Origin of the sequence: Pseudonocardia sp. TRM90224 (assembly GCF_021245725.1) — a bacterium.
Lineage (GTDB): Bacteria > Actinomycetota > Actinomycetes > Mycobacteriales > Pseudonocardiaceae > Pseudonocardia.
Window position 1 is genome coordinate 1 of record NZ_JAJGSX010000016.1, and the last position, 56,582, is coordinate 56,582.

At 72.2% G+C, this 56,582-nt stretch carries 53 protein-coding genes (1 of these 53 running past the window's edge); 32 read left to right on the forward strand and 21 right to left on the reverse strand.

From position 1 onward, the window contains the following. Positions 1-464: 464 nt before the first annotated feature. Together LL648_RS22270 and LL648_RS22275 are read right to left on the reverse strand one after the other, a co-directional pair. Complete coding sequence (locus tag LL648_RS22270; protein ID WP_232664614.1) at positions 465-1,163, reverse strand: RraA family protein; 699 nt, start codon at positions 1,161-1,163, stop codon at positions 465-467. Between the two features lie 10 nt (positions 1,164-1,173). Beyond that, positions 1,174-2,046, reverse strand: coding sequence for a bifunctional helix-turn-helix transcriptional regulator/GNAT family N-acetyltransferase (locus LL648_RS22275; RefSeq protein WP_232664615.1), 873 nt, complete (start codon positions 2,044-2,046; stop codon positions 1,174-1,176). A gap of 94 nt (positions 2,047-2,140) precedes the next feature. Here LL648_RS22275 and LL648_RS22280 point away from each other — a divergent pair, with 94 nt between their 5' ends. The 6 genes from LL648_RS22280 to LL648_RS22305 all read left to right on the forward strand — a co-directional run bounded on the left by LL648_RS22280 (position 2,141) and on the right by LL648_RS22305 (position 9,966). Continuing rightward, complete coding sequence (locus LL648_RS22280; RefSeq protein WP_232664616.1) at positions 2,141-3,943, forward strand: ABC transporter ATP-binding protein; 1,803 nt, start codon at positions 2,141-2,143, stop codon at positions 3,941-3,943. Continuing rightward, on the forward strand, positions 3,940-5,700 hold the full coding sequence (locus tag LL648_RS22285; RefSeq protein ID WP_232664617.1) for an ABC transporter ATP-binding protein: 1,761 nt from the start codon (positions 3,940-3,942) through the stop codon (positions 5,698-5,700). The genes LL648_RS22280 and LL648_RS22285 overlap by 4 nt, the downstream gene beginning before the upstream one ends. After that, positions 5,681-6,316 carry a TetR/AcrR family transcriptional regulator gene (locus LL648_RS22290; protein ID WP_232664618.1) on the forward strand — a complete coding sequence of 212 codons (636 nt, stop codon included), beginning with the start codon at positions 5,681-5,683 and terminating at the stop codon, positions 6,314-6,316. Before LL648_RS22285 ends, LL648_RS22290 begins: the two co-directional genes overlap by 20 nt. 202 nt (positions 6,317-6,518) lie before the next feature. Continuing rightward, positions 6,519-6,734 (forward strand): heavy-metal-associated domain-containing protein, encoded by a 216-nt coding sequence (locus LL648_RS22295; protein WP_232664619.1) that lies wholly within the window; start codon positions 6,519-6,521, stop codon positions 6,732-6,734. Positions 6,735-6,736: 2 nt separating this feature from the next. Beyond that, a complete protein-coding gene (locus tag LL648_RS22300; RefSeq protein WP_232664620.1) occupies positions 6,737-7,708 on the forward strand; it encodes a hypothetical protein in 972 nt (323 codons plus the stop codon). 14 nt (positions 7,709-7,722) lie between these two features. Beyond that, positions 7,723-9,966 carry a heavy metal translocating P-type ATPase gene (locus tag LL648_RS22305; protein WP_232664621.1) on the forward strand — a complete coding sequence of 748 codons (2,244 nt, stop codon included), beginning with the start codon at positions 7,723-7,725 and terminating at the stop codon, positions 9,964-9,966. 16 nt (positions 9,967-9,982) lie between these two features. Here the strand turns inward: LL648_RS22305 and LL648_RS22310 are convergent, their stop codons facing one another. Continuing rightward, complete coding sequence (locus tag LL648_RS22310) at positions 9,983-10,189, reverse strand: hypothetical protein (protein WP_232664622.1); 207 nt, start codon at positions 10,187-10,189, stop codon at positions 9,983-9,985. 98 nt (positions 10,190-10,287) lie between these two features. Between LL648_RS22310 and LL648_RS44225 the strand changes: the two genes are divergently transcribed. Next, positions 10,288-10,422: a hypothetical protein gene (locus LL648_RS44225; protein ID WP_255686240.1), complete on the forward strand. Its 135-nt coding sequence runs from the start codon at positions 10,288-10,290 to the stop codon at positions 10,420-10,422. A 213-nt stretch (positions 10,423-10,635) separates the two neighbouring features. Here LL648_RS44225 and LL648_RS22315 read toward each other — a convergent pair whose 3' ends face one another. Beyond that, on the reverse strand, positions 10,636-11,289 hold the full coding sequence (locus LL648_RS22315; protein ID WP_232664623.1) for a TetR/AcrR family transcriptional regulator: 654 nt from the start codon (positions 11,287-11,289) through the stop codon (positions 10,636-10,638). Positions 11,290-11,411: 122 nt separating this feature from the next. Between LL648_RS22315 and LL648_RS22320 the strand changes: the two genes are divergently transcribed. Then, positions 11,412-12,299, forward strand: a complete 888-nt coding sequence (locus tag LL648_RS22320) for a TIGR03560 family F420-dependent LLM class oxidoreductase (protein ID WP_232664624.1) — start codon at positions 11,412-11,414, stop codon at positions 12,297-12,299. 81 nt (positions 12,300-12,380) lie between these two features. On the opposite strand, the gene LL648_RS22325 is transcribed toward LL648_RS22320, so the two are convergent. Continuing rightward, complete coding sequence (locus LL648_RS22325) at positions 12,381-13,517, reverse strand: cytochrome P450 (RefSeq protein ID WP_232664625.1); 1,137 nt, start codon at positions 13,515-13,517, stop codon at positions 12,381-12,383. 61 nt (positions 13,518-13,578) lie between these two features. Between LL648_RS22325 and LL648_RS22330 the strand changes: the two genes are divergently transcribed. Together LL648_RS22330 and LL648_RS22335 are read left to right on the forward strand one after the other, a co-directional pair. After that, positions 13,579-14,028 carry a MarR family winged helix-turn-helix transcriptional regulator gene (locus tag LL648_RS22330; protein ID WP_232664626.1) on the forward strand — a complete coding sequence of 150 codons (450 nt, stop codon included), beginning with the start codon at positions 13,579-13,581 and terminating at the stop codon, positions 14,026-14,028. Between the two features lie 86 nt (positions 14,029-14,114). Continuing rightward, positions 14,115-14,954 (forward strand): SAM-dependent methyltransferase, encoded by an 840-nt coding sequence (locus tag LL648_RS22335; protein WP_232664627.1) that lies wholly within the window; start codon positions 14,115-14,117, stop codon positions 14,952-14,954. A gap of 19 nt (positions 14,955-14,973) precedes the next feature. On the opposite strand, the gene LL648_RS22340 is transcribed toward LL648_RS22335, so the two are convergent. Together LL648_RS22340 and LL648_RS22345 are read right to left on the reverse strand one after the other, a co-directional pair. After that, positions 14,974-15,873: a helix-turn-helix domain-containing protein gene (locus tag LL648_RS22340; RefSeq protein WP_374112090.1), complete on the reverse strand. Its 900-nt coding sequence runs from the start codon at positions 15,871-15,873 to the stop codon at positions 14,974-14,976. A gap of 169 nt (positions 15,874-16,042) precedes the next feature. Next, entirely contained in the window at positions 16,043-16,285 is a 243-nt protein-coding gene (locus tag LL648_RS22345) for a DUF397 domain-containing protein (protein ID WP_232664628.1), read from the reverse strand. Between the two features lie 273 nt (positions 16,286-16,558). Between LL648_RS22345 and LL648_RS22350 the strand changes: the two genes are divergently transcribed. The 7 genes from LL648_RS22350 to LL648_RS22380 all read left to right on the forward strand — a co-directional run bounded on the left by LL648_RS22350 (position 16,559) and on the right by LL648_RS22380 (position 23,227). Then, positions 16,559-16,768 (forward strand): hypothetical protein, encoded by a 210-nt coding sequence (locus LL648_RS22350; RefSeq protein WP_232664629.1) that lies wholly within the window; start codon positions 16,559-16,561, stop codon positions 16,766-16,768. Positions 16,769-17,101: 333 nt separating this feature from the next. After that, entirely contained in the window at positions 17,102-18,115 is a 1,014-nt protein-coding gene (locus LL648_RS22355; RefSeq protein ID WP_232664630.1) for an isopenicillin N synthase family dioxygenase, read from the forward strand. Beyond that, the gene (locus tag LL648_RS22360; protein ID WP_232664631.1) at positions 18,085-19,407 is read left to right on the forward strand and encodes an O-acetylhomoserine aminocarboxypropyltransferase/cysteine synthase family protein; all 1,323 of its coding nucleotides are present in this window, start codon (positions 18,085-18,087) and stop codon (positions 19,405-19,407) included. Before LL648_RS22355 ends, LL648_RS22360 begins: the two co-directional genes overlap by 31 nt. Continuing rightward, positions 19,404-20,279, forward strand: coding sequence for an alpha/beta fold hydrolase (locus LL648_RS22365; RefSeq protein WP_232664632.1), 876 nt, complete (start codon positions 19,404-19,406; stop codon positions 20,277-20,279). The genes LL648_RS22360 and LL648_RS22365 overlap by 4 nt, the downstream gene beginning before the upstream one ends. Before the next feature lie 222 nt (positions 20,280-20,501). Continuing rightward, complete coding sequence (locus tag LL648_RS22370) at positions 20,502-21,881, forward strand: lysine N(6)-hydroxylase/L-ornithine N(5)-oxygenase family protein (protein ID WP_441344309.1); 1,380 nt, start codon at positions 20,502-20,504, stop codon at positions 21,879-21,881. Between the two features lie 48 nt (positions 21,882-21,929). Then, positions 21,930-22,889, forward strand: a complete 960-nt coding sequence (locus LL648_RS22375; protein ID WP_232664633.1) for a methionyl-tRNA formyltransferase — start codon at positions 21,930-21,932, stop codon at positions 22,887-22,889. Positions 22,890-22,948: 59 nt separating this feature from the next. Beyond that, the gene (locus LL648_RS22380; protein ID WP_232664634.1) at positions 22,949-23,227 is read left to right on the forward strand and encodes a hypothetical protein; all 279 of its coding nucleotides are present in this window, start codon (positions 22,949-22,951) and stop codon (positions 23,225-23,227) included. Here LL648_RS22380 and LL648_RS22385 read toward each other — a convergent pair. The 4 genes from LL648_RS22385 to LL648_RS22400 form a co-directional block, all read right to left on the reverse strand. Further along, positions 23,205-23,615 carry a MerR family transcriptional regulator gene (locus tag LL648_RS22385; protein WP_232664635.1) on the reverse strand — a complete coding sequence of 137 codons (411 nt, stop codon included), beginning with the start codon at positions 23,613-23,615 and terminating at the stop codon, positions 23,205-23,207. The two genes, LL648_RS22380 and LL648_RS22385, sit on opposite strands and share 23 nt — an antisense overlap. Further along, positions 23,612-24,604: an aldo/keto reductase gene (locus LL648_RS22390; RefSeq protein WP_232664636.1), complete on the reverse strand. Its 993-nt coding sequence runs from the start codon at positions 24,602-24,604 to the stop codon at positions 23,612-23,614. The genes LL648_RS22385 and LL648_RS22390 overlap by 4 nt, the downstream gene beginning before the upstream one ends. A 116-nt stretch (positions 24,605-24,720) precedes the next feature. After that, complete coding sequence (locus LL648_RS22395) at positions 24,721-25,179, reverse strand: carboxypeptidase-like regulatory domain-containing protein (RefSeq protein ID WP_232664637.1); 459 nt, start codon at positions 25,177-25,179, stop codon at positions 24,721-24,723. Further along, positions 25,176-25,739, reverse strand: a complete 564-nt coding sequence (locus LL648_RS22400; RefSeq protein ID WP_232664638.1) for an RNA polymerase sigma factor — start codon at positions 25,737-25,739, stop codon at positions 25,176-25,178. Before LL648_RS22400 ends, LL648_RS22395 begins: the two co-directional genes overlap by 4 nt. 159 nt (positions 25,740-25,898) lie before the next feature. Between LL648_RS22400 and LL648_RS22405 the strand changes: the two genes are divergently transcribed. Further along, positions 25,899-27,881 carry a helix-turn-helix transcriptional regulator gene (locus LL648_RS22405; protein WP_232664639.1) on the forward strand — a complete coding sequence of 661 codons (1,983 nt, stop codon included), beginning with the start codon at positions 25,899-25,901 and terminating at the stop codon, positions 27,879-27,881. Here LL648_RS22405 and LL648_RS45315 read toward each other — a convergent pair. After that, positions 27,869-28,855, reverse strand: coding sequence for a GNAT family N-acetyltransferase (locus LL648_RS45315; protein ID WP_232664640.1), 987 nt, complete (start codon positions 28,853-28,855; stop codon positions 27,869-27,871). The two genes, LL648_RS22405 and LL648_RS45315, sit on opposite strands and share 13 nt — an antisense overlap. Positions 28,856-29,065: 210 nt before the next feature. Here LL648_RS45315 and LL648_RS22415 point away from each other — a divergent pair, with 210 nt between their 5' ends. The 3 genes from LL648_RS22415 to LL648_RS22425 are packed head-to-tail and all read left to right on the forward strand — an operon-like array spanning position 29,066 to position 31,894. Continuing rightward, on the forward strand, positions 29,066-30,121 hold the full coding sequence (locus LL648_RS22415) for an alpha/beta fold hydrolase (RefSeq protein ID WP_232664641.1): 1,056 nt from the start codon (positions 29,066-29,068) through the stop codon (positions 30,119-30,121). Between the two features lie 40 nt (positions 30,122-30,161). Further along, complete coding sequence (locus tag LL648_RS22420; protein ID WP_232664642.1) at positions 30,162-30,689, forward strand: RNA polymerase sigma factor; 528 nt, start codon at positions 30,162-30,164, stop codon at positions 30,687-30,689. Then, positions 30,686-31,894 carry a VOC family protein gene (locus tag LL648_RS22425; RefSeq protein ID WP_232664643.1) on the forward strand — a complete coding sequence of 403 codons (1,209 nt, stop codon included), beginning with the start codon at positions 30,686-30,688 and terminating at the stop codon, positions 31,892-31,894. Before LL648_RS22420 ends, LL648_RS22425 begins: the two co-directional genes overlap by 4 nt. A gap of 113 nt (positions 31,895-32,007) precedes the next feature. On the opposite strand, the gene LL648_RS22430 is transcribed toward LL648_RS22425, so the two are convergent. Continuing rightward, positions 32,008-32,718 (reverse strand): SDR family oxidoreductase, encoded by a 711-nt coding sequence (locus LL648_RS22430; protein ID WP_232664644.1) that lies wholly within the window; start codon positions 32,716-32,718, stop codon positions 32,008-32,010. 101 nt (positions 32,719-32,819) lie between these two features. Between LL648_RS22430 and LL648_RS22435 the strand changes: the two genes are divergently transcribed. The 5 genes from LL648_RS22435 to LL648_RS22455 all read left to right on the forward strand — a co-directional run bounded on the left by LL648_RS22435 (position 32,820) and on the right by LL648_RS22455 (position 37,768). Beyond that, positions 32,820-33,671: a helix-turn-helix transcriptional regulator gene (locus LL648_RS22435; protein ID WP_232664645.1), complete on the forward strand. Its 852-nt coding sequence runs from the start codon at positions 32,820-32,822 to the stop codon at positions 33,669-33,671. A 30-nt stretch (positions 33,672-33,701) separates the two neighbouring features. Beyond that, entirely contained in the window at positions 33,702-34,043 is a 342-nt protein-coding gene (locus tag LL648_RS22440; protein ID WP_232664646.1) for an ArsR/SmtB family transcription factor, read from the forward strand. Beyond that, entirely contained in the window at positions 34,043-35,467 is a 1,425-nt protein-coding gene (locus LL648_RS22445) for an ABC transporter substrate-binding protein (protein WP_232664647.1), read from the forward strand. Before LL648_RS22440 ends, LL648_RS22445 begins: the two co-directional genes overlap by 1 nt. A gap of 82 nt (positions 35,468-35,549) precedes the next feature. Continuing rightward, positions 35,550-37,076, forward strand: coding sequence for an amidase (locus LL648_RS22450; protein WP_232664648.1), 1,527 nt, complete (start codon positions 35,550-35,552; stop codon positions 37,074-37,076). Positions 37,077-37,276: 200 nt separating this feature from the next. Further along, complete coding sequence (locus LL648_RS22455; RefSeq protein WP_232664649.1) at positions 37,277-37,768, forward strand: SMI1/KNR4 family protein; 492 nt, start codon at positions 37,277-37,279, stop codon at positions 37,766-37,768. Positions 37,769-37,912: 144 nt separating this feature from the next. On the opposite strand, the gene LL648_RS22460 is transcribed toward LL648_RS22455, so the two are convergent. Then, complete coding sequence (locus tag LL648_RS22460) at positions 37,913-38,935, reverse strand: LacI family DNA-binding transcriptional regulator (protein ID WP_308190376.1); 1,023 nt, start codon at positions 38,933-38,935, stop codon at positions 37,913-37,915. A 118-nt stretch (positions 38,936-39,053) separates the two neighbouring features. Between LL648_RS22460 and LL648_RS22465 the strand changes: the two genes are divergently transcribed. Further along, positions 39,054-40,139: a Gfo/Idh/MocA family protein gene (locus tag LL648_RS22465; RefSeq protein WP_232664651.1), complete on the forward strand. Its 1,086-nt coding sequence runs from the start codon at positions 39,054-39,056 to the stop codon at positions 40,137-40,139. A gap of 72 nt (positions 40,140-40,211) precedes the next feature. On the opposite strand, the gene LL648_RS22470 is transcribed toward LL648_RS22465, so the two are convergent. Then, complete coding sequence (locus LL648_RS22470; protein ID WP_232664652.1) at positions 40,212-41,216, reverse strand: ABC transporter substrate-binding protein; 1,005 nt, start codon at positions 41,214-41,216, stop codon at positions 40,212-40,214. A gap of 61 nt (positions 41,217-41,277) precedes the next feature. Next, positions 41,278-42,486, reverse strand: coding sequence for an FAD-dependent oxidoreductase (locus tag LL648_RS22475; RefSeq protein WP_232664653.1), 1,209 nt, complete (start codon positions 42,484-42,486; stop codon positions 41,278-41,280). A gap of 73 nt (positions 42,487-42,559) precedes the next feature. On the opposite strand from LL648_RS22475, the gene LL648_RS22480 reads away from it, so the two are divergent. Further along, positions 42,560-43,021, forward strand: a complete 462-nt coding sequence (locus LL648_RS22480) for a MarR family winged helix-turn-helix transcriptional regulator (RefSeq protein WP_232664654.1) — start codon at positions 42,560-42,562, stop codon at positions 43,019-43,021. A gap of 58 nt (positions 43,022-43,079) precedes the next feature. Beyond that, complete coding sequence (locus LL648_RS22485; RefSeq protein WP_232664655.1) at positions 43,080-43,964, forward strand: YncE family protein; 885 nt, start codon at positions 43,080-43,082, stop codon at positions 43,962-43,964. An 82-nt stretch (positions 43,965-44,046) separates the two neighbouring features. On the opposite strand, the gene boxB is transcribed toward LL648_RS22485, so the two are convergent. Together boxB and boxC are read right to left on the reverse strand one after the other, a co-directional pair. Further along, a complete protein-coding gene (gene boxB, locus LL648_RS22490) occupies positions 44,047-45,459 on the reverse strand; it encodes a benzoyl-CoA 2,3-epoxidase subunit BoxB (protein WP_255686243.1) in 1,413 nt (470 codons plus the stop codon). Positions 45,460-45,461: 2 nt separating this feature from the next. Next, positions 45,462-47,144 (reverse strand): 2,3-epoxybenzoyl-CoA dihydrolase, encoded by a 1,683-nt coding sequence (boxC, locus tag LL648_RS22495; RefSeq protein WP_232664657.1) that lies wholly within the window; start codon positions 47,142-47,144, stop codon positions 45,462-45,464. Between the two features lie 128 nt (positions 47,145-47,272). Here boxC and LL648_RS45320 point away from each other — a divergent pair, with 128 nt between their 5' ends. After that, a complete protein-coding gene (locus tag LL648_RS45320; RefSeq protein ID WP_232664658.1) occupies positions 47,273-49,924 on the forward strand; it encodes a CHAT domain-containing protein in 2,652 nt (883 codons plus the stop codon). 18 nt (positions 49,925-49,942) lie between these two features. Here the strand turns inward: LL648_RS45320 and LL648_RS22505 are convergent, their stop codons facing one another. Together LL648_RS22505 and LL648_RS22510 are read right to left on the reverse strand one after the other, a co-directional pair. Then, a complete protein-coding gene (locus LL648_RS22505) occupies positions 49,943-51,217 on the reverse strand; it encodes a S8 family peptidase (RefSeq protein WP_232664659.1) in 1,275 nt (424 codons plus the stop codon). A gap of 31 nt (positions 51,218-51,248) precedes the next feature. Beyond that, complete coding sequence (locus LL648_RS22510) at positions 51,249-52,817, reverse strand: benzoate-CoA ligase family protein (protein ID WP_232664660.1); 1,569 nt, start codon at positions 52,815-52,817, stop codon at positions 51,249-51,251. A 180-nt stretch (positions 52,818-52,997) separates the two neighbouring features. Between LL648_RS22510 and LL648_RS22515 the strand changes: the two genes are divergently transcribed. Together LL648_RS22515 and LL648_RS22520 are read left to right on the forward strand one after the other, a co-directional pair. Further along, complete coding sequence (locus LL648_RS22515; RefSeq protein WP_232664661.1) at positions 52,998-54,119, forward strand: NDMA-dependent alcohol dehydrogenase; 1,122 nt, start codon at positions 52,998-53,000, stop codon at positions 54,117-54,119. A gap of 63 nt (positions 54,120-54,182) precedes the next feature. Beyond that, the gene (locus LL648_RS22520) at positions 54,183-56,015 is read left to right on the forward strand and encodes an AAA family ATPase (RefSeq protein ID WP_232664662.1); all 1,833 of its coding nucleotides are present in this window, start codon (positions 54,183-54,185) and stop codon (positions 56,013-56,015) included. Positions 56,016-56,184: 169 nt separating this feature from the next. Here the strand turns inward: LL648_RS22520 and LL648_RS22525 are convergent, their stop codons facing one another. After that, a protein-coding gene (locus LL648_RS22525) for a hypothetical protein (protein WP_232664663.1) crosses the window boundary here: on the reverse strand, positions 56,185-56,582 show its final stretch. Its footprint extends 520 nt past the window's final position; 398 of the gene's 918 nt are visible here — the last part of the coding sequence; its start codon lies off the right edge, out of view — the gene reads right to left on this strand; it ends in the stop codon at positions 56,185-56,187.

The window sequence follows — 56,582 nt, forward strand, 5'->3', positions numbered from 1 at the left end:
GGTATCCCCAAGGAGGTCGACGGGATGGCACGACCCAACCCATCCCGGAGATCTGCCCGCCCGGCGAGGGCGCCCTTAAAAACGCGCGACCACCAAGACCGACAAGGCCACCGCCACGAGACTGTCCGCCACAAACCCACCCAACGGAACCACGTCGAGAACCCACCCCCACCCACTCAAACGCGCGACTCACCGCCCCGGATCGCGCGACTCACCCGCCGAAACGTGCGCTTCGCCCGCCGAAACGTGGGACTCGCCCGCCGAAACGTGGGACTCGCCCGCTGGAACGTGGGACTCGCCTGCCGAAACGTGGGACTCGCCGTGCTGGAGGTGTCGACTCACCGTGCCCAAAGTGTCGACTCACCGTGCCGAAAGTGTCGACCCACCTGCCCGCCCCGACTCGCGCACGGTCTGGCCCCGACTCGCGCTCGGGGTGGGCGCGACTCGTGCAGTGCTCGCCGGGCTCAGACCTCGATCGCGCCGCCCACGCGGCGGAGGTGTTCGCGGAAGGTCAGGGTCGGTTCCGACGCACGTGCCGTGAGGTAGGTGCCGAACCGGACCTGGCTCCGCAGGGAGGTGCCGGAGCGGATCAGGTCGGCCTGCCGCCGCTCGGTGTCGCGGATCGTCTCCGCTACCGAGAGGACGTCGGGGAGTCGGTCGGCGGGGACGAACAGGACGCCGTCCTCGTCGCCGAGGACGACGTCGGAGCTGGTCACAGTCCACTCCCCGAAACGGGCCGCGGTGGTGGCGTCGGTGGGGCGCTCGTCGAGGCGCAACGGGCCGGTGGGGAGGGAGCCGGCGCTGAAGACCGGCAGGCCGATCTCCTGGATCTCCGCGGTGTCGCGGTTCAGCCCCCAGATCACGATCCCGGCCATCCCGCCGGCCTGCGCTTCCAGCACCATCAGGTCGCCGACGCAGCTCTCGTCGACGCGTCCGGCGTTGTCGACGACGAGCACGGCGCCGGGTGTGATCACCTCGAGGAAGATGTCGACGCTCCCGACGTGCCGCGCGGGGGCGGCCCGGCCGGCGACCCTCGTGCCCGGGACCACCGCCCGCACCTCGGCGGGCGCGCAGCGCACCGGCACCTGCGTGCGGACGCACCCGTCGGCGATGTGCGCCGTCGTGAGCGCAGCGAAGCGCTGCTCGATCTCGTCCTGCTCCATGTGCGTCCTCTCAGTCCAAGGTCTTGGCGAACCAGTGATGGGCGTACGGCTCGTCGTTGAATGCCTCGACCTCGACGAACCCGGCCGCCCGGTAGAGCCCGATGGCCTCGACCAGCGTGTGGTTCGTCTCCAGGCGCAACGTGCGCACGCCGAGCCCGCGCGCGTGCGTCTCCAGCTCGGTCAGCAGCCGCCTGCCCAGGCCGAGCCCGCGGACGGTCGGCGAGACCCACATGCGCTTGACGTCGGCGCAGTGCTCGGAGGGGATCACCTTCAGCGCGCCGCACCCGACGGGCTCCTCGTGCAGCCGCGCGACGAGCAGTGTGATCGCGTCGTCCTCGGCGGGGCGGGTGACGGTGGGGTCGAAGCCGCCGTCGAAGCGGGTGGCCAGGTCGGCGTAGTACGACGACATGCACAGCTGCGCGTCGGGGTGGCGCGGGTCGGTCACCCGCACGTCGACCATCGACGCCACGAGCAGCTGCTCGACCTCCGCCATCGCGGCGACCAGCCGCTCCCGCTGTGAGACGTTGAGCGGCTGGATCATCGTCTCGGCGAGCTCGTCGGAGAGCCGGTCCAGCTCTGCACGCTCCGCCCGACCCGCCGGGGTCAGCCGGGCGGTGCGGACGCGCGCGTCGTCCGGATCGGTCTCGACGGCCACCAGACCCTCCTTCTGGAGGCCGGCGACCAGCCGGCTCAGGTAGCCGGAGTCGAGGTCGAGCCGCGACCGCAGCCTGCGCAGCTCGCTCGGTCCGTCGCTGATCTCCCAGAGCAGCCGGGCCTGGCCGAGCGGGCGCCCGCGGGAGAGGTACGCGTCGTCGAGCGCGCCGACCCGCTGCGTGACGGTTCGGTTGAAGCTGCGCACCTTCGCCACCATCTCCGCGTCCATCCTCTGACTTTAGTCAGAGAAAAGTTGGAGCGCCAAGGATGTTGTGGCTGTACGCATGTGTGTAGGGTGCCCTTACTCAAGCGAAGGGGGAGGAATGACGACCGCTGTCACCGAACGCACGGCGCCCGCGCCGCTACCGGCCGCGCCGGTCGACACGCCACGCCAACGCGCGCGCAAGGAGGCCGCCGCGCTCGCCGAGCTGCGCCGGCCCGTCCGCGGCGCCACGATGCTGGCGGTCGTGGCCGCGGCGCTCGGCGCGGTCGCCGGCCTGGTGCCGTTCATCGGGCTCGCCCAGCTGGCGACGCAGCTGCTCGCGCCCCCGGTCGACGGCGGCGCCGTGCTGCTCACCGTCTGGCTCATCGTGGCGGGCCTCGGCCTGCGCGGCCTGCTGCTCGGCACCGCGCTGGCGATCACCCACTTCGCCGACGTGCGGCTGCAGGCGATCCTGCGCAGACGGATCACTGCGCACCTCGGCAAGCTCCCGCTCGGCTGGTTCTCGGAGAACTCGTCGGGGCGCGTGCGCAAGGTGGCGCAGAACGACATCACCGAGCTGCACCACCTCGTCGCGCACCACTCGGTCGAGATGACGGCGGCGATCGTGCTGCCGGTCGGCGGGCTGCTGTACGTCTTCTCCCTCGACTGGCGGCTCGGCCTGCTCGCCATCGGGACGCTCCCGTTCTACGCGGCCGCCTACGCCTGGATGATGCGTGGCTACCAGGAGAAGATGGACCAGATGAACACCGGGTACGCCCGGATCAGCGCTGCGATCGTCGAGTTCGTCAGCGGCATCGCGGTGGTGAAGGCGTACGGCAGGGCGCGCCGATCGCACGCCGCCTACCGCAGCGCCGCCGACGACTTCGGCTCGTTCTACTCCGACTGGGTCCGCCCGATGCTCACGATCGAGGCGATCGCGAGCATGGCGCTCTCCGCGCCGATCGTCGCGGTGCTGAGCCTCGGCGGCAGCATCTGGTTCGTCGCGCAGGGCTGGGTCACGCCGATCGAAGCGATGACCGAGGTGCTGATCGCGATGGTCATCCCGACGACGGTGCTCGCGATGTCGTTCGGCGCGCAGGCCCGGCGGACGGCGGCCTCGGCCGCTTTGCGCATCGTCGAGCTGCTGGAGACGCCCGAGCTGCCCGTCGCAGCACAACCGAAGCTGCCCGAGGGCAACCGCGTCGAGCTCGACGGTGTCCGGTTCAGCTACGACGGCACCACCGACGTGCTGCACGACATCTCCCTCGTGCTGGAGCCGGGCACCATCACTGCGCTCGTCGGCCCGTCCGGTTCCGGGAAGTCGACGCTGGCCACGCTGGTCCCGCGGTTCCACGACGTCACCGCGGGCGCCGTCCGGATCGGCGGCGTGGACGTCCGCCAGATCGCCCCGGACGAGCTGTACCGGCGGGTCGGGTTCGTGCTGCAGGACGTCCAGCTGCTGCGCGGGACGGTCGCCGACAACATCCGGCTCGGCCGGCCCGATGCCACCGACGACGAGATCCTCGCCGCGGCGCGGGCCGCGCAGATCCACGACCGGATCACGAAGCTGCCCGGCGGCTACACCGCCGTGATCGGCGAGGAGGCGCTGTTCTCCGGCGGCGAGGCGCAGCGGGTGTCGATCGCACGTGCGCTGCTGGCCGACACGCCGGTGCTGGTGCTCGACGAGGCGACCGCGTTCGCCGACCCCGAGTCGGAGGCCGCGATCCAGGACGCGCTCTCCACGCTCGCGGCCGGCCGGACCGTGCTGGTCATCGCGCACCGGCTGACGACGATCACCGGCGTCGACCGGATCGTCGTGCTCGACGGCGGGGAGATCGTCGAGCAGGGAACGCACGAGCAGCTGTCGGCCGCCGACGGGCGGTACGCCCGCATGTGGGCCGTGCACGAGGGGGGCGCACGATGATCCAGGACCTGCTCAGGATCATGGGCCAGGAGCACCGCCGGTCGCTGATCGGCTACTTCGTGTGGTGCGTGGCGTACGCGGTGCTGCAGGGCGTCGCGATGGTGATGATCGTCCCGGTGCTGCAGGACCTGCTCGCCGGTGACATCGGCGGCGCGCTCGCCTGGCTGTCGGTGCTCGTCTGCGCGGCGCTGTTCGCCTGCATCGCGCACTACGTGCAGGCGATGCGCGGGTTCGAGGTGGCGCTCACCGTCCTCTCGTCGATGCACCACCAGATGGGCGACCACGTCGTCGGCCTCCCGCTGGGCTGGTTCTCGTCGGAGAAGATCGGCCGGCTCTCGCAGACGCTCACCAGCGGCACGATGATGATCGGCGGGCTCTTCGCGCACCTGCTCACGCCGCTGGTGACGGGCATCGTCACGCCGGCGACGATCGCGGTCGCGATGTTCTTCTTCGACTGGCGGCTCGCCGCCGCCGTGATCATCTGCTCGCCGGTGCTCTACCTGGCGTTCCGATGGTCGGCGTCGCTGGTCGGGCGGGGTGACGAGCTCACCGACGCCGCGGCCGTCGAGGCGGGGAACCGGGTCGTCGAGTTCGCGCGCTGCCAGCTCGCGCTGCGCGCGTTCGGCCGGGGCGTCGAGGGCTACCAGCCGCTGGAGGACGCGATCGAGGGGCAGCGGATCGTCGGCCGGAGGAGCCTGTGGATGGCCGTGCCGGGGCTGATCGCGGGCGGGTTCGCCGCCCAGCTCGCCTTCACGGTGCTCATTGCGGTCGGGGTGCTGCTGGCACTCGGCGGATCCGTCGACACCGTCCAGGTGATCGCGCTGCTCGCGCTCTCGGCCCGGTTCACCGGGCCGCTCTCCGAGGTCGCCGAGTTCGCGGGCGCGCTGCGGATGGGCCGCAACGACGTCCGGCGCATGGCACGCATCCTCGCCGAGCAGCCGCTGCCCGAGCCGGCCGAGGCGGTCGTGGTCTCCGCCCGCGGCGAGATCGAGCTCGACGGCGTGACGTTCGGGTACGAGCCGGGCCGCCCGGTGCTGCGCGACGTGTCGCTGCGGGTGCCGCCGCGCACCATGACGGCGCTGGTCGGCGCTTCCGGATCGGGCAAGACGACGGTGACCCGCCTGATCGCCCGCTTCTGGGACGTCGATTCGGGCACGGTGCGCGTCGGCGGCGCCGACGTCCGCGACCTCACCACCGACGCGCTGATGGCGCAGGTGGCGATGGTGTTCCAGGACGTCTACCTCTTCGACGACACCCTGGAGGCCAACATCCGGGTCGGGCGGGCCGACGCGACCGACGCCGAGGTGCGTAAAGCCGGCCGGCTCGCCGGGGTGCAGGAGATCGTCGAGCGGCTGCCGGCCGGCTGGGCGACCAGGGTGGGGGAGGGTGGGACGTCGCTCTCGGGCGGGGAGCGCCAGCGTGTCTCCGTGGCGCGGGCGATCCTCAAGGACGCGCCGATCGTCCTGCTCGACGAGGCGACGGCCGCCCTCGACCCGGAGAACGAGCGGTTCGTCCAGGACGCGCTGCGCACGCTGCAATCCCGCTCGACGCTGCTGGTGATCGCGCACAAGCTGCCGACGGTCGTCGCGGCCGACCAGATCGTCGTGCTCGACGACGGGGGGATCGTCGAGCACGGCACGCACGGCGAGCTGCTCGCCGCGGACGGGCGCTACGCAGAGTTCTGGCGAGAGCGCAGCCGCGCGCGCGGCTGGCGGTTGGCCGCGGAGAATCGTCCCCGTGAGCGCACCGAGAGCTGACCGGCGCGGCTACGGCCGCCTCGACCGCGCGACGATCGTCACCGTCGCGCTCGCCATCGCCCGTCGCGAAGGCATGGCGGCCGTGACGATGCGCGCGATCGCCGACGAGCTCGGCAAGGCGCCGATGACGCTCTACCGGCACATAGGCGATCGCGAGGCGTTGCTGGTCGCGATGCTCGACGTCGTCGCGGGGGAGATCGAGCCGCCACCGCCGTCGCCCGATCCGCGGACGGAGATCATCGGGCTGGTGACGGCGGTGCACCACGTGCTGCACCGCGACGCGTGGGCGGTCATGGTGCAGATCACGGAGGGGCTCGCGAGCCCCGTCGTGCTGCCGCTGATGGAGCGGCTCTTCAAGGCGCTGCGAGCGGCCGGCGTGGGGCCGCACGACGCGGCCCCCGCGTCGGCCGTCATCTGGGACTACACCTACGGCGAGCTGCTGCGCGCCCACCAGCAGGACCCCGACAGCTTCGCCAGCCGCATGGCCCGCGAGAGCGACCCGGAGCTGTACCCGAACCTCACCGAGGTCCGGCGGGTGCGCTCGCACGAGGAACACTTCCCCGAGGGCATCACGATCGTCGTCGACGGCGTCCTGGCCCGCTACGCCCACCCCTGAACCCCAACTTCCCCACCGTTTTGGGTGGATGCGCGCCTGCGGAGCGCGCAAGTGCCCAAAACGGTGGGGAGTTTGCCGTGACTGATACCCCCAGGGGGTACTAGGCAGTTCGAGTGAGAGGGCTTGTGCGGATAGGGGGACGGGGTATGGTTCCCGGTGTTGATACCCCCTACGGGTAGCCAGTACGACGCCGGAGGTCCTCATGTCCCAGTCCACGTCCACCTACGCCGTCGCCGGGATGACCTGCGGGCACTGCGTCGCGTCGGTCACGGAGGAGGTCGGTGCTCTCGCCGGCGTCACGGACGTGCAGGTGGACCTGCCGACCGGAACGGTGACCGTCACCAGCGCCCGGCCGCTCGACGACGCGGACGTCCGCGCCGCCGTCGAGGAGGCCGGATACACCGTGGGGGCCGCGTAGCCATGAACACCACGAAGCGCCTCGCGACGTACGGCCTCGCGGTCGTGCTGCTCGCGGCGGGCGCGTACGCGGTCGGCTCGTTCGTCGGACCCACCCTCGCGCCGCCCCCACCAGTCGCGATGGAGCACGGAACAATGAACCCCGAACCCGCTGCCGCAGCACCGCACGCCGAGGCCGGCCACAGCGCCGGCCCTGCCCCGACAGCCGATCTCCCGGCCGGCCTGGCCTCCAGCCGCGGCGGCTACACGCTCGTCCCGGTCTCGCCGACGCTCACGCCCGGCACCGCAGCCGAGTTCGCCTTCCGCGTCACCGGCCCCGACGGCAACCCCGTCACCGCCTTCGACGTGGAGCACGACAAGCGGATGCACCTGATCGTCGTGCGCCGCGACACCGCCGGCTTCCAGCACGTCCACCCCGAGATGGCGGCCGACGGCACCTGGAGCGTGCCGCTCACGCTGCCGGCCGGCGGCTCCTACCGCGCGTTCGCCGACTTCGCCCCGACCGGCGGCGCCGGCACGACGCTCGGCGTCGACCTCGCCGCACCGGGCTCGTTCGAGCCCAAGACGTACGCACCGAGCCGGACCGCGAAGGTCGACGGCTACACGGTCTCCCTCACCGGCGAGCTCGTGCCGGGGCAGGGCTCGCCGGTCACGCTGAGCGTCGCGAAGGACGGCAAGCCGGTGACCGACCTGCAGCCCTACCTCGCGGCGTACGGGCACCTCGTCGCGCTGCGCGGCGGCGACCTCGCCTACCTGCACGTCCACCCGGAGGGGCAGCCCGGCGACGGGCGCACCCCGGCCGGACCGGAGATCAAGTTCGTGGCCGAGGTGCCCAGCGCGGGCGACTACCGGCTGTTCCTCGACTTCCAGCACGGCGGTGTGGTGCGCACGGCGGAGTTCACCGTCGCGACCGGCCCCGCGGTGCCCGACGCCCCCGCTGCCACCGGCCACTCGGCCGAGCCGCACGGTCACTGACAAGGAGCACGGAGATGAGCACCCTGACGGCGCAGAGCGTCGCACCGGTGACCGACGTCGAGCTGTCCATCGTCGGGATGACCTGCGCGTCGTGCGCCAACCGCATCGAACGCAAGCTCAACAAGCTCGAGGGCGTCAGCGCGACCGTCAACTACGCGACCGAGAAGGCGCGCGTGCACGCTCCCGACGGGATCGACACCGCAACGCTCGTCGCGCAGGTCGAGGCCGCCGGGTACACCGCGGTGCTGCCGAAGGCGGAGCCGACCACCCAGGACGCCGCGGAGCACGACCCCACGACGCAGCTGCGCAACCGGCTGCTCGTAAGCGCGACACTCGCGGTGCCGGTGGTGGCGATGGCGATGATCCCCGCCCTGCAGTTCACCTACTGGCAGTGGATCTCGCTGACGCTTGCGTGGCCCGTCGTGACCTGGGCGGCGCTGCCGTTCCACAAGGCCGCCCTTCGCAACCTGCGCCACGGCGCCGCGACGATGGACACGCTGATCTCGCTCGGGGTCGTCGCGGCGTTTCTGTGGTCGCTCTACGCGCTGCTGTTCGGCACCGCGGGCGTGCCGGGCATGGTGCACCCCTTCGAGCTGACGATCGAGCCGAGCGACGGCGCGGGCAACCTGTACCTCGAGGTTGCCGCGGGCGTCACGACGTTCATCCTCGCCGGGCGCTACTTCGAGGCGCGCTCCAAGCGGCTGGCGGGTGCGGCGCTGCGCGCGTTGCTGGAGCTGGGTGCCAAGGAGGTGACGGTGCTGCGCGGCGGCACCGAGCGCACCGTCCCGATCGCGGAGCTCGTGGTGGGCGACCGGTTCGTCGTGCGGCCGGGGGAGAAGGTTGCGACCGACGGGGTCGTCGAGGAGGGCGCGTCCGCCGTCGACGTCAGCATGATCACCGGCGAGTCGGTGCCCGTCGAGGTTCGCAGCGGCGACGCGGTGGTCGGCGCGACCGTCAACGCGGGCGGCCGGCTCGTCGTGCGGGCGACGCGGGTCGGCGCCGACACGCAGCTGGCGCAGATGGCCGCGCTGGTCGAGGAGGCGCAGAACGGCAAGGCCGACGTGCAGCGGCTGGCCGACCGGATCTCCGGGGTGTTCGTGCCGATCGTCATCGCGCTCTCCGCCGTGACGCTCGCGTTCTGGCTGGGCACGGGCAACGGTGTTGCGGCGGCGTTCACCGCGGCCGTGGCCGTGCTGATCATCGCCTGCCCCTGTGCGCTCGGGCTCGCGACGCCGACGGCACTGCTGGTCGGGACCGGTCGGGGCGCGCAGCTGGGCATTCTGATCAAGGGCCCGGAGGTGCTGGAGTCGACGCGCAAGGTCGACACCGTGGTCCTGGACAAGACCGGCACCGTCACGACCGGCCGGATGACGCTCGTCGACGTCCACGTCGCGGACGGGGGCGCCGCCACCGGTGAGGTGCTGCGGCTGGCCGGCGCGCTGGAGAGCGCGTCGGAGCACCCGATCGCGGCGGCCGTCGCCGAGGGTGCGCGGGCCAGGGTCGGCGAGCTCCCCGGCGTCTCCGACTTCATGAACGTCGAGGGGCTGGGCGTGCAGGGTGTCGTTGACGGGCACGCGGTGCTCGTCGGGCGCCCGGCGCTGCTGGAGCGCTGGAGCCAGTCGCTGACCCCGGCACTCGCGGCGGCGCACGCTGCGGCGCAGGAGCAGGGGCACACCGCGATCGCGGTTGCGTGGGACGGCGAGCCGCGTGCCGTGATCGCCGTCGCCGACACCGTGAAGCCGACATCGGCCGACGCGATCGCCCGGCTGCGCGCTCTCGGCCTGACCCCCGTGCTGCTCACCGGCGACAACGCCGTGGTGGCGCGCCGGGTCGCGGACGAGGTCGGCATCACCGAGGTGCACGCCGAGGTGCTGCCCTCCGACAAGGTCGACGTGGTCGCGCAGCTGCAGGCCGAGGGCAAGGTCGTCGCGATGGTCGGCGACGGCGTGAACGACGCCGCGGCGCTCGCGAAGGCCGACCTCGGGCTCGCCATGGGCACCGGCACCGACGTCGCGATCGAGGCCAGCGACATCACGCTGGTCCGTGGCGACCTCGACGCCGCGCCGGAGGCGATCCGGCTCGCCCGGCGGACCCTCGCGGTGATCAAGGGCAACCTGTTCTGGGCGTTCGCCTACAACGTCGCCGCGCTCCCGCTGGCGGCGGCCGGCCTGCTCAACCCGATGCTCGCCGGTGCCGCGATGGCCCTCAGCTCGGCCTTCGTGGTGGCGAACAGCCAGCGGTTGCGCGCGTTCAAGTAGGCCGTCGACAACGACGTTATGGCTGTCCCCGGGCCTCCAGGGCAGCCATAACGTCGTTGTCGACGCGTTCGGGGTCCCAGCGGGCGGCGGGATCCGGGGCGAGGAACGCCATGATCGCGCCCACGACGCCCAGCGCGGGCAGGGACCACTCGGCTGCTTCGCTGGAGTCGAACGGCGCCGCCGTGATCCGGCGCGGCTCCGGCGTCGCGAGCGCGGCCAGCACGAACCCACGCAGCGTCGCGGTGGCGACCTCGGCGAGGTCGGTGAAGCCGGCGTCGAGCTCGGGCGGATGCGGTAGCCGAAGACGCAGGCAAGCTGCTCGTGCGCAACCGCGATGCGGGTGACGAACCGCTGCTCCGACCCGGCGAGCGCGCCCGCGACGTCGTCGCGCAGCTCGCCGTCGGCGAGGCTGAGGAAGGTGGCCTGCAGCGAGAGGTACGTCCGCCACTGCGGTGAACCGCGGACGGTGTCGAAGTCGGACTCCGCACCGAGCCGCTGCAGCTCGACGAACAGGTCGTGCCGCTGCACCGCGTCGACGAGCCGATCGAGGCTCGCCCGGACGGTCTCGACCACCAGCCGTTCGGTTGGTACGTCCAGCTCAGGCGGTCGGCGTCGTGGACGGCCGGGATGTTCGTCGCGACGGTCATGGCCGTCGCCGTGGCCGTGCTGTCAGGACCGCGGACGCTGTCCACCTCCCGCGGCGGTTCTGAGCTGGGGGAACGTGAGCGCCGGCCCGCCGAGCGGGGTCGTGAGCTCGGCGGCGGTCGATAACCCGTCGAGCAGCAGGTCGGCGTGGCGGTGCGCCAGCGCGATGTCCAGGTCGCGCGGCACCGCCCCCGGCAGCGGCCGCGAGAGCCGCACGACCAGCGCGCCGACGTCGGCCACCGTCGCGTCCGGGCGCAGCGTCCCCGCCTCCTGCGCGGTCGTGATGAGCTGCTCCAGCAGCCGCCCGCCCTCGCCGCTCGCGGCGGTGAGCTCGGCGTCGTCCTCCGGGATGGCGTCGAGCAGCGCCGGGATCACCGCGGCGACCCGGGCGTCGATCGCGCGGTGGACGTAGCGCCGCAGCGCGGCGAACGGCTCGGGCTCCTCCTCGACGGCGCTGCGCATCTCGGCCGCCGCCGTCTCCAGCGCGTCCATGACGACGGCGCGCATCAACTCCTGCCGGTCGGGGAAGCGCCGGTAGAGCGTCGCGATCCCGGTGCCGGCGCGGCGGGCCACCTCGTCGAGCGACGCGCCGGGGCCGAGGTCGATGAACGCCTCCCTGGCGGCGGCGAGTATCCGGCGCCGGTTCTCCAGGGCGTCGGCGCGCAGCGGGCGGGTCATGGTGATCCTCTCGTCAAGTGGAGGAGATTACTCCGAAATACCTGGAGGAAAATCCTCCACATCATGCTACGGTCAGCAGCATCCGGAGGGAAGTCCTCCAGATAGATGACGAGGAGAAGACGATGCGAATCAGCCTCTCGCTGACCGAGTACACGTTCCCCGGCGGCGCGGCGCAGCTCGCGCAGGAGATGGGCCGGATCGCGAAGCTCGCCGACGACGGCGGCCTCGACACGCTTTGGGTGCCCGACCACATGATCCAAGGCGCCCCGGGCACGAACGTCACCGATGCGATGCTCGAGCCGTACACGGCATTGGGCTACCTGGCTGCCGTCACCCGGCGGATCCGGCTCGGCGCCGCGGTCTCCGCCGTGACGTTCCGTCCGCCGTCCCTGCTGATCAAGGCGGTGACGACGCTCGACGTGCTGTCCGGCGGCCGGGCGTGGCTCGGGATCGGCGCCGGCTACCTGCAGGAGGAGGCCGACATGATGGGCCTGCCGCTGCCGCCGACGGGGGAGCGGTTCGAACACCTCGAGGACACCCTGCGGCTCGCACTGCAGATGTGGGCCGGTGACGAGTCGGCGTTCGAGGGTACGCACCACCGGCTCACCCGCCCGGTCAACAGCCCGCCCGCGCTCAGCGGTCCGCACCCGCCGATCATGATCGGCGGTACCGGGGAGAAGAAGACCCTGCGGCTGGTCGCGCGGTTCGGCCAGGCCTGCAACCTGCCGGACATCCCCGACGGCGGCCTCACGATCCGGCGGAAGCTCGACGTGCTCGCCGGGCACTGCGCCGATGTGGGCAGGCCGTTCAGCGAGGTCGAGAAGACCGTCGCGACCCGGATCAACCCGGACGAGTCCGCCGCCGCGTTCGCCGAACGCTGCGCCGCGCTCGCCGAGCTCGGCATCGAGCACGCCATGGTGATCACCTCGGGCCCTTTCACTCCCGAGCGGGTCGAGCGGCTGGCGGAGGCGGCGGCACTGGTGCGCGATGTCGAGGCGGTCGCCGTCTGAGCCGCCAACTTCCCCACCGTTTTGGGCACATGCGCGCGAAATCGGCGCGCATCCGCCCAAAAACGGTGGGGAAGTTTCGGGTCACCAGGTTACGGGGAGGGCCCTGAGGCCGCCCGTGAGCAGCTTCGAGCGCGGCTCGAGCTGCTCCACTGCAACGGCGAGCTCGAGCGACGAGAACCGCTCCAGTAGCGCGGCGAACAGCACCTGCAGCTCCAGACGTGCGAGGGGAGCGCCGATGCAGAAGTGCGCGCCATGGCCGAAGGTCAGGTGCGGGTTGGGGCGGCGGGCGGCGTCGAACCCCGGCCGGTCGCCGACGACGTGCGGTGCGTGGTTGGCGGCCCGCAGGTCGAGCACGACCATGTCGCCGGTCGGGACGACGGTGCCGTCCACCTCGACGTCGGCGTTCGTCCACCGGACGAGCCCGCGGGCGGTCGTGTCGTCCGGCGCAGGCTCGCCCGTCCGCGCGGAGCGCAGGATCTCCTCGACGGCAGCGGGGATCCCCGACGGATCGGCGCGCAGTGCGGCCCGCTGCTCGGGGTGCTGCGCGAGCAGCACCACCCCGGAGTCGATGGCGGCGACCGTCGTCTCGTGGCCGGCGATCAGCACGGCCGCGCCGATCTGTGCCGCCTCGACCAGCGTGAACGTCGCCGGGTCCGCGAGGTGCGCGGCCGCCAGCGCCGAGAGCAGGTCGTCGCCCGGCTGGTCGAGCTTGGTGGCGACGAGCGTCGAGATGTACTGCCACAGCGATGCGAAGCCCTGCATGGACCGTGTGGTGTCGGTCATGTCGGCGGTCTCCTCCGACCAGCGTCGGAAGTCGTCGCGGTCGCGGTAGGGCACGCCGAGCAGCTCGCAGATGACCAGCGCGGGCAGCGGGAACGACACCGCGTCGTGGAAGTCGGCCGGCCGATCCCGGCCGGCGAGCTCGTCGAGCAGGTGGGCGGCGATCTCGCCGACGCGCGGGCGCAGCTGCTCGATGCGGCGGGCGCTGAACCACGGGCTGAGCAGCTTGCGCATGCGGGTGTGCGCGGTGGTGGTCGCCGGCGACTCCGGTTGCGGCCGGCCGAACATGACCGAATCCGAGTAGCGCGGCGCCCGGTCCGGGTCCGCGTGCGTGTAGTCGAGCCGCGGGTCGCCGAGCAGCGCCTTGATGGTCGCGTAGTCGGCGACCCGCCACGCGGGATCGCCGGCCGGGGTGCGGGTGCGGTGCAGGTTGGCCATGGTTCGATGACACCATACATTGTGAACTATGTACATGATGTGGTGGTGATAGCTTGTGGCCGTGGCTCCGGACCCCGTCGACGTGCTGGACCGGGCCTTCGCGATCGCGGCGCAGATCGGGGGCGCCATGAACTCGGCGCTGACCGAGCGCGGGCTCACACCGGTGCGCGCGGGCTTGCTGCTGGTGCTGCACGAGCAGGGGCGCCCGGTCGTGCAGCGCGAGCTGAGTCAGCTCCTGCAGTGCACGCCGCGCTACGTGACCGCGCTCGTCGACGCGCTCGAGACGCAGGGTTGGGCGGAGCGCCAACCGCATCCACGCGACCGGCGCGCGACGCTCGTTGCACTCACCCCCAAAGGGGTGGAAACGGCGGAATGGATGGCGGAAGGACGCCGCAAGGCCGCGCACAGGCTGCTCGGCGACCTCCCGGAAGCCGACCTGGCCGGCTTCCTCGTCGTTGCCGATCGGCTGCTGGGATCCTTCGGTCCCGATGAGGTGCGCGGCGCCGGGTGAAAGGCGGATCCGCAGGTCGTCTAGGCTGTGGGGGAGCGTCCTATCTGGGCTTCCGGGTCGGACGCGGCACGCAGGGAGGAGCGGTCTTGGGGGACGGCCGGGGCCACTGGATCGACGACGACAACTTCGAGCAGCCACTGCCGGAGATCGATCTGACACGAGCCTCGAACGCACGGGTGTACGACTACGTGCTCGGTGGCAAGGACCACTTCGAAGTGGACCGCAGGGCCGCCGAGGCGATGTACCGGGTCGTGCCCGAAACCCCGTTGATCGCCCGCGACAACCGGCTGCAGCAGCACCGCGCGGTGAGCTACCTCGTCCGCGAGGCCGGTATCCGCCAGATCATCGACCTCGGCTCCGGTCTCCCGGCCGTCGGCAACGTCCACGAGGTCGCGCACGAGATCGACCCGCAGGTCCGGGTGGTCTACGTCGACAACGACCCGATGGTCCTCGCGCACGGCCGCGCAATGCTGGCCAACGACGAGACGACCGCTGTGATCGCGGCCGACGTCCGCGACGTCGAGGCCGTCTTCGCCGCCCCCGACACGATCAAGCTGATCGACCTGGCCGAGCCGTTCGCCGTCATCGCGTCGAGCCTCCTGCACTACTTGGACGACGACGAGGCCGCGACGACCGCCGCGGCGATCCGCGAGCGCCTCACGCCGGGCTCGTACCTCATGCTCGGCAACTTCCTCGACGACGACGAGGACCGCGCGAAGGAGCTGGAGCGCGCGTTCATGGAAGGCGACCTCGGCGGCGGTCGGTTCCGCTCGTGGGGTGAGCTGCAGTCGTTCTTCGACGGGCTGGAGATGGTCGAGCCGGGGCTGGTGTACGCCAACGACTGGCGTCCCGACGAGGAGACGCCGGAGGACAGCCCGGTGCACACCCTCTACGCGGTGGGGATGGCGCAGAAGCCGACCGGCTGACCTGCGATTCCCTGGGGCGTCAGCCGTCGAGCATCTGGCGCAGCGATGCCTTCGTCTTGAACGGGGTCTCGGCCTGGACGCTCACGCGCTCCATGACGCCGAGGTAGTCCTCGATGTCGGCGCGCTTGTCCAGGTAGACCGCGCTGTTGAGCTGCTCGAGGTAGACGACGTCGGGCAGGTCGGGCTCGGCGAAGCGCAGGATCGTGAACGGGCCGCCCGCGGCGGCGTGGCTGCCGATTCGGAAGGGCAGGATCTGTACCGTCACGTTCGGCATGGCGCTCATCTCGAGCAGGTGCTCCAGCTGCGAGCGCATGACGGTGGGCGGGCCGAACGGCCGGCTCAGCGCGGCCTCGTCGATGACGGCCCACAGCTGCGGCGCGCCGGGCTCGGTGAGCATCTTCTGGCGTGCCATCCGCAGCTGGACGCGGCGGTCGATCTCGTACGCCGACTCGCTGCTGTGCCCCGCCCGGATGACGTTGCGGGCGTACTCCTCCGACTGCAACAGGCCGGGCACGAACTGCACCTGGTAGGTGCGGATGAAGCTCGCCTCCTGCTCGAGGCGGAGGTACATCTCGAACCAGCTGGGCAGGATGTCGCCGTCCTGGTGCCACCAGCCCCTGGCGTTCGTGCGGTTGACGAGGCTGAGGTAGCCCTCGCGCTCCCGCTCGTCGGTGACGCCGTAGAGGGTGAGGAGGTCGACGATGTCGCGCTCCTTGAACCCGACGCGCCCGAGCTCCAACCGGCTGATCTTGGCGTGGGACGCCCTGATCGCCTCGCCGGCGGCGTGGCGCGTGATGCCAGCGGCCTCACGGAGCCTGCGCAGCTGGGTGCCGAGCACGATGCGCATGACGGTCGGACCGGCCTGGATGCTCGGGCTGAGCGGGGTGGTTTGCCCGGGCTTCGGCGGCTCTGCAGTCACAGCTCAACCTCACGACGGTCGGGTCCTGATGGGCGACACCTGCCGGACGTCTGCCTCGGACGGCCGGTGGACCGCCTCGGCACACACCGCGACCGATGGAGCATAGACCCGTGACGGAAATCCCGTGCAGTCTTCTGCGCAGGGTGGTGCCGGACGGCGGCTCCAAGGGCTACGCGATGAGATCGTCGAACTCGCCGTCCTTGGCGCCGCGGATGAACGCCGCGATCTCGGCACGCGTGTAGAGCAGCGCGGGGCCGCGGGGAGCGCGGGAGTGCCGGACTGCGACGCCGCCGCTCGCGAGGTCCGCGAGCTCGACGCAGTCGCCGCTGGGATTGCTGGCCGTGGCCTTGCGCCACGTCACGTCTTCGAGCTGATCGGCGGCGACGTTGGTCGTGCCGTCGTTGTATTGCATGTCGTGTCTCCGACCCGATCCGGCCACGGACTCATCCCCCCGTGTGACTTACATATGCACTTTCAAACGTTCTTGCAGATGGTGTTGCAGACAGGGTTGCGGATGCAAGCCGGGATCGCCAAACTAGTTGGCGGGGGAGTACGGCCAGCGGCACACGGAGACCGATGAGTGGACGTGTGCTCGGCCACGACCTGTAAAGGGGGAGTCGTGGGCCAAGAACACAGACGTCCGTCTGTGTCTCAGCGTCTCCATCTGGCCAGGGCCACCGTGCCCGTGACCTGTCTCAGCGACGGCAGGGCGCACGACGTGCCCGACGTCGAGTTCACCCGTGCTTCCGGGCACTACCAAGCCATCTGCGGGCACACCGTGTACGCGGCGCCGATGGTCGAGCCCGACGGGAAGCCGTGCCAGCTCTGCACAGAGATGTGGGAGCTGAACCACGAGCAGCAGCGGGTGGGCCGGTTCGGGCGGCTCTCGGGCTGACGCCCGGGGGCTGCATGTGGCGAGCGACGAGCGGCTGCACCCGCCGTCGTCCGGCCGCCCGTGCGTTTCCGCCGATCCCACGTCGACCAGCGGCGTCTGTCACACCACGACCTCTGTTCGTGGCCGCCGCGTTGGGTCCGTGGTTGTATCGGCCCCATGTCTCCGACCGGCCGGACGAGCAGCGCGCTCCAGGGGCCGCTCTGGGCAGGCCGCCGCGGCGATCAGTTCGACGAGCCCATGTTCTTCAGGCGCTGTCGCTGAACGCCGCCGGTGCCTCGGGAAGTACTGCGGCACCGGACGACCTGTCCGCTCCCGACCCGGTGAGGTGCCGCGATGGTCAGTACCCGCTCACTCCCGATCATCGATCTCGCGCGGTTCGACGGCGCCGAACGCGCGGCCGCGCTCGCCGAGCTGCGTGTCGCCGCGCACGAGGTCGGCTTCTTCTACGTGCAGGGCCACGGCGTCCCGTCGGACGTCCTGTCCGGGATCATGAACGTCGCGCAGCGCTTCTTCGCGCTGCCGATCGACCAGCGGCTGGAGATCGAGAACGTCCGGTCGCCCCAGTTCCGCGGTTACACGCGAGTGGGCACCGAGCACACCGGCGGCACGGCCGACCAGCGCGAGCAGCTCGACATCGGCCCCGAACGCGCGGCGCTCGAACTCGGTGCCGGCGACCCCGACTACCTGCGGCTCGTCGGGCCGAACCAGTGGCCGTCGGCCCTGCCGGAGCTGCGTGACGTCGTGCTGCGCTGGCAGGCGGAGGCGCTGCGGGTGAGCCGCGAGGTGCTGCGCGCGCTGGCGGCGGCGCTCGGCCAGCCCGCCGACTACTTCGACCGATGGTTCGACGACGAGGCCGCGGTGCACGTCAAGGTCGTGCACTACCCGCCGCGGGCGTCCGTCGACGCCGATCAGGGGGTCGGCAGCCACAAGGACTACGGCTACCTCGCGCTGCTGCAGCAGGACGAGGTCGGCGGCCTGCAGGTGCAGCTGCGCGACGGATCGTGGATCGACGCCGTGCCGGTGCCGGGAGCGTTCGTCTTCAACATCGGCGAGATGCTGGAGATCGCGACCCAGGGCTACCTGCGCGCCACCCAGCACCGCGTGCTCAGCCCACCGGCGGGGATCGACCGCTACTCGGTGCCGTTCTTCCTCGGCCCGCGGCTCGATGCCGTCGTCGAGCCGCTCGAACTGCCGGCGGAGCTGGCCGCCGACGCGAACGGGGTAGCCGACGACCCGGACAACCCGTTGCTGGCGGAGTTCGGCGAGAACGCGCTGGTCGGCTGGCTGCGCTCGCACCCGCGGGTGGCGGAGCGCTGGTGGTCGGACGTGCTGGCGAGACGATCGTGAACAGCAACGGCTGGCGGTTCGAGACCCGCGCGCTGCACGCCGGCGCGGTGCCCGACCCGGCGACGGGCGCGCGGGCCGTCCCGATCTACCAGACCACCTCGTACGTCTTCGACGACGCGACGCACGCGGCGGAGGCGTTCGCGCTGCGCGACCTGCAGACCCACGCTTACACGCGGCTGTCCAACCCGACGACGGCGGTCGTCGAGGAGCGGTTGGCGTCGCTGGAGGGCGGGGTCGCCGCCGTTGCCGTCGGCAGTGGGCAGGCCGCGGTGACGCTGTCGTTGCTCAACCTCGCCCGGGCCGGCGACCACGTCGTCGCGTCGGCCGCGCTGTACGGGGGCACGTACAACCTGCTGGCCCACACCTTCGGTGAGCTCGGGATCGGCGTGACGTTCGTGGCCGATCCCGACGACCCCGACGCCTGGGCGGCCGCGATCACGCCGCGGACCCGGGCGCTGTTCGCCGAGAGCATCGGCAACCCGCGCGGCAACGTGCTCGACGTCGCCACGGTCGCCGGTGTCGCACACGCCGCGGGCGTGCCGCTGGTCGTCGACAACACGGTGCCGACCCCGTGGCTGATGCGGCCGATCGAGCACGGCGCCGACATCGTGGTGCACTCGACGACGAAGTTCCTCGCCGGTCACGGCACGGCGATCGGCGGTGTTGTCGTCGACGCCGGCCGGTTCGACTTCGGTGCCGACCCGCAGCGCTGGCCGGGCTTCACACGTCCCGACCCGAGCTACGCGGGCCTCGTCTTCTGGGACGCGTTCGGCGCCGACGGGCTCGCCTATGCGTTGCGGCTGCGCACCAAGCTGCTGCGCGACCTCGGACCTGCGCCGTCGCCGTTCAACAGCTTCCTGCTGCTGCAGGGCATCGAGACGCTCCCGCTGCGGATGGAGCGGCACGTCGCCAACGCGACCGCGATCGCCGCATGGCTGCAGGAACACCCGCAGGTCAGCGCGGTGCACTACCCGGGGCTCGCGTCGAGCCCTTGGCGCGCGGCGGCCGAGCGCTACCTGCCCCTCGGTGCGGGCGCGGTGCTCGCGTTCGAGGTCGAGGGCGGAGTTTCCGCAGGCCAGCGGCTCGTCGGCGGGCTGAGGCTGTTCAGCCACCTCGCCAACATCGGCGACGTGCGCAGCCTCGTCATCCATCCGGCGTCGACGACACACGCGCAGCTCGACCCTGCCCAGCAGGCCGCGAGCGGTGTGACACCAGGACTTGTACGGCTGTCCGTCGGCATCGAAGGCGTCGACGACCTGATCAACGATCTGAAAGCGGGGCTGGCGGCATGACGACAGAGCGGGAGACGGCACCGCCGGAACAGTTCGCGGGCCGCCACGGGGTGGTGCGCTACCGGCGGTGGCGGCCGGAGCGGAAGCCGGTCGCGGAGCTCGTGGTGCTGCACGGGCTGGGTGAGCACGGCGGACAGTACGCGCCGCTCGCCGAGGCGGCGGTAGCGGCCGGGCTCGAAGTATGGGCCCCCGACCTGGCCGGACACGGCCGCAGCGACGGGGAGCGGGTGCTCATCCACGACCTCGACGACCTCGTGGCCGACGCGGAGACGCTGCTTCGGGTGATCAAGGTCGCCCGGCCGGGCGTGCCGGTCGTCGTTGTCGGGCACTCGCTCGGCTCCGCGATCGCGACGCTGCTCGTCGGCGAGATCCGCCCGCGGCCCGACACCGACAGCGGGATCGACGACCCCGCCGCCGACGTCGTCGGGCTGGTGCTGGCCGGCTCGTCGCTGACCACGTCCGGCGGGCTCGACGCGCTGATCGCCTCCGGGCTCGACCCGATGGACCTGCGCAAGGACCCCGGCGAGCTGGTGCGCGACCCCGACCAGGCGCAGCGGGTGCGCGAGGACCCGCTGGTGTGGGACGGCGGGCTGCGCCCCGAGACGCTGCGCGCGCTGCGGGCGGCGTCGTCACGCACGGCGCGGCTCGTCGCGATCGGGGCGCTCGACCACCTCCCGGTGCTCCTCCTGCACGGCGAGGAGGACGACCTCGCGCCGGTCGAGGCGGCGAAGCAGGTGGCCGACACGCTGCCGCGCGGGCGGATCGTCGTCTACCCGGAGGACCGGCACAACATCCTCCACGAGCTCGACCGCAAGGCCGTGCACGAGGAGCTGATCCGCTTCGCGATCGCGGTCACGGGCGCGCGCGTCTGACCCGAAGCTCCCCACCGTTTTGCCAACCTGCACGCCGTTTTGCGTGTGCAGATTGGCAAAACGGTGGGGAAGTTGGGCGGGGTGCTCGGGGCGGGTGCGCCGATCGGAGCAGTGGGCGGTTCCGCAGAGGTATCGGAGATCACTCGCACGGCGGGGGCGACGACCTGCGCAAGAAAGGTTAGCCTGACCTTTCCTGAGGGCATGCGGACCTTGCATGCACCCGTGCTCGAGAGGACGACGATGGCGCACGCTGCCCCCGCCCGAACGCAGCCGGACCGCGAGGTCCTCGACGTAGTGGGGGTGGGGTTCGGGCCGTCCAACCTCGCGCTGGCGATCGCGCTGCACGAGCACAACGCGGCCGTCCCACCCGAGCGCCGGCTCACCGTGCGGTTCGTCGAGCAGCAGGGCAGGTTCGGCTGGCACCGCGGCATGCTGATCGACGACGCGACGATGCAGGTCTCGTTCCTCAAGGACCTCGTCACGCTGCGGAACCCGGCCAGCCCGTTCAGCTTCCTGTCGTACCTGCACTCGAAGCGCCGGCTCGTCGACTTCATCAACTACGGCAGCGTCTACCCGACCCGCCTGGAGTTCCACGACTACCTCGAATGGGCCGCGCAGCGGTTCGCCGAGCAGATCCGCTACGGCACCGAGGTCGTCGAGATCCTGCCGGTGCGAGACGGCGGCGACGTCGAGCTGCTCGACGTCGTGTGCCGGGCCGCCGACGGCACGGTCACGCGGCTGCGCGCCCGCAACGTCGTGCTGGCCACCGGCCTGGTCCCGAACGTCCCGCAAGGGGTCGCGCTGGGCGAACGCGTCTGGCACGCGCGCGACCTCATGAACCGCGTGCCGGAGCTCGTCGAGCCGAAGCGGCTCGCGGTGGTCGGGGCCGGGCAGAGCGCCGCGGAGGCCGTCGACTACCTGCATCGCACCTTCCCGGCGGCCGAGGTGTGCGCGGTGTTCGCGCGGTACGGGTTCAGCCCCGCCGACGACAGCTCGTTCGCGAACCGGATCTTCGACCCGGCCGCCGTCGACGACTTCTACGTCGCGCCCGATGCCGTCAAGGACATGCTGCTCGGCTACCACGCGAACACGAACTACTCGGTGGTGGACACCGCGCTGATCGAGTCGCTCTACCGCCGGCACTACCACGAGATGGTTGCCGGGCACGAGCGGCTGCGGTTCCTCAACGTCTCGCGGATCACCGGCGTCGCCGGCTTCTCCGACCGCGTCGAGCTGACCGTCGAGTCGATGCTGGACGGCGCTTGCGAGGTGCTCAGCACCGACGCCGTGGTCTACGCGACCGGCTACCGATCGCACGACCCGCTGTGGCTGCTCACGACCGACCTCGCCGCCGCCTGCACGCGCGACGAGCTGGGCAGGCCCGTGTTCCGTCGCGACTACCGGATGTCCACCGGGCGGCTGCCCGACGGCGCGCCGCTCACGGCCGGGCTGTTCGTGCAGGGTGCGACCGAGCACACGCACGGCATCTCGTCGACGCTGCTTTCGAACGTCGCCGTGCGTTCGGGGGAGATCGTTGCCGCGCTGACCGCCCGCACCGAACGGCTCGCGACGCCGTCGATGGCGAGCGCAGCAGCCCGCTGAGAACAGCACCCGTTCAGCCACGAAGTCGGATCCGAGGAAGGAGCCTGGATGCGCGTCGTCGCGTTCGGATACATGACATGGGGTCGGCGGACGATCGAGGCGGTGCTCGCCGCGGGCCACGAGGTGCCGCTGATCGTCACGCACCCCGATAGCGACAACGCGTACGAGAAGATCTTCAACGAGTCCGTCGCCGAGCTGGCCGCCGACCACGGGATCCCGGTGCTCGTGCGCAACCGGGCGGAGGACACCGATGTCCACGAGGCCGTCGCCGCGGCGCAGGCCGACGTCATGGTCGTCTCCAACTGGCGGACGTGGCTGCCGCCCTCGCTCTACTCGATCCCGCGGCTGGGCACCCTCAACGTGCACGACGCGCTGTTGCCGGCCTACGCGGGGTTCGCGCCGCTGAACTGGGCGTTGATCAACGACGAGCCCGAGGTCGGCGTCACGGCGCATATGATGAACGCCGAGTTCGACGCGGGCGACATCGTGCTGCAGCGCTCCACGCCGATCACGGACGAGGACACGATCGTCGAGCTGTTCGACCGCACGCTCGCGATGTTCGGCCCGATCACGGTCGACGGGCTGGAGCTGGTCGCGAGCGGCCGCACCGACTGGACGCCGCAGGACCGCAAGGCCGCCTCGTACTTCCACCGCCGCAGCGAGGAGGACAACCGCATCGACTGGACGTGGCCGGCGCGCGACATCTTCAACCTGGTCAGGGCCCAGCTCGACCCGTACCCGAACGCCTACTGCTTCTACGGCACGCAGCGGTTGCGGGTGCTCGGCGCGTCGGTAACCGACGACGTGATCGGCGGGACGCCCGGGCGCATCGTCATCCGGCGGGGGAGCGGCGTGGTGATCGTCGCCGGGGCCGATGCCCGGCGCGGACGCAACCGTGGGCTCGTCGTCGAGCGGGTGCGGACCGACGACGGCCGGGAGCACGCCGCCGCCGAGTTCTTCCCGCACATGGGCGGCTACCTGACCTCCCGTCCGAGCGCGTTCGCGTAAGGAAGTACTCACGTCCGGGCCGCCCGTTCGTCCGATGCTGGGCGTGGGAGGTGGTCTCGTTGACGATCCGGTTGTACCCAGGCGCGCCGCCCGTTCTCGGCGATGCGGAGCGGATCCCGTCGCAGGAGCGGGCCCGGCTGCGGGCCGCCGCGCTGCGGGCGAAGCGGCTCCACCCGGGGCCGCTCGGCGAGCTGGTGAGCCGCGAGCTGCTGGCCTACGCCGACTTCGGGATCGGCTTCGGCCGCGATTCGCTCATCCCGCGGCTCTGCGCACAGGTGCTGGCCGAGACCGTCGACAACGACGTTCTGGTCGATCTCAGCGCTCAGAAACAGCCATAACGTCGTTGTCGACGTCCACGACGGGCCGCTGCGCGGCGTTCCGGTAGGCGCCGATCTTGCCGTCGAGCACGACCAGCTCGCGCCTGATCCGCTCCATCTTCGCCAGCACGGCCGAGCGGTGGTTCTCGAGCAGCTCCAGGCGGCGGGCGGGCTCCCGGTCGCCGTCGATCGCCACGAAGCGGCGCAGGTCGGCCATGGTCATGCCGGTCTCCCGGAGGCACCGCAGGATCCGCAGCCACCCGAGATCGCCCTCGGTGAAGGCCCGGGCGCCCGCGGACGTCCGGGTCACCGCACCGAGGATCCCGAGCCGGTCGTAGTAGCGGATGGTGTCGATCGAGAGTTCGGTCTGCCGCGCGGCCTCCGAGATGTTCACGCCCGAGATGTTCACACCCGTGATGGTGCCTCGACGAGCCTGTCGACGGCGACGACCTGATCGGCGGTGAGCGGTCCGAGCGGCAGCGCGCCGGCCAGCTCGCGCGCCTGCTCGGGCGTGCGCACGCCGGGCAGCGCGATCGCCCGCGGCGACCTGCCCCACACGTAGGCCAGCGCCCCTTGCACGAGGGTGCGTCCCCCGGACGTCAGGATCTCCCGGACGGCGTCGACGCGGGCCACCCACTCGGGCATGCGATCGGCGTGGAAGTAGTCCAACCACTGGTAGTGGCGGCGGACGTCGGCCGGCGCGAGCGGGTCGGGGGTGCGGTAGCGGCCGCTGAGCAGGCCCATCGCCAGCGGCGTCCTGGCGAGCACGGCTAGATCGTGCTCGTCGCACGCCGCGAGCGCCGGCTCGTCCGCGCCGAACACGTTGAGCTGCTGCTGCACGGCGACGCAGTGCCCGCCGGCGGCGACGGTCGCGATGACGTCCGGGCTGGTGGCGCTCGTGCCGTAAGCGCGGATCTTGCCGGCCTCGACCAGCTGCTCGAAGGCCTGCACGGCTTCGGCGGCCTGCTCCGGGGTGCAGCCACCGGGGTGGATCTGCAGGAGGTCGATGTGGTCGACGCCGAGCCTGCGCAGGCTCGCGTCGCAGGCAACCAGCACGTGCGCCGCGCTCAGGTCCACGTCGGAGCCGACGCGGGCGACCTCGTCGAAGACCAGCCCGACCTTGGTCGCGATCACGACGTCGTCGCGGAACGGCCGGACGGCCCGCCCGACGACCCGCTCGGAGTGCCCGCAACCGTAGACGTCGGCGGTGTCGATCAGCCGCACCCCGCTGTCGTACGCCGCCCGCACCGCCGCGACCGACACGTCGTCGTCGGCGGGGCCCCAGCCGGCGGGTCGGCCGCCGAAGTCCCATTCGCCGCCGAGCGCCCAGGTGCCGATGCCGAGCGCCGGCACGGTTCGGTCGCCGATGGGCCGTTGTGGTGTGGGTTGCGGTGTCATGGACCGCACGCTGCACCCTGGAGCGCGCTCCAGGGCAAGCGCGGTGAGCGTCGACAACGACGTTCTGGCTGTTTGTGAGCGCTAACATCGACCAAAACGTCGTTGTCGACGGTGTCCTAGAGCGCGATCCAGGCGCTTGTGACCGCCGGCGCGTCCGGTCTGGTCAGGCGCAGGCGGGTGGGGCCCGGGGGCAGGTCCTCGACGGCGAACCAGCCGTCGGCGTCGAGGTCGGCGGTGCGTTCCCCACCGGGGGTCTCGACGGTCAACCCGGCGACGGGGCCCGTGACCAGGCCCCGCATCGCCAGCCGGCCGGCCTCGTGCAACTGCGCCTGCACCTGCAGCTCGACGGCGACGTCGCCGGCTTCGAAGGTCAGCATGCGGACGTCGTCGCCGGCGGCTCGGACGAGCTCCGGCTCGTGCGCGGAGTCCAGCACCAGCTCGGCCAGCTCGTCGTCGAGGCGGCGGGTCGCCAGCGCGGCGCGGGCGGCCGCACCAACGATCCCGGGTGGCGGGTCGGCCTCCGCGGCGATCCGCCGCAGCCGCTCGATCAGGTCGTCGTCGCCGGGGTGGGTCATCGCGCTTCTCCCGCGCCGAGCAGGTCGTCATCGCCCGCGACGCGGCGCAGCTGGTCGAGGCAGCGGGCCCGGCTCGGCCCGATGCTCCCGATCGGCATGCCGAGCGCTGCGGACACGTCGGCGTACGTCGGTGGCGGCGTGGTCATCAGCACGCGCAACAGCTCCTGGCAGCGCTGTGAGATCTGCCCGACCGCACGCCACAAGGCCGCGTCGCGTTCGTCGGTCAGCAGGGCGGTGTCGAGCGGGTCGGCGCCGTCGGGCAGCTCGTCGGCGAAGTCGAGCGGCGCGCCGACGCGGCTCTTGCGCAGGATGCGGAGGCATTCCCGGCGCACGGTGGTCGCCAGCCAGCCGGAGAGGCGCTCCGGGTCGTTGATCCGCTCCAGGTTCTCGACGAGCCGCAGCCACGTCGTCTGCACGGCGTCGGCGGCGTCGGCGGTGTTGACGCGGAAGCTGCGGGCGATCGACCAGAGCATGCTGTTGTACCGGGCGACGAGCTCGTCCCACGCCGCCTGGTTGCCGTCGGCGGCCGCCGCGAGCAGCTCGCCGGTGTCCTGAGCCACGTGCACCCCTCCATCGCCGGACTCGCATTCTGCCGGACCGGACCTTTGAAAAGCAGAGCGCTGGACGTCTGGTCGTGATGGGTGTTTTCACCCGGTCGGACGCATCAGACGTTCCGAGCGTGCGCTCTTCCAGGCGTTCGCCACCTGAGGAGAGCTCCGATGACGCGTGCCATCCGCGCAATGCCTGCTTGCACCAGCGGCATCACCGCTGGTGAATGGCCCTTCGTCGGGCGCGACGGCGAGGCGCGGGCCATGGCCGCGACGCTCACCCGCCGGATGGGTGCGGTCCTCGCGGCGCCGACCGGTGCTGGGCGCAGCAGGCTGGTGGCCGAAGCTCTCGGTGGGCGGCGCGGTGTCGTGCGGATCGTCGCGACGGCATCGGCCGGGGCCGTGCCGCTGGGGGCGTTCCGCCCGCTGTTCCCACGCATGTCAGGCCCGTTGAACGAGCAGCTCGGCCGGATGGCCGACGCCCTCACCGGCCGCGACGCGCTGACGCTCTGCGTCGACGACGCCCACCTGCTCGACGAGGCCTCGGCCGCGTTGCTGCACCAGGTCACGCTCCGCTGCGCGGGCCGCAGTCGCACGGCCACCGTCGCCGTCACGTTGCGCAGCGGCGCGCCGTCGCCGGACGCCGTCACCGCGCTGTGGAAGGACGGCCTGCTCGACCGGATCGACGTCGCGCCGCTGGGTGCCGCCGCGGTGCGCGACCTGCTCGAAGCCGTGCTCGGCGACCAGCTGGAGCGCTGCGCCGCCCATCGGCTGCACGACCTCACCCGCGGCAACATGGTGCTGCTGCGCCGGCTCGTCCACGAAGAGGTCGTCGCCGGCCGGCTGCGCCCGGCTGCCGGGGTGTGGCAGTGGTTCGGTGGGCCGAAGGTCTCCCCGCTGCTCGCCGAGCTGGTCGACGCCTACCTGGGCCCCGTCCCGAGCGGCGTGCGGTCGGTCGCGGAGCTGATCGCCGTCGACGGCGTCGCCGACCTGCCAGCCCTCGAACGCATCGCCGGGCAGGGCGCGGTCGAGCAGGCCGAGAGCAGCGGGATCGTCGAGATCACCGATGGGGACGGCGCCGCCGGCCTCACACTGCCGCTGTACGGCGAGCTGCTGCGGGCCCGCGCCGGCCGGGCCCGGGCGCTGCGCAGGCGGGCAGCGGTGTTGTCGATCGCCGCACCCGCGGGCGACGACGACGAGCTCCGGGCGCTCTGCTCGGCCGGCATGCTGGACCGCGCCGCCGAGATCGCCGAGCGCGAGACCGGCCCGGCCGAGCCCACGCACGCGGCGCTCGTCGACATCCGGCGCGGGCTGGTCGCGCTGGAGCGCGGCGCGGTGCGAACCGCCGCGCGCCGGCTGCGTGACGCGACGGCCGTCCTCGCCGTGCACGGCGGCAATCCGGCCGGTTGGTCGGGCGACGAGGTCGCGTTGCTGCTGGTCCGGGCCGCGGGGGCGCTCGGTGACCCGTCGGGGGTGGCTGCGGTACCGCGTTCGGGGCTGCGCATGCAGCGGCAGCTCGCGCTGGCGTGGGCGGCTGCCGCCGCGGGCGCGGTGAGCGAGGCCGTCGCGATCGCCAACCGGGCCGCAGTCCTCGCAAGGGCCGCCGGCGACCGCTGGGGGGAGGTCGACGCGCTGCACACGGCCGTCCGGTTCGGCAGCGCGGCGGGCGCGGAGCGGCTCGACGAACTGGCTGGGGAGCTGGACGGTCCGCGGGCCGCGAGCGCAGCGGCGCACGCAGCCGCGCTGGCGGCCGGCGACGGAACCGCGCTCAGCGCGGTCTCGGCAGCGGCGGAGCGCTGGGGCGCCCTGCTGATCGCCGCCGACGCCTCGGCGCAGGCCGCGGTCGCGCACCACCACCGCGGCGACCGCACGGCAGCCATCGCCGCGGCGGGCCGCGCGGCGGAGCTGGCCGAGCGGTGCGAGGGCGCCGTCACACCCGCATTGCGCGACGCGGCGCACCCGCTGCCGCTGACCTCGCGGGAGCGGGAGATCGTGATGCTCGCGTCGGCGGGCCTGTCCAACAAGAAGATCGCCGAACGGCTCGTCGTCTCGGTGCGGACGGTCGAGGGCCACCTTTACCGGGCCTGCACGAAGCTGCACGTCAGCACCCGCGGGGCGCTCGTCGACGTCTTGAACGAGTATCAGCAAGCCTGACGCTGCGCCCCGGCGGTCGCGAACCGGGCCGCTTGCGCCATCGGCAGCACGTCGCGCCCGGCGAGCCCGCCGAGCAGGAGCGCGTCGAGGTCGAGGTGCAGCAGGTGCGAGCGGAACGCCCACCCGGGTTGCGGCTCGACGTGCCGGCTCTCCACCGTGCCGAAGCCGCTCTTGGTGTACATCGCGAGCAGGGCGTCCTCGCAGGCGCCGAGCACGTGCCGGTGCCCCGTCTCCACCGCGACCCGCACGACGTGCTGCATGAGCGGGGGGAAGAGCCCCGCGCCCTGGTAATCGGGGTCGATCGCGCCGGCCCCGGCCTCGACGAACCCGGCCCGCCAGAGCCACGACGGCACGACGTGCCCGCCCCACGTCACGTACTGGCTGCGCCGCGGGTCGCGGTCGACGAAGATCACCCTGACGTACCCGACGATCCGCTCGTCGTGCCGGCAGACGAGGTGGCACGCGTGCGCGTCGAACGGCGAGGCCAGCGCCTCGGCGTCGATCTCGGCGAAGCGGCCCTCGTTGCGGTGTGCACGCAGCCGCAGGTCGTGGATCTCGGGGAGGTCCTCGACTCCCGTCAGACCGAACGTGAAGGCCCGATCGACACCGCGGACGGGCAGGCCGGCCGCCCGCAGCTCGGCCGGTGTGGTCAGGGGCTCGGCCAGCAGCAGGTACTCGGCGACCGCGTTCAGGAAGTCCGGCTGCGGCCGCACCCACTCGACGGCGATCGCCCTGCCGACGACGGAGACGACAACCGCCGGCACCTCGTGCGTCCCGGCGAACGGGAGCGTCACGGTCAGCTTCAGCTCGAGGCCGTGGCCGAGCTCGCTGCTGCCGCCGTTGATGCTGGTGAGCCGGGCGCCGGCGGCGCCGATCTCCCCGACGAGCGCGTGCAGCCAGCCGCGGAAGCGGACCGGCGACGGCGCCGAGACCGTCGGCGACAGGTGTTCGGGGCAGCGCAGGTGATCGGTCACACCAAGCCGGAGCCCGCCCCCGTTCGTGCTGATACAGGTCACGCCGGTCGGTCCCACGGTTCCCCCACTTGCTCGCCGGGTCCCCCGACCCGCACCGACGATCGCGCGCCGGGCCCGGCGGGAGCATCGGTGCTGGCACCACTCGTGGCGGAGGAGGACCGCACACTCCTGCTATTGACCCCGCCCTCCCGGGTAACGAGCATCCCGCCCATGGACCTGCAGCCCGGGGTGCGCGCGCAGCACATCGACACCGACCGGATCACCATGCACGTGCTGGAGGCCGGCCCGGCCGACGGCGTGCCCGTCGTCTTCGTGCACGGCAACCTCTCCACGGGACGCTTCTACGAGCACGTCCTCACCGCGCTGCCGCCGGGCGTCCGGGGGATCGCCCCGGACATGCGCGGCTTCGGCCGCAGCGACCCCGCCCCGCTGGACGCCACACGCGGCATCGCCGACTGGGCGGACGACGTGCACGCGCTGGTCAGGACGTTGGGCATCGACGCGCCCCCGCACCTGGTCGGCTGGTCGACCGGCGGAGCGGCGATCGCGTACTACGCGATGGAGCGGCCCGTGGCGTCGCTGACGCTCATCGACCCGGTATCGCCCTACGGCTACGGCGGCACGTTCGCCGATGGCACGCCGTGCCAGCCCGACTTCGCCGGCTCCGGGGGTGGCACAGCCAATCCCGAGGTCGTCCGCAGGATCGCCGAGGGTGACGCGTCCGCGGAGAGCCCGTTCTCGATCCGCAACGTCCTGAACGCCTTCTACTTCGCCCCGACGCACCGCGAGCCGCCGGAACGCGAGGACCTGCTCGTCGCGGAGATCCTGCTGACCGTCACCGGCGACACGAACTACCCCGGCGACAGCGTCCCGTCGGACAACTGGCCCGGTGTCGCCCCGGGCACCACCGGCATCCTCAACGCGCTCTCGCCGAAGTACTGCAACTGGACCGGCATAGTCGACGTCGACCCGAAACCACCGGTGCTGTGGACGTACGGCTCCGCGGATCTTGTGGTCGCCGACGACTCGCCGCTGGAGTTCGGCACGCTCGGCGCGCAGGGTGTGGTGCCCGGCTGGCCGGGGGCGGCGGCGTACCCGGCGCAGCCGATGGTGGCGCAGACGCGCGAGGTGCTGGAGCGCTATGCGGCGGCCGGCGGCAGCGTCCGGATCGAGGAGTTCGAGGGCGCCGGCCACGCCCCGATGTTCGACGCGAAGGACAAGTGGCTGGCCGCGTTCAAGGAGTTCCTCGGTACGACGATCGGGTGAACGACCGTCGGAGTGTGGCCGTGCGGACCGATGGAGGGATGTGAACAGCAGCGGGAAGGTCCGGCCCGACGCCGGCGCCGCGCTGCTCGACCTCTATGACACCGCGTTGCCGCAGGTCTACGGCTACCTGCTGGCCAGGTGCGGCCGGCGGGTGCTGGCCGAGGACCTCGCGGCCGAGACGTTCCTCGCCGCGGTCGCGGCCTGCCGGGGGCCGCAACCGCCGGCGCCGAGCACGGGCTGGCTCGTCGGGATCGCGCGCCACAAGCTCGTCGACCACTGGCGCGCGGCCGAGCGCGAGCAGCGCGGCCTGCGCGCGGTGGCCGGTGAGCCGGAGCCGGTCGACGACCCTTGGGACGAGGCGCTCGACGCCGGGCTGGCACACGCCGTGCTGGAGGAGCAGAGCGCGCAACACCGCGCGGTGCTGACCTTGCGCTACCTCGACGGGCTGAGCGTCCCCGAGGTGGCCGGCGTGCTCGGCCGCACCGTGCACGCCACGGAGGCCCTGCTCACCCGCGCCCGCACGGCGTTCCGGCGCAGTTACGTCCGGCAGGAGGGAGGACCGCGATGACCGACCCGATGGACGTCCTGCGGTCCGCGGCACCTCCCGTCGATCCCGACCCGGCCTTCGCACGAGCGCTGCGCTCCCGGATGGAGCGCGCGCTGCTCGCACCACAACGGGAGGAGCGGACCATGACCACCACGATCTCGGCACGAGAGACAGCGCTGCACGCCCTCACGCCGTACCTCGCGGTGACCGATGCACGTGCGGCCATCGCGTTCTACGTCGACGTGTTCGGTGCGACCCGCCGCGGCGAGCCGATCGTCATGCCAGACGGGCGGGTCGGGCACGCGGAGCTCGCGCTCGGCGACAGCGTCGTGATGCTGGCGGACGAGTTCCCCGAGATCGGGCACCTCGCGCCGCCGAGCCGAGGCGGGCCGACCCAGTCGCTGCGCCTCGAGGTGGACGACCCCGACGGCGTCGTCGCGCGGGCCGTGGCGGCCGGAGCGGTGCTGGAGCGGCCGGTCGCCGACTCGGAGCACGGGCGCGGCGGGGCGTTGCTCGATCCGTCGGGGCACCGCTGGCTGGTCGAGCGCTCGTCGCGGGTGCCGGACGTCGTCCACGCCTCGCTCTGGTCGCCCGACGCCGAGCGGACCGCGGCGTTCTTCCACGCGGTGCTCGGGCTGGAGCGCAGCGCCGACGGTCGGATGCTCGAAGGCGCCGGCGGTGGCATCGGGATCTTCTCGACGCAGGCCGAGACGACCCTGATGGTCTGCTACTCGGTCCCCGACGTGCACGCCGCGGTGGCCCTGGTGCGCGCGGCCGGCGGCAGCGCCGGCGAGCCCACCGACGAGCCGTACGGACTGCTGGCCGACTGCCGCGACGACCAGGGGCAGCCGTTCGCGGTCTGGCAGGGCACCAGCTCACGCCGCCCGCTCGGCGAGCTCGTGCACGTCCTGCTCGGGGTACCGGATTCAGGACGCGCCCGCGGCTTCTACGGCACGGCGCTCGGCTGGGACTTCGTCCCCGCGCATGCGCCGGACAGCTGGACAGTGCGACGTGGCGGGCACTACCTCGCACCGCGCACGACGGTCCTCGGCGGCTTCGGGGACGCCGTCGTGTCGCCGTCGTTCGCGGTGGGCGACGTCGAGGCCGCCGCCGCTGCCGTCCGCGCCGCGGGCGGGACGGCCGGTGAGCCGACACAGCGCCCCTTCGGCCTCGCCGCCGACTGCCGGGACGACCAGGGCATGCCGTTCCTGCTGCTCCAGCCCTGAGATCAGCCCGGCAATCTCCCCATCGTTCTGGGTGGATGCGCGCCCGCTGGGCGCGCATCCACCCAAAACAGTGGGGAAGTCACCACGGCACTGAGGTCATCATGGCGCTGTGGTCACCAGGGCACTGGGCCGTCCTTGTCGAAGAACCCGCCCGTCGGGCCGTCCGGTGGCAGCGTCGCGAGGGTGACGATCGCGGCGCAGCCCTCCTCGACGGTCTGGGTGCCGCGGTGGCCGTTGAGGTCGGTCGCGGTGAACCCGGGGTCGGCGGCGTTGACGCGGAACTCCGGCAGCGCCTTCGCGTACACGCTGGTGATCATGTTGAGCGCCGTCTTCGACGCCGGGTAGTGCAGCGCGACGGGTGCCGACGCGAACCGTTCCAGGTCGGCGGTGAGCGCGAGCGAGCCCACCCCGCTGGAGACCATGACGATCCGCGGCGCGGCCGAGCGTCGCAGCAGCGGCAGGAATTCCTTCGTCACCCGGACCGGCCCGTACACGTTCGTCTCGAAAGTGACGCGGAGCGTCTCGGGGTCGCAGTCGAGCGCGCTGATCCAGCCGCCGCCGACCGCGGCGTTGTTGACCAGCACGTCCAGCCGGCCGTGCCGCTGCTCGACCTCCTTGGCCGCGGCCGCGACCGACCCGTCATCGGTGACGTCGAGCTGCACGACGGAGACGTCCCCGTCCAGCGTCGCCGCTGCCGCCCGCCCGCGCTCCACGTCGCGCGAGCCGAGCACCACCGTCCAGCCGAGTTGGCTGAACCGCCTCGCCGTCGCCAGCCCGATGCCCTTGTTCGCGCCGGTGACCAGCGCGATCGTCGTTCCTGTCATGGCCGCAACGTTCGGCCGTCGCGACCGCCGGAACCAGGCCCGCCGGAACGGGGGACCCGCGGTACCAGGCTGAGCGCGCCGTCGAGGTGCATGCTTGACGGGTGGACCGTCCCGAGCTCGCCGCCGCACTGCGCACCTGGCGGGAGCGGCTGCGCCCAGCCGACGTCGGGCTGCCGGCGGGGGTGCGCCGGCGAACACCCGGCCTGCGGCGCGAGGAGGTGGCCGGGCTCGCCGGCGTCTCGGTCGACTACCTGACCCGGCTGGAGCAGGGCCGCGGGCCGCACCCGTCCGAGGCGGTGCTCGGCGCGCTGGCCAGGGCGCTGCAGGTGACCGACGCCGAGCGCGAGCACCTGTTCCACCTCGCGGGCGCCCAGCCGCCGCTACCGGGGCGGATCCGCAGCACGCCGCGGCCGAGCGTGCTGCGGATGCTCGACCGGTTCACCGACCTGCCCGCCCTGCTGCTCGACGCCAAGACCGACGTGATCGCGTGGAACCCGATGGCGCTCGCGCTGCTCGGCGACATGTCGGCCGTCCCGCCGACCGAGCGCAACATCGCACGCACGGCGTTCCTGAACGGCAGCGCCCGCGTCGGGGCCGACGACGAGGAGCGCCGACGGCTCAACCGCGCGCTGGTCTCCGACCTGCGCCGGTCCGCCGCCCGCTACCCGGCCGACCCCGGTATGCAGCGTCTGATCACCGATCTGCTGGCCGGCAGCCCCGAGTTCGCGCGGCTGTGGGAGCAGCGCAACCTGAACGTGCGCCACGGCGATCAGAAGCGGGTCCGGCACCCGCAACTCGGGCTCATCACGCTCGACTGCGACGTGCTGCACGTCCCGGAGGACGATCAGCGACTGATCGTCTACTCGGCCAGTCCGGGCAGTCATGGCGCCCAATCGCTGGATCTGCTGCGTGTCGTCGGGCTGCAGGAGCTTTCGGCCGATCGGCTAGTCTGACCCCTCCACTTGCGGAGGGGACGCAAGCTCATGGCATCTGACCTGGCATTCGACGCGCTTGCGGATCCGGTCCGGCGGGAGATCCTCGGTGTGCTCGCCGAGCGCGAGGAGTGCAGCGCAGGCGAGCTGTCCAACGCGATCCACCGTGTCGGGCGCACTGCCGTGTCCAGCCACCTGCGGGTGCTGCGCACGGCCGGCCTGATCGCGGAGCGCCGGACCGGCCGATTCCGGTACTACTCGGTGGATCCGACCGGCCCCGCGCAGGACGTCATCCACCTCCTGCAGGAGCTGTTCCAGGGGTCGCTCGACGCGGCGAAGGTTGCTGCGGAGTCACTCGCCGACACGGGGGCCGACGACCGCAGAGCGATGTAGTGGCCTACGTCGCCGTCTCGGCGGAGCAGCGCATCGACGCCCCGCCGGCTGCGGTGTTCGCGCTGTTCGGCGCCGACGCGGGGGCCGGCTGGCTCTTCGACGCGACCTGCGACAGGGTGGCGGTCGGCGCGGCGGTCACGCTGCGGGCACCGCTCGGCGGGCACCCGGTGGAGCTGCTCGGCCGGATCGCTGCCGTGCGGCCGCCGTCGACGATCGAGCTGCGGCTCGACCAGCCGTGGCGCGGGACGTTGCGGGTGCGCTTCGAGCCGGCCGGCGCGGGCACTCGCGTGCGGCTCACCGCCGGCCTCGACGACGACGGCTTGCGCTGGATGATGCGCCGCCGCGGCTACCGGGTGCCGGCCGAACCCACCGGCGGCGCGCACGCCGTAGGCCTGCTGACCAGCAAGTCCGGCAGCGGGAGCGTGTTCTCCGCGGCGTCGGAGGGCCTCGCCGCGATGGCCGTCGAGGAGATCAACGCCGAGGGCGGGATCCACGGCCAGCCGGTGCGGCTCGTCGTCGGCGACGATGCGACCGACCCCGCTGTCGGAACGCTCGAAGCGTGGCGCCTGGTGCACGCCGGCTGCCGGTCGATCATGGCCGCCACGACGTCGGCGACGTTCGAGCGGGTGTCGAACGAGCTGCGCGGCTGCGCGACGCTGCTGGTGCAGACCGTGATGAACGAGGGCGGGCTCGGCGGTGGCCTGCGGGTCCAGCTGGGCGAGCGGCCGGCCGACCAGCTGCGGGCCGCGATCGGCCCGATGATGGACGCGGCCGGCGGGCGGCGGTGGTTCCTCGCCGGCAACGACTACGTGTGGCCGCACGTCGTGCACGGCAAGGCGCGGTCGCTCGTCGCCGAGCACGGCGGCACGGTGGTCGGCGAGCGGTTCGCCCACCTCGGTACCCGCGACTTCACCCCGCTCGTCGAGGCCGTGCTCGCGTCCGGGGCCGACGTCGTGCTCTCGTCGTTCGTCGGTGCCGACCTGGTGACGTTCGAGCGCCAGTGCCACGAGATGGGCGTCCGGGCGCGGTGCCGGTCGCTGGCGCTCGCGCTCGACGAACCCACCCGCGAGCGCATCGGGGCGGCCGCCGCGCCGGGGCTGTGGGGTGTCGCCGGCTACTTCGCGGAGCTGCCCGGCGCGACGAACGCGGCGTTCCTGAGCCGCTACCGCGAGATGCACGGGCCGTTCGCGCCGCCCGTCTCGACGATCTCCGAATCGGTGTACGAGGCGCTGCACCTCTACGCGGCGGCGGCGCGGCGGGCGCCGGACGACGACCCGGTCGGGGTGGCCCGCGAGCTGCGGCACGGGCGCGCCGACTTCCCCCGCGGCACGGTCACCGTCGACGGTCCGGAGACCGTGGCTCAGCGCCTCTACCTGGCCGAGGCCACGGCCGACGGATTCCTGGTGAGCCATCAGGTCCGGTAACCGCCAATATGCCAATGGTCGTTGACGCGTTCTTTCGCTACTCCATAGGGTCGCCATCGATTCCCCCGATCGAGGAGGCCGCATGCCCGTCACGCCACCCGACCCGGCCGCGCTCGACCGTGCGGCGCAGCAGTACCGGCTCGGCCTGTCCTCGGCGGACCTCGAGGAGTTCAGCCCGCTCGTCGGCGGCCTCCTGAGCTCGTGGAACGCCGTCGAGGAGCTCTACGCAGCCACTGTTCCGGAGGCACCGAAGCGCGAGTGGGAACGTCCGGCCGAGGCCGACAACCCCTACAACGCCTGGTACGTGACGTGCTCGGTCACCGAGACGGAGAGCGGCCCGCTCGCGGGGCGGACGGTCGCGGTCAAGGACAACACCGCCGTCGCCGGCGTGCCGATGATGAACGGCTCCTCGACGATCGAGGGGTACACCCCGCTGCGCGACGCCACCGTCGTCACGCGGCTGCTCGCCGCCGGCGCCACGATCGCGGGCAAGGCGGTCTGCGAGGACCTCTGCTTCTCCGGCGGCTCGCACACCTCCCGCACCGGCGCGGTGCGCAACCCGTGGGACGAGACGCGCTCGGCCGGCGGCTCGTCCTCGGGGAGCGCGGCGCTCGTCGCGGGCGGTGTCGTCGACCTCGCGACCGGCGGTGACCAGGGCGGATCGGTGCGGATGCCGGCCGCGTTCAGCGGCGCCGTCGGGCATAAGCCGACGTTCGGGCTCGTCCCGTACACCGGCGCGTTCCCGATCGAGCAGACGATCGACCACGTCGGCCCGATCACACGCACGGTCGCCGACGCCGCGCTGATGCTGAGCGTGATGGCCGGCCCCGACGGACTCGACCCGCGCCAACCACGTGACCTCGTGCCCGATGACTACGTCGCCGCGCTCGCCACTGGCGCGAACGGGCTGCGGATCGGTGTTGTGACCGAGGGCTTCGGCCACGCGAACTCCGATCAGGGCGTGGGCGACGCCGTGCGCGCGGCCGTCGAGACTCTGCGCGGTGCCGGGCTGTCGGCGGAGGACGTCTCGATCCCGTGGCACCTCCACGGCGCGAAGGTCTGGGACGTCATCGGCACCGAGGGCGTGCTGCGCCAGATGATCGACATGAACGGCTACGGGATGAACTGGAAGGGCCTGTACGACCCGGAGGTCATCGCCCACTACGGCGCGGCGTGGCGGAACGACCCCACCGAGTTCTCGGAGACCGTCAAGCTCGTCCTCCTGACCGGCGGGTACAGCCTCGAAACGCAGCACGGCCGGCACTACGCGATGGCACGCAACCTCGCCGTCGAGCTGAAGGCGGCCTACGACGCCGCGCTGGAGCGCTACGACGTGCTCGTGATGCCGACCGTCCCGATCCAGGCCTCGACCCTGCCCGCACCGGACGCCTCGCGCACCGAGGTGATCGCGCGGGCGCTGGAGATGATCGCCAACACCTGCGTCACCGATGTGACGGGCCACCCCGCGTGCTCGGTGCCCGCCGGGCTGGTGAACGGCCTCCCGACCGGGATGATGATCATCGGAAGGAGCTTCGACGACAGCACGGTGCTGCGGGTGGCGCACGCGTACGAGCAGGCGGTGGGTGGGTTCCCGGCGCCGCCGCGGTAGCCGCGCGCTGGTTGCGGAGCGGGTCCGGGGGAGGGCAGGAAAGCCACTTTCCTGCCCTGTGAGGGCCTGAAAGTGGCTTTCCTGCCCTCACGTGCGGGACGCACACGTCGCGGCGTGCGGCACGCGCACGATGCCGGGAAAGCCACTTTCCCGGCACTCCCGACCGCCGGCTGTCGGGCTGCTCGACCACAATCGGCGTCGTGTTGATCCCACCAGGCCTGTTCGACGGTCCTCCTGCCGAACCGCCGCCGGACGACGCCCTCGTCCGGTCGATCGAGGCGGAGCTCGGCCGGGCGCTACCAGCGGCTTACGTCGAGCTCGCGCGCCAACACAACGGCGGCGAATTCGCGCGTACGGCCCACCCCGCCCCGTCGCGGACCTCATGGAGCGGGAACCACGTCGGGGTGTCGGCACTCGCGGCCATCGGAAGGACCGCGTCCTTCAGCCTCTGCGGCGAGGTCGGCAGCGCGTTCTGGCCGTTCGAATGGGGATACCCCGACATCGGCGTGTACTTCGTGGACTGCCCGTCCGCCGGGCACGACATGATCGCCCTCGACTACCGGGACGGCGGCGAGCCGTGTGTGGTCCACGTCGACCAGGAGTGGGACTACCAGATCACCGTCCTCGCCCCCGACTTCGCGACCTTCATCGGCGGGCTCGTCGATGAGTCGGAGTTCGACGACTCGGACTGACGCCGCTTGCACCCATTGGGCCCGGCCGCCCCGGTGGGTGCCGTGGTCAGCGCCGGCGAGGGTCAGGAAAGCCACTTTCATGCAACGTGGTTGCATGAAAGTGGCTTTCCTGACGTCGCGGGAGGACCACCTCTCGGATGTCGGTCACCCCGGCGGCGCGGTCGTCTCCCGCACCACGAGCTCCGTTGCCAGCTCCAACCGGTGGGAGACGGGGTGGTTGCCCTCGATCCGCTGGGTGAGGACGCGGACGGCGGTGGCGCCCATCTCGCTGAGGGGCTGGGTCACCGAGGTCAGCGCGGGGGTCGACTGGCGGGCCTCGTACGTCCCGTCGAAGCCGACGACGCTCAGCCGCCGTGGCACACCGACGCCCCGGCGCCGCGCCTCTGCCATGACGCCCAGCGCGAGCCGGTCGTTGGCGCAGAACACCGCGGTGGGTGGGGTCGGGAGGTCCAGCAGCCGGCGTCCGGCCGTCTCGCCGAACGCCTTGCGGAACGAGCCGTGCGAAACCAGTTCGTCCGGCGCGGTGAGCCCGTGCGCGGAGAGCGCGGCGAGGAATCCGTGGAACCTGGCCTGGTTGCTGTCGGACCGTTCGGTGCCACCCACGAACGCGATCCGGGTGTGGCCGAGCGCGATCAGGTGCTCGGCCGCCTCCCGGCCGCCCGCCCAGTTGGTCGCGCCGATGCTGGTGACGCCGGCCGGCGGCGGGTTCGCGAGGTCGACGACCACGATCGGCAGCCCGCGCTGCTCGAAGGGCCGCAGCAGCTCCTCCCGGTACGCCGACGTGCTGACGATCAGGCCGGACCGGCCGCCCTCCACCATCCGCTGCGCGCGCCCGGCCATGTCCTCGGCGGTGGCGTGCTCGCCGCCGGTCAGCCCGACGACGGCGTCGACGCCGAGCGCGGCCGTCTCGGTGATCACGCCCGAGAGCAGCGTCGTCGAGTAGGCCGAGTTGAGCGCGTCGACGAGCACGTCGATCACGAGCCCGGTGAGCCGCGGCTTGCGCTGCCCCGGTGAGCGGTACCCCGATTCGCGAAGCGCCGCGAGCACCCTGCTGCGCGTTCCGGACGCGACGTCGTCCCGGCCGTTGACCACCTTCGAGACCGTGGCCATCGACACACCTGTCCGTTCGGCGATGTCGGCCAGCGTGGTCCGTGCAGTTCCGGGCACCGTCTTGCCCTTCCTGGCGAAAACTTTCGAGGACTGCTGACCTTGCAGTTCGCCGGCATCGCCTGTCAAGGTTGAAGACAGGTGGTCGAAACTTTTCGAGCGATCGGCGGGAGATGCTGTGGGCCAGCGCGTGAAGGTCGGCATGGTCGGTGCGGGGAAGATCAGCGGTCAGTATCTCGAGACCCTCGCGGGGATCGACGCACTGGAGCTCGTTGCCGTCGCCGACATGGTGCCAGCCCGGGCAGCGGAGGTGGCGCAGCAGGTGCCCACCGCGCGGGCGCTCGGCCTCGACGAGCTGCTGGCCGCCGATGACGTGGAGCTCGTCCTCAACCTGACCGTGCCGCAGGCGCACGCCGAGGTCGCGCTGGCCGGGATCGCGGCCGGGAAGATGGTCTACGGCGAGAAGCCGCTCGCCGCGACGCTCGCGGAGGCGGCCGAGGTCGTCCGCGCGGCCGAGCTGGCCGGTGTGACGATCGGCTGCGCGCCCGACACCGTGCTCGGCACCGGCATGCAGTCGGCGCGCAAAGCCGTCGACGACGGGCTGGTCGGCACGCCGATCTCGGCGTCGGCGACGTTCATGAACCCCGGTCCGGAGCGGTGGCACCCCAACCCCGACTTCCTCTACGCGCCGGGCGGCGGGCCGCTGCTGGACCTCGGGCCGTACTACGTCAGCGGGCTCGTCACGCTGCTCGGCCCGGTCGAGCGGGTGTTCGGCGCGGGCAGCCGCAAGCGCGACCACCGCGTCATCGGCTCGGGCCCGCGGGCCGGCGAGCTGATCCCGGTGCTCGTCGACACGCACGTCACGGGCGTGCTGGAGCATCGCGGTGGCGTGCTCTCCACCCTCGTCACGAGCTTCGACGCCGTCGGCACGCGGGCGTCGCGGATCGAGGTGCACGGCGATCGCGGCAGCCTGGTGGTGCCCGACCCCAACCGGTTCGACGGCGACCCCGAGATCCACCGGGCCGGCGGTGACGGCTGGGAGGTGCTGCCGCCTTCCGCCGGCTATCGCGACGCCGGACGCGGGGTGGGCATGCTCGACTTCACCTCGGGCGCGCCGCGCGCCGGCGGTGCGCTCGCGTACCACGTGCTCGAGGTGCTGGAGCGGGTGCTCGAGTCGGCCGCGAAGGGCGTCCGGGTCGACGTCACCAGCACGGTGGAGCGTCCGGAGCCCGTGCCCCTGCAGGACCTGCCCCGCCCCAGCTGAAAGTTCCCCACCGTTTTGCCGACCTGCACGCCGTTCCGGCTGTGCAAGTAGGCAAAACGGTGGGGAAGTTCGTCAGCCGGCGAGGAGCTTCGGCAGGTCGTCCAGCACGCGGGCGGCGCCGATCGGGCCGAGCCCGAGGAACCACACCTCGTCCTCGACGGGGCGGACATGGCCGGCCTTCACCGCGGGGATGGCACTCCAGAGCTGGCCGTTGACGACGCCGCCCTGGTCGGTCGCCGTCGGCGGCCCGTAGCTGGAGTAGAAGATCCAGTCGGCGTTCGCATCGCCGATCCGCTCGGTGGACACCTCGACCGCGAGCTCGTTGATGTCCTGGTTCGGCGGCCTGGCCAGCCCGACGTCACGCAGGATGACGCCGATGAACGACAGGTTGCCGTAGAGGCGGATCCGGCCGGGCATGAACCGGACGAGCGAGATCGTCGGCTTGCCCTGCAGCGTCGCCTTCACCTGGTCGGCATGGCGCTGGTACTCGTTGAGCACCTCGACGGCCTTCGTCTCCTCGCCGAGCGCGGCGCCGACGAGCAGAACGTTCTCCTTCCACGGGAACCCCGGCCGGATGGAGAGCACGGTCGGTGCGATCGCGGAGAGCTTGTCGTAGAGCTGGTCGACGCGCAGCTTGCTGCCGAGGATCAGGTCGGGTGCGGCCTTGGAGATGGCCTCGAGGTTGAGCGCGTTCTGCTCGCCGATCGTCGGGATGCCGGCGACCTTGTCGAGCAGGTACGACGGCTGCGTGCCGTTCAGCGTGGCGGTCGCCACCGGGGTGATGCCGAGCGCGAGCACCTGGTCGAGCTCGCCGCTGTCGAGCACGACGACGCGCTGCGGCTTCTTCTCCAGCGTCGTCGTCCCGCGCGCGTGGGTGATGGTGCGCGGGAAGACGCCCGCAGCGGCGTCGGTGCCGAGCTTCGCGGTCTCCTGGTCGGCGGTCGCGAACAGGCGCCCGCCGGTGGCGACATCGGTGTTGCCAACCCCCGTGTCGGGACGCGCCGTGCCCGCGCAACCGGCCGTCAGCGTCAGTGCGAGCACGGCGCCGACCAGCGGCGCAACCCATCGTCGTGGCATCAGGTGAGCCTATCCTCATCTGCGCTGATCGCCGAGAGTGACGTCCGACGCTCACCCCCGGTCAGGCCGCGACGGGTGCGTCCCAGTCGATCTCGTAGCGGTGCAGCCACGCGACCGAGCCGGAGCCCTTGCCGGCCGCCCGGCGCAGGAAGATCGGCATCAGCGCGTCGCGCAGCACCCGCCCGACCGGCCCTACCGTCTTCTGGTTGCTGGTCCGCGCGCCTGCGGCGACGACCCGCTCCACCCGCTCGCGGCGCAACCGCACGTAGGCCTCGAACGCCGCGGCCGGGTCGTCGTGGTCGCGTACGCAGCGGGCCAGCTCGACGGCACCCTCGATCGCCATCGACGCACCCTGGCCCGACGACGGGGACGTGGCGTGCGCCGCGTCGCCGACCAGCACCATCCGGTTGCCGTGCCAGTTCGGGATCGGCGGCATGTCGTAGGTCGCCCATCCGGCCAGCTCGCCGGGGGTGGAGTCGATGATCGTGCGAGCCGGCGTGTTGTCACCCGCGAACAGCTCGTGCAGCATCGTCCGCCACTGATCGGTCGTGACGGCCGCCAGCTCGCCCGCGGTGGGCTCGGCCGGCCGTGGCGGGTTGGCGAACCACCACACCGTGCCGTCCGGGGCCACGGCGTAGCCGAAGAACGCCTTCTTGCCGAAGATCATCTCGTACGTGCCGGGCTCCAGGCCTGCCGTGTGCGCGGGCGCGTAGCCGCCGGTGTTCAGCAGCGGGACGTAGCGGGCGCGCGGCGCGCCCGGATCGATCAGCGTGCGCACCCGCGAGCGGACGCCGTCGGCTCCGACGAGCACGTCGGCGGTCGCGGTGGTGCCGTCCGCGAACTCCGCGACGACCCCGGACGCCGAGCCGGTGGCGTCGACGAGCCGCTTGCCGTACTCGATGGTGACGCCGCGCCGCAGCGCCTCGTCGCGCAGTGCCCGGTAAAGGTCGGCGCGCCGCAGCGTGATGCCGACCGTGCCGTCGGCGAGCGGCTCGCCGATGCCCACCTCGCCGAGGTAGCGGCCGGTGCCGCTGCGGAACCGCATGGACGTCGTGGCGAAGCCGATCCCGTCGAGCGCGTGGTCGGCGCCGATCGCCCGCAGCGCCGCGATCCCGTTGACCTGCAACGTCAGGAATGCCCCGACGTCGTCGGCGCTGTTCGGGTAGGCCTCGTAGACGGTCGCCTGCACACCCGCCTGCTGCAGTGCCATTGCCGCCACCGGCCCGGCGACGCCGCCGCCGATCACCAGTGCTGTCCGTGCTGCACCCATCTCGCCCTCCCGGGTAGTCTGACTCGGTTGCTCAAGTATCTTGATGAGCCAAGTTTCTTGGAGATGCGAGAGAATGTCAAGCGTGATGCGGGAGCAGATCGGCGTCGCCGTGCAGCAGTTCATCGCCAGCGCCGTGCTGAACAGTCAGGCCATCGCACAGCGGGTGGGGCTGGGCGCGAGCGACTCGCAGTTCCTCACCCTCCTGCAGCTGCACGGTCCGCTCACGCCGGGCCAGCTGGCCGAGCTCTCGCGGCTCACGACCGGCACCGTCACCGGTGTGATCGACCGGCTGGAGAAGGGCGGCTACGTGCGCCGCGAGCGCGATTCCGGCGACCGGCGCAAGGTGATCGTCACGATCGTGCCGGAGGGGATGGCGAGCATGGTCGAGCACTATCGCGGCTACGCCGAGGAGATGGACGCGATCCTGCGCCGGCGCAGCCCGCAGGAGCTGCAGGTGATCGCCGACTTCTTCGTGGACGTGCTGGGAGAGGAACGGAGGGGTCGGGAGGAGGACCATCCGGACGCAACCGGCTGACCGGAAGTGCACCCGCCCGGCCGGTGTGAACGACCGTGAGGTGCGTCACGCTCCGTCGATGACCAGTGCAGGCACAGCGATCCCTGTCGGAGCCGGCCCGCGCAGCCTCACGTTCACGCCGGACGAACGGTCCGTCTACGTCGTGAACGCCGACGACGGGACGGTGTCGGTGATCGACGCCGAGGCGGGTGCGGTGGTGCGGACGGTCGCCGTCGGGTCGTCGCCGAGTGCCGTGGCGTCAGGGCCGGCGTCCGGGCTGGACCGGGTCGTCGTCACCGGCGTGTCGCCGGGGCGGCTGATCGTGCTGGATCCGCGCACGTCGTCGGAGATCGGCCGGATCCGGCTGCCCGGCATGCCCGGCGCGGTGGCCGTCGCTCCCGGCGGTGGCACCGCGTACGTCTCCGACTTCGAGCGCGACACGGTGGTCGTGGTCGATCTCGCGTCCGGCCCGGGGCAGCCGATCGCGGTGGCCGAGCATCCCGGCGACGTCGTGCTGAGCCCCGACGGCGCTCGCGTCTACGTCGCCAGCCCCCAGTTCGGGGTGCTCTCCGCGATCGACACCTCGACGGCGAGCGTCGTCGCAACGCTGGAGCTCACGTTCCGGCCCGGCCACCTCGCCGTCACGCCGGACGGCCGGCGGCTCTACGCCGGCAGCCCGCAGTTCGGCACCGTCTCGACGTTCGACCTGGCGACGTTCACGGAGGTCGGCAACCCCGTCCAGGTCGGCGGCGGGGTCACGGGCGTCGCAGTGACTCCCGACGGTCGGCTGCTCTACGCCGTCGACGGCGCGGGCGGCACCGTCACGGCGTTCCGCACGTCCGACCACGTCGCCGAGGGCTCGCCGGTGCCCACCGGGGACGATCCGCTCGACGTGATCGCGGGCGAGCGTGCGGTCTTCGTCGCCAACACGAGCTCCGCGAGCGTCACGATGCTCCGCCGCTGACGAAGTTCCCCACCGTTTTGCCAACCTGCACACCCAAAACGGCGTGCAGGTTGGCAAAACGGTGGGGAAGTTGGCGCTGGGGTCAGGGGAAGTGGACGTACTCGTAGTCGAACGGCTTGTCGTTGATGCCGTGCGTGGGCGGTGCGATCCAGCCGGCGATCTTGCCCGGCTCGTAGACGGGGCGCATGAGCGTGCGGACGTGGGTCTTGTCGGCCTCCGTCGGCAGCCACGCGTCGCGCTTGGCCTCCCACGCGTCCTCGCCGACGAGCTGCCCGCTCGGCGTGATGTGGTGCCCCGAGAACACGCCGACGTGCCGGTTGAACCCGACGTGCGGCAGCGTGAGCCGCCGTCCGACGCCGGCCTTCTCCAGCACGCGGTTCCAGCGCTTGAGCCCGCTCTCGCAGTCGGAGACGTACTCGGACTGCAGGTCGTGGTTGAGCGCGAGCAGCGCCGGCACCTCGTCGCTGGTCAGCTGCCCGTCGCGGACGAGCTGGATGCGGGCGGCGTCGTCGGTGAGCACGTGGTCGTCCTTGCGGCGTTCCTCCTGCCAGCGGCCCTTCAGGCCGGCGGTGAAGTAGTTGGCCGCGTTGGTCGACTGCTCCGAGCCGAACAGGTCGAGCGAGACCGAGTAGTGGAAGTTGATGTACTTCTGCACGACGTCGAGCGGGATGCCGCCGTGCGGGGCGATCTCGTCGGTGTCGTGCTCACGCATCAGCTCGGCGGCGCGGGCGACCACGCGGTCGACACCGGTGGTGCCGACGAACATGTGGTGCGCCTCCTCCTTGAGCATGAACTCGCAGGTCCGGGAGAGCGGGTCGAACGCCGACTCCTTCAACGTGCCCAGCTGGTACTTGCCGTCGCGGTCGGTGAAGTAGGTGAACATGAAGAACGACAGCCAGTCGGGGGTCTCCTCGTTGAACGCGCCGAGGATGCGCGGGCTGTCGAGGTCGCCGGAGTTGCGCTGCAGCAGCGCCTCGGCCTCCTCGCGGCCGTTGCGCCCGAAGTAGGCGTGCAGCAGGTAGACCATCGCCCAGAGGTGGCGGCCCTCCTCGACGTTGACCTGGAACAGGTTGCGCAGGTCGTACAGCGAGGGCGCGGTCTCGCCGAGGCGGCGTTGCTGCTCGACGGACGCAGGCTCGGTGTCGCCCTGGATGACAATGAGCCGCTGCAGGTCGGCACGGTACTCGCCGGGCACCTGCTGCCAGACCGGCTCGCCCTTCTGCTCACCGAACGCGATGCGGCGGTCGGAGTTGCGCTCGGCGAGGAACACGCCCCAGCGGTACTCCTCCATGGCGACGTGGTCGAAGTGCGCCCACCCCTCGCGGCCGACCGCGACCGCCGTGCGCAGGTAGACGTCCTCGGTCGGCACCGCCGGACCCATGGTCTTCCACCAGGTCAGGAAGTTGGGCTGCCACGATTCCAGCGCACGTTGCAGCTTGCGGTCGCCGGCGAGGTCGACGTTGTTGGGGATCTTCTCGCTGTAGTCGATCGACATGTTCACACCCGCTTGCGGTCGAAGTCGGCCTTGCGTCCTGTGCCGTACCTGCGCAGCGCGCCGTCCGGCCCGGAGGCGTTGGGCCGCACGAAGATCCAGTTCTGCCACGCGGTGAGCCGGGAGAAGATCCGCGACTCCATCGTCTCCGGCCCGACGAACCGGTGGTTGGCCTCCATGCCGGTCAGCGCGTCGGGGGAGAGCGAGGCCCGTTCCTCCAGCATGATCCGGATCTCGTCCTCCCAGTCGATGTCGTCGGGGGCGTCGGTGACCAGCCCCAGCTCCATCGCCTCGACGGCCTCGATCCGCCGGCCCGTCTCCTGGCGCAGCTTCGCGACGGTGTCGTCGTCGCCGTAGAACCGCGACCCCAGCCGGGAGAGCCCGTTGCTCATCGGGAACGCGCCGAAGTTGCTCTCGCTCAGCACGAGCTGCGCCGGCTCGCCCTCTTGCGAGTCCTCCTCCATGAAGCCTTCGAGCATGTACTGGCGATCGCACGCCAGCGCGAGCTCCAGCAGCGCGCCGGCGAAGCACGACCCCGGCTCGATCAGCGCGATCAGCGAGCGCGAGGTGACGTCGAGCCGCTTCAGCACCCGCTTGAAGTAGTGCCGGATCTCGTTGACCAGCCAGTCGTCGCGGCTGTGCTCGGCGATCACCCGCTCGAACGCCAGCGCGTCCTCGACGTCGCCCTTCGTGCGGACGATCCAGGTGCCCAGCTCCAGCTCGTTGGTGCGCAGCCGCAGGATCAGGTCGTCCAGCTCGCGGGTCATGGCCAGCGGCCAGAACCCGGCGCCCAGCTCGTGCACGCGCTCGACGGTGTCGGGCACGTCCCCCTCGGGGCCGAAGACGGTGATCTCGACGAGCCCCTGCTCGCGCTCGAACCTTGCCTCGACGTGCTGGTAGCGGATCCCGTCGGCGGTCACCTCGCGCTGCAACGGCGGCAGCGTGATGCCCTGCGCGCCGGCCGGCCGGGTCGAGCGTCCGGCCGCGGCGGCGGCCCGTTCGGCGACGGCCTCGTCCCACTGGCGCTTGGGGATGACCTCGTCGACCAGCCTCCACTCGACGGCCTGCTTGCCGCGCACCCCCTCCGAGCGGGTGGCGAACACGTCGGCGCGGTCCTTGCGCACGCGCCGCTTGTCGATCACGCGGGTCAGTCCGCCGGTGCCAGGTAGCACCCCCAACAGCGGCACCTCCGGCAGCGACACCGCCGACGAGTTGTCGTCGATCAGCAGGATCTGCTCGCACGCCAACGCCATCTCGTAGCCGCCGCCCGCCGCGGTGCCGTTGAGCGCCGCGATCCAGGTCTGGCCCGAGTTGGCCGTCGCGTCCTCGATGCCGTTGCGGGTCTCGTTGGTGAACTTGCAGAAGTTCACCTTCCACGGGTGCGAGCTCTGCGCGAGCATCCTGATGTTCGCGCCGGCGCAGAAGTTGCGGTCCTTCGCGCTGGTCAGCACCACTGCGCGGACTTCGGGGTGCTCGAACCGCAGCCGCTGGGTGGCGTCGTAGAGCTCGATGTCGACGCCGAGGTCGTAGCTGTTCATCTTCAGCTCGTAGCCGGGCACGATCCCGCCCGCTTCGTCGATGTCGAGGCGCAGTTGGGCGATCTCCCCGTCGACGTCGATCTTCCAGTGGCGGTACGCCGAGGGCTCGGTGTCGAACGAGACCTCGGGCTGGTCGGTGGTGGTCGACATCCGTCCTCCACGTTGGGGTTCGGCTGGCTGTCACTCTACAACACCATTGCGTTCGTTGATAGAGATGTAGAACGTATTGCGCGCTTCCGGACCTGTCCGAGAGGGGCGGTGTTTGTCAGGCTGCCGGGGTGAGCATCGACGTGGGGGCGGCTCGGGACGCGGCGGAGCAGGCGCTTGCGCTGGCCTCCGGCGATCCGCGCGCCGCGCTGGAGCTCGCTGGCACCGCGGCGGCCGCCGCGCACGCCGAACCGGATCCCGCGGCGGAGGCCACCGCCCACCGGGCATGGGCGCTCGCGCTCTGCGAGCTGGGGGAGCGCGAGACGGCGCTGGACCGGGTGCGGACCGCGGTTGCGGTGGCCGTCCGGGGCGGTGTTCCGGCCGAGGAGTCGAAGGCCCGCCTGCTCGCGGCCTACCTGCTCGGCGCGATGGGCCACACCCGCGCGGCACTGCGTGAGGCCGACCGGGCGCAGCGTGGGCTGATCGGCCTGGCCGCGGCGTTGGCGGCGAGCCAGCGTGCGCTGATCCTGCAGGAGGCCGGACGGCTGGACGAGGCGATGGCCGCGTACGCCGCCGCGTTACCGGTCTTCCGGCAGGCGGGCGACCGGGTGGCCGTCGCGAAGGCGCTGGGCAACCGCGCCGTCGGGCTGGCCTACTCCGGGCGCCTCGACGAGGCCGAGGCCGACCTCGTCGAGGCCCGCGACCTCTACCGCGAGCTGGGCCTCGAGCGGCTGATCGGCAACGCCGACATGAACCTGGGCTTCGTCGCCTCCCGCCGCGGCGACGCGCCGGCGGCGCTCGAGCACTATCAGCTGGCGGAGGACCGGTTCGGCCGGTTGGGGGTGCCGGTCTGGCGGGTGCTGATCTGCCGGTTCGAGGTGCTTGTCGCGGTGGGGCTCGTCGCGGAGGCCCGACGGGTCGCCGAGCGGGCTGCTGCGCTGCTCGCCGGCTCGGCGAACGCCGCCGACCTGGCGGAGGTGCGGCTCTTGCTCGCGCAGGTTGCGCTGGCGGAGCGCGACGCCGAACGGGCTCGGGCCGACGGCACCGCGGCGCGGGAGATGTTCCGGCGCCAGTCGCGGCGCGGTTGGGAGCTGGTCGCCCGGTTCACGGTGCTGCGGGCGGACGAGCTGGCCGGTGCCCAGGCCCGCCGGCTGCAACGTGCTGCCGGCGAGTGCGCTGCGGAGCTGGCGGCCGCAGGCTGGCGGGTGGCGGAGCTGGATGCCCGGTTGGTGGCGGCGCGGGCCGCCTTGCGGGCCGGCGACATGGACGCTGCCGTCGCCGATCTTGCGGTCGCCACCGCGGCCCGGCGTGCTGGCTCCTTGGAGCTGCGGGTGCGTGCGTGGCACGCGACGGCGCTCTTGCGTGATGCGTCCGGTGACCGCAGGGGTACCCGCTCGGCGCTGCGCGCGGGGCTCGCGGTCGTCGATCGCTACCGGGCCGGGCTGGGCGCCACCGACCTGCGTGCCCACGTCGCCGGGCACGCCGAGGCGTTGGCCACCATGGGGCTGCAGCTGGCCGTCGCGGACGGGTCCGCGACGGGTGTGCTGGCGTGGGCCGAGCGGTGGCGGGCGGGCGCGGTGGCGTTGCGGCCGGTCCGGCCGCCGGACGACCCGGAGCTGGCGCACGCGCTCGCCGAGGTGCGGCGGCTCACGACGGCGCAGGTCGAGGCGCAGCTCGCCGGACGGCCGGGGCCCGCCCTGGCGGCGCTGGCCGCCGCCGAGCAGCGGGTGGTCGCGGCCAGCCGCAGCGCCCGATCGCCGCTGCACCGCGGTGGCGCCTCGCCGCCACAGCCGGCCGAGCTGGTCGCCGCGCTCGGCGACGCCGTGCTGGTCGAGTACGTGCGCCACGGCGACCGGATGCTCGCGGTCACGGTGCGGGCCGGCGCCCGTCCGGTGCTGCACCGGCTCGGAGCGGTCGACGTCGTCGAGCGGGAGGTCGCCGCCGCGCAGTTCGCGCTGCGCAGGCTGGCGTACGGCGGCGGCTCGGCGCGTTCGCAGGAGACCCACCGCGCCGCGGCCCGCCGCGCGGGCGAGCGGCTGGACCGGCTGCTGCTCGGGCCACTGGCCGCCGAGATCGCCGGGGTCGCCGACCGGCCGCTGGTCGTCGTCCCGACCGGGGTGCTGCACCCGCTTCCGTGGTCGTTGCTGCCGAGCCTCGCCGGGCGGTCCGTCCGGGTGGCGCCCTCCGCCGCGTCCTGGCTGGCCGCCGCGCGCAGCCGCCCGGGCGTTCCCGGCGGGCGGGTCGTGGCGGTCGCCGGACCGCGGCTGGCCGCGGCGGAGGGTGAGGCGCGTGCGGTCCGCGACCGCTACCGGCAGGCCGACCTGCTCGTCGGCGACGCCGCGACCGCGCCTGCGGTGCTGGCGGCGTTGGACGGCGCCGACCACGCGCACATCGCAGCACACGGCACGCTGCGCACCGACAACCCGCTGTTCTCGGCGCTCGAACTGGCCGACGGGCCGTTGACCGTCTACGACCTGGAACGGCTCGAAGAGGCCCCTCGGGTCGTCGTGCTGCCGGCCTGCGGATCGGGCGCGAGCGCGGTCGGGGTGGGCGACGAGGTGATGGGGCTGGTCGCGGCGTTGCTGGCGCTCGGCGCGCACTCCGTCGTCGCGCCCCTGCTGTCGGTGTCCGATGCGGCGACCGCGCCGCTCATGGACGCGCTGCACGCCGAGCTCGCCGGTGGCGCTGCCCCGGCCGACGCGCTGGCCGCGGTGCGCCGGGCGACGGCGGGCGACGCCGTGGCCGACGCGACCGCCGCCGCCTTCACCTGCTTCGGTGCATGACCCGACTCGCGCTGGCCGTCACGAGTCCTTGGTCAGTTCCACGAGGTGGCTCGGGAACAGCTGTCGGCCGTTGCCGCTGAAGTCGGACCTGTCGACGTCGCTCAGGAAGTCCTCGGCGACCTGGATGGGCAGCCGGGTGTCGTCCGGAGCCTTGTCCTGCACCAGCTTCGCGATCTTCGCGGAGACCAGTGGCGCCGCGAACGACGTGCCGCTCCAGATCGCCCAGCCGCCGGCGAAGGTGGGCAGGTCGGTGCTCTTGACGTAGGTGCTCTTGAGCCGGGTCCCGGGAGCCCACACGTCCACCCAGCGCCCGTGGTTGCTGAAGCCCGACTGCGTCGGCGGCGACATGTGCGGATCGAACGCGCCGACCGCGATGACGTTCTTGAACTCGGCCGGGAAGAACCCGAACACCGGCTGCCCGTCGGAGCCGTTGTTCCCGGCCGCGGCGACGACCACCGTGCCCTTGCGCGCCAGCGCGCTGACGGCGGTGCGGATGCCCACCGGCGCGGTCGCCCCGCCCTGGCACTCGGTGACGATGGACAGGTTGACCACCGGCTCCGTGCGCTCGCCGAGCTCGGCGCACAGGAAGGCGTCGTCGACGATCCGGAACCGCAGCACACGTCGTACCTGCATCCGCACGCTCGGCTCCGACCGGCGCACGAGGCCGCAGATGAACAGCCCGTGGCCGAGCGCGAGATCGGTGGCGATCACCTGCTCCGGCAGGTCGCCGGGGTCCTGCGTGATGGCGCCGGCGAGACCCGGGTGCATGTCGGCCCAGCCGTCCGGGAGGCCGGTGTCGAGCACGGCGAGCCCGGGCGGGCCGGGCGTCGGGGCGCTCAAAACGATGCTTCCGGTCGTCGCCGCAGCGGCCGGGGCGCCCGCCGGGTGCGGGCTCGTGCCCTTCGCCCCGACCAGGATCCGGTTCTGGTGCACCCCCCGGTCGCGGAAGTCGAGCTCGATCTTGTTGATCTCCTCGACGCCGGCTTCCGGGAACGTCCACAACCGCACGCGGAGGCAGGCGTCCTCGTACCGCTTGTTGAGGTCGGCCCGTTCGGCGCCCCAGGCCTCGGTGCGCCAGTCGCCGTCCGCGGGGGGCTTGTACTCCTCGCCGCCACGCTGGACGAGGTCCGCCGCCAGATCGGCGTACTCGGTGCCTTTCACGACCAGCAGCTCTTTCGCGAAGGAGATCTCCTTCCTGACGTTGCTGCGGGTCGGGGGCAGCTCCTTGTCGAGCCGGCGGGCCTCTTCGATGATCTCTTCGTCGGTTGGCTGGTGGAAGTCGTCGACGGTCATGCTGTGAAGCTCGCCCGGGGAGGGCGAGATGTCACGGGTAATCGAGTACTCCACCACTCTCCGCAGCCAGCGCACGCAGGCGGTAGCGCTGGATCTTGCCGGTCGCCGTCTTCGGGAACTCCGTGACCGTGTGCACCTGCCGAGGGCGCTTGAAGGACGCCAGTCCCTCCTTGCAGAAGGCGATCACCTCGTCGGGGTCGAGCGTCGCCCCCTCCAGCGGGACGACGTAGGCCACCGGTTTGTCGAGCCCGTCGGCGTCGGGCACCCCGACGACCACGGCCTCCCCGATCGAGGGGTGTTCCAGCAGGCGGGTCTCCACCTCGGTGGGGCTCACCCAGATCCCGCCGACCTTCAGCACGTCGTCGGCGCGGCCGAGGCAGGTGTAGCTGCCGTCGGCGCCGCGGACGTACTGGTCGCCGGTGCGCATCCATTCGCCCTGGAAGACGGCCCGGTTGACGTCGGTGCGGCACCAGTAGCCGGTGCAGATCGACTCCCCGGCCATGAAGAGCATGCCCTGCTCGTCGCTGCCCTCGATGATCGAGCCGTCGTCGCGGCGCAGCTCCACGCGGTAGCCGGGCACCGGGAAACCGGAGCTGCCGGGCACGACCTTGCCGGCGATGTTGGAGATGAAGATGTGCAGCGCCTCCGTGGAGCCGATGCCGTCGAGGATCTCGAAGCCGAACTGCTCCAGCGCGCCGTGGTACATGCGCGCCGGCAGCGTCTCACCTGCGGAGACTCCGTTGCGCACGGTCGCGAACGCCTCCCGCGGCAGCCCGGCGGCGAGCATCGGGCCCCAGAAGCTCGGCCCGCCGAAGAACAGCGTGACGCCGTGCTCGCGCACCCGTTCGGTGAACAGCTGCGGGTTGGGCCGCGCCGGTTCGAGCACGGCGCTCGCGCCGACGGAGAGCGGGAAGAACAGCGAGTTGCCCAGCCCGTAGGCGAAGAAGAGCTTGGCGGCGGAGAGGCACACGTCGCCGGGCTGGATGCCCAGCACCTGCATCGCGTAGGTCTCGCAGACGAACCGCACGTCGACGTGGCGGTGCATCGCGCCCTTCGGCTTGCCGGTGGTCCCCGACGTGTAGAGCCACAGCGCGGGCGACTCGTCCCACGTCGCGTACGGGGCGTCGAGCGGTTCGCCGGACCGCAGCTCGTCCCACGTGAGGTTCTCGACGCCCGCGACGGCCGGCCGGGTCGGCCCGGTGAGCACGACGTGGCGCAGGTCGGGTGCGTCGGTGGCGGCGGTGACCACGTTGGCCGCGAACTCCTGGCTGCCCAGCAGGACCCGCGCGCGCGAGTCGACGACGAGCTTCGCGAGCTCGCCGCCCGTGAGCATGGTCGAGCACGGCACCGCGACGGCGCCGATGTACATCGCGGCCAGGATCCCGGCGGCCAGCTCGAGGTCGTCGACCATGCAGAGCAGCACCCGCTCTTCGGGGCGGACCCCGAGCCGGACGAGCCCCGCCGCGATCCGGCGCACCTCGTCGTCGAGCTGCTCGTAGGTGACGGTCCCGCGGGGGAGTCGCAAGGCGACGCGACCACCGTCACCTGCGGAGATCCGGCGCTCTGTGAGATACGTGGTGGCATTGAATGGTTGCGTCATCGCAAACGCTCCAGGTGCGCTCCGGGATCCCGGCACTCTACAGCTTGATCGCGTCGCGGCAATGAGTCGTAGAAGGTAAGGCTCCTTCTTCCGGGCTCTGCCATTGGGGAGTACGAGCTTCCCAACGCATGCGCCCCCTGCTATGAACGGTTGATCCGGCGGTTCAAGGGAGAACAGCTCATGCAGACTCGTGGGGCCATCGTCCGGCAAGCACCTGGCAAGTACGAGGTGGTCGACCTGGAGGTCGACGACCCACGGGACGGCGAGGTACAGGTCAAGCTCGTGGCATCGGGGTTGTGCCACTCCGACGACCACGTCGCCACCGGCGACCTCCCGGTCGGCGTCTACCCCTTCGCCGGCGGCCACGAGGGCGCCGGGATCGTCACCAAGGCCGGCAGCAACACGAAGGGCCTCAAGGAAGGCGACCACGTCGTCTTCTCGTTCCTCCCGTCGTGCGGCCACTGCCGCTGGTGCGCCTCGGGCATGCAGAACCTCTGCGACCTCGGCGCCACCCTGCTCGCCGGCTCCCGGTGGGCCGACCCGACGGACTTCCGGCTCAAGCTCGCCGACGGCGGCGCGCCGGTCGGGCAGATGTGCGGCATCTCGACCTTCGTCGAGACGACGACCGTTGCGGTCGAGTCCGCGGTGAAGGTGCCCGACGACATCCCCCTGGAGGTCGCCTGCCTCGTCGGCTGCGGCGTCGGTACGGGATGGGGGTCCGCGGTCAACGCCGCGGAGGTGGCGCCCGGCCACACCGTGATCGTCATGGGCATCGGCGGCATCGGCATCAACGCCGTGCAGGGCGCGGCGCACGCCGGTGCCTCGAACGTCATCGCCGTCGACCCGGTGGCCTTCAAGCGCGAGAAGGCGCAGGAGCTGGGCGCGACCCACGCCGTCGAGACGATGGACGAGGCGAGCGAGCTGGCCAAGCAGTTCACCAACGGCCAGGGCGCCGACTCCGCGATCGTCACCGTGGGCGTAACCAAGCCCGAGCACGTCGCGCAGGCGTTCTCGGCGATCCGCAAGGCCGGCACGTGCGTCGTCACGGGCCTGGGCAACATCACCGACGTAGGACTGCCGATCGCGATCTCCGAGCTGACGCTCTTCCAGAAGCGGCTGCAGGGTGCGATGTTCGGTCAGTCCAACCCGAACTGGGACATCCTGCGCCAGCTGCAGCTCTACCGCGAGGGTGTGCTCAAGCTGGACGAGCTGGTGACCAAGACGTACGCGCTCGACGACATCCAGCAGGGCTACCAGGACATGCACGACGGCAAGAACATCCGCGGCGTCATCCGCTACTGATCGACTCCGGCCGAGCGGCACTCCGAACCCGGAGTGCCGCTCGTCCCATTCCGAAGGGAACCCATGGCCGCGCCCGTTGCGGTGGTCGGGCTCCGGCGTGAGCGCGAGGTGCTCACCGTCGCGTTGCTCACCGGGCGCCACGTTGTCATCGAGGGCCCGCCCGGGACCGGCAAGTCGACGCTGCTGCGCTCGATAGCGATCGAGACCGGCCAGCACGTCGTGTTCGTCGAAGGCAACGCCGAGCTGACGCCCGCGCGGCTCGTCGGGCAGTTCGACCCCTCGCAGGTGCTCGCCGAGGGCTACCGGCCCGACGCGTTCGTCGACGGGCCGCTGATCACGGCGATGCGCCACGGCGGGCTGCTCTACCTCGAAGAGCTCAACCGGGTGCCGGAGGAGACGCTCAACGTCCTGATCACCGTGCTCACCGAGGGCGAGATCGCGGTGCCGCGGCTGGGCACGGTCGCGGCGGGCAAGGGGTTCCGGCTGATCGCGGCCATGAACCCGTTCGACGCGGTCGGGACGGCCCGGGTGAGCCAGGCGATCGCCGACCGCATGTGCAGGGTGGTGCTCGGGTACCAGTCCGAGGACGGCGAGCGGGCGATCACGTCGTCGGTGAGCGGGCTCTCCGGCCGGCTCGTCGAGCTGTCCGTCGCCTTGACCAGGGCGACCCGTGAGCACCGTGACGTCCGCATGGGCTCGTCGGTGCGTGGGGCGATCGACCTCTCGCTGGTGCTGAACGGCCTCGCGGAGCTGCGTGGTGAGGCCGAGCCGGGGCGGGAGACCGCGCGGGACGCCGCCTACGCGGCGCTCTCGGGGCGGATCCGGATCGTCGACGGCGTCGACCGCACCGCGGAATCGGTGATCGACGAGCTGCTCGATGCGCTGTGGCCCGCGGAGCCGGCCGACCCGGGTGAACCCGAGGACGCCGAGGGAAAAGCCGATAGCCTGCCGAGCTCCCCATCGGCAGGCTTCCAGCCGCGGAAACGCCCAGGGCGGGAACACTCCGCGCGAACGCACAGCCGCGACCAGCTGGCGGCGCGCCACAAGGCGTTCGACGACGTGTCGCCCGAGGTCGGCGACCTCGATGTCGAGGCGTTCGACGCCGCCGTCGCGCGGGATCCGGAGGCCGCGACGGCGATGCTCGCGGACATGGCCGTCGCGACCGACGTCCAGCTGCGGGCGGCCGCGCGGCGGCTGGCCGGGCGGGTGTTCATCCAGCTCGGCAGGGTCGGACCGGCGCGGGCGCGCGGCACCCGGCGGCTCGCACCGTCGCGGAGGCAGGAGGGCGACCTCGACCTAGACCGCACGCTTGACGGCTGGCAACCCACCGGCGCGCGGCTGCCGGGCCCGGACGACCTGGTCACACGCTCCTGGTCGGCGCACCGGCGTGCGGTCTGCCTCGTCGTGGACATCTCCGGCTCGATGCAAGGGCTCGCGGTCGCGCTGGCCGCGGTCGCGGCCGCCGGCGTCGTGATCGCGAACGAGGACGGCCCGCCGCGGCTGGAGCCGTCGGTGCTCGCCTTCGCCGCGGGCGTGCGGGTGCTGCAGGCGCAAGGGGTGCGGCGGCCGCCGGAGCAGCTGCTCTCGGAGCTCATTGCGCTACGTGGGCACGGCACCACCGACCTCGCCGCAGGCCTGCGCGAATCGGCCAAGCAGCTCGCGGGCGCCGTCGCGGACGAACGGCTGGTCGTGCTGCTCTCGGACTGCCTGCACACCGCGGGCGCCGACCCGGCGGCCGCGCTCGCCGGCATCGATCGGCTGCACGTGCTCGTCCCGCTCGGCGGCGAGGAGGCCGAGTCGGCGGCGACGGCGCTCGCCGCCCGCGGCGGCGGCCGGGCCCAGGTCGTCCGCCGGCTCGCCGACGTCGACCCCGCCCTCACCCGCGTCCTGGCCTGACCACCCGTCCAAGGTCCCCACCGTTTTGCCAACCTGCACACCCTCCCGCCTGTGTAAGTAGGCAAAACGGTGGGCAAGTTGGGTGCCCGGTCACGAACTTCCCCACCGTTTTGGGCACTTGCGCGCCTGCGGAGCGCGCATCCACCCAAAACGGTGGGGAAGTTCGGGGTCAGGCGAGGGCGGCGAGGCGTTCGACGGAGATGCAGGAGGTCAGGCAGCGCTCCTTGGCGTTGCCGAGCATCTGCTGGGTCCACGTGGTGAAACCGCCGTCGCCGAGCTCGTGCCAGCCGCCCTCGCCGTCGGCCGCCTCGATGCCGATCGCCATGCCGGTGTAGTAGCCGGCGCCCTTCGTCCGGTCGGCGTCGTCGACGAGCGGCACGGGCACGGCGGGCGTGACGGTGTCGGCGAGGCGCTCGCGCAGCACCGGCGCGTCGAACACGGTGGTCGTCAGGCGGGTCTCGCGGCCCGGCAGCAACTCCCGCAGCACCGCCGCCCAGTAGCCCAGGTGCGCGGTGAGCAGCTCGGCCTCGGTGCGTCCCGATCCGGTGTCCCGCGCGCCGGAGACCA

Excerpts from the sequence above, each read along its gene's own strand:
- LL648_RS22475 (WP_232664653.1), bottom strand. The coding sequence starts at position 42,486 with ATGGGTGCAGCACGGACAGCACTGGTGATCGGCGGCGGCGTCGCCGGG.
- LL648_RS22375 (WP_232664633.1), top strand. The coding sequence starts at position 21,930 with ATGCGCGTCGTCGCGTTCGGATACATGACATGGGGTCGGCGGACGATC.
- LL648_RS22320 (WP_232664624.1), top strand. The coding sequence starts at position 11,412 with ATGCGAATCAGCCTCTCGCTGACCGAGTACACGTTCCCCGGCGGCGCG.
- LL648_RS22440 (WP_232664646.1), top strand. The coding sequence starts at position 33,702 with ATGGCATCTGACCTGGCATTCGACGCGCTTGCGGATCCGGTCCGGCGG.
- boxC (WP_232664657.1), bottom strand. The coding sequence starts at position 47,144 with ATGTCGACCACCACCGACCAGCCCGAGGTCTCGTTCGACACCGAGCCC.
- LL648_RS22520 (WP_232664662.1), top strand. The coding sequence starts at position 54,183 with ATGGCCGCGCCCGTTGCGGTGGTCGGGCTCCGGCGTGAGCGCGAGGTG.
- LL648_RS22355 (WP_232664630.1), top strand. The coding sequence starts at position 17,102 with ATGGTCAGTACCCGCTCACTCCCGATCATCGATCTCGCGCGGTTCGAC.
- LL648_RS22405 (WP_232664639.1), top strand. The coding sequence starts at position 25,899 with ATGACGCGTGCCATCCGCGCAATGCCTGCTTGCACCAGCGGCATCACC.
- LL648_RS22430 (WP_232664644.1), bottom strand. The coding sequence starts at position 32,718 with ATGACAGGAACGACGATCGCGCTGGTCACCGGCGCGAACAAGGGCATC.
- LL648_RS22280 (WP_232664616.1), top strand. The coding sequence starts at position 2,141 with ATGACGACCGCTGTCACCGAACGCACGGCGCCCGCGCCGCTACCGGCC.
- LL648_RS22505 (WP_232664659.1), bottom strand. The coding sequence starts at position 51,217 with ATGACCGTCGACGACTTCCACCAGCCAACCGACGAAGAGATCATCGAA.
- LL648_RS22450 (WP_232664648.1), top strand. The coding sequence starts at position 35,550 with ATGCCCGTCACGCCACCCGACCCGGCCGCGCTCGACCGTGCGGCGCAG.
- LL648_RS22480 (WP_232664654.1), top strand. The coding sequence starts at position 42,560 with ATGTCAAGCGTGATGCGGGAGCAGATCGGCGTCGCCGTGCAGCAGTTC.
- LL648_RS22345 (WP_232664628.1), bottom strand. The coding sequence starts at position 16,285 with ATGCAATACAACGACGGCACGACCAACGTCGCCGCCGATCAGCTCGAA.
- LL648_RS22510 (WP_232664660.1), bottom strand. The coding sequence starts at position 52,817 with ATGACGCAACCATTCAATGCCACCACGTATCTCACAGAGCGCCGGATC.
- LL648_RS22395 (WP_232664637.1), bottom strand. The coding sequence starts at position 25,179 with ATGACCCACCCCGGCGACGACGACCTGATCGAGCGGCTGCGGCGGATC.
- LL648_RS22315 (WP_232664623.1), bottom strand. The coding sequence starts at position 11,289 with ATGACCCGCCCGCTGCGCGCCGACGCCCTGGAGAACCGGCGCCGGATA.
- boxB (WP_255686243.1), bottom strand. The coding sequence starts at position 45,459 with ATGTCGATCGACTACAGCGAGAAGATCCCCAACAACGTCGACCTCGCC.
- LL648_RS22485 (WP_232664655.1), top strand. The coding sequence starts at position 43,080 with ATGACCAGTGCAGGCACAGCGATCCCTGTCGGAGCCGGCCCGCGCAGC.
- LL648_RS22425 (WP_232664643.1), top strand. The coding sequence starts at position 30,686 with ATGACCGACCCGATGGACGTCCTGCGGTCCGCGGCACCTCCCGTCGAT.
- LL648_RS22390 (WP_232664636.1), bottom strand. The coding sequence starts at position 24,604 with ATGACACCGCAACCCACACCACAACGGCCCATCGGCGACCGAACCGTG.
- LL648_RS22470 (WP_232664652.1), bottom strand. The coding sequence starts at position 41,216 with ATGCCACGACGATGGGTTGCGCCGCTGGTCGGCGCCGTGCTCGCACTG.
- LL648_RS22300 (WP_232664620.1), top strand. The coding sequence starts at position 6,737 with ATGAACACCACGAAGCGCCTCGCGACGTACGGCCTCGCGGTCGTGCTG.
- LL648_RS22295 (WP_232664619.1), top strand. The coding sequence starts at position 6,519 with ATGTCCCAGTCCACGTCCACCTACGCCGTCGCCGGGATGACCTGCGGG.
- LL648_RS22415 (WP_232664641.1), top strand. The coding sequence starts at position 29,066 with ATGGACCTGCAGCCCGGGGTGCGCGCGCAGCACATCGACACCGACCGG.
- LL648_RS22325 (WP_232664625.1), bottom strand. The coding sequence starts at position 13,517 with ATGGCCAACCTGCACCGCACCCGCACCCCGGCCGGCGATCCCGCGTGG.
- LL648_RS22285 (WP_232664617.1), top strand. The coding sequence starts at position 3,940 with ATGATCCAGGACCTGCTCAGGATCATGGGCCAGGAGCACCGCCGGTCG.
- LL648_RS22305 (WP_232664621.1), top strand. The coding sequence starts at position 7,723 with ATGAGCACCCTGACGGCGCAGAGCGTCGCACCGGTGACCGACGTCGAG.
- LL648_RS22270 (WP_232664614.1), bottom strand. The coding sequence starts at position 1,163 with ATGGAGCAGGACGAGATCGAGCAGCGCTTCGCTGCGCTCACGACGGCG.
- LL648_RS22275 (WP_232664615.1), bottom strand. The coding sequence starts at position 2,046 with ATGGACGCGGAGATGGTGGCGAAGGTGCGCAGCTTCAACCGAACCGTC.
- LL648_RS22365 (WP_232664632.1), top strand. The coding sequence starts at position 19,404 with ATGACGACAGAGCGGGAGACGGCACCGCCGGAACAGTTCGCGGGCCGC.
- LL648_RS22515 (WP_232664661.1), top strand. The coding sequence starts at position 52,998 with ATGCAGACTCGTGGGGCCATCGTCCGGCAAGCACCTGGCAAGTACGAG.